Raw genomic sequence first — 57671 nt, 5'->3', positions numbered from 1 at the left:
CAGTAAATTCCCAAATAACAATTTCAAATTTTTGGAACAGCAAGAATTTGAAAGTCAGCTCTACCTGTTTATAGTAGCTTCTAGAAATTTGGATGTCGCTTTTTACGAGCCCCTAAAAAAAAGAATTGAACAGATTATTGAGCTAATAAAAAATGATATACTATGACCCCTTTTTTTAGAAAAATCCGTCAGCGTATGCTCAAAGAAAATAGATTTACGAGATATACGATTTATGCCATTGGTGAAATCGTGCTCGTAGTCATCGGTATTTTGATTGCCCTTCAAATCAACAATTGGAACGAAGACCAAAAACTAGAGATCAAGACCCAAAATTATTATAAACAGCTACTGGAAGACCTGAACAAGGATAGAACATTTGCAGAGCATACCATTATAAAGTTTGAATTGCAGAGAAAAGCCTATCAAGACTATCTCAACAAATTCAAAACCTACCAATTTACCATAAAATCCATGTACAAGGATTTACTAAACTTGAACCCAGAATCTTACGCACTCAACTTCAATACAAGTACTATTGAATCGCTCCAAAATAGTGGAGAAATAGTAATTATTCCACCTCTTTTAAGAAATAAGCTGCTAGACCTAAAACGGATGCAACAAAAAATTACCCTTGACGAAAGCTTGGATAATAGGGGTAAAACCGGCGTAACGGAACGCCTTAGTATGCTTATTGGGTCAATGAGTCTAGAAGAAAGATTAGGAAATCAAAAGGAATTGAAGGAATTGTTCAACATGGGAAAAAACAATACAGATATCATTCTAGGTATAGAGGCCGTTCAAGATTGGATGGACTTTTCCGAGAAAAAATCCATTAGGTTATTGAAAGATTTATTGAAAGAAATAGAAAATGTTGAAGAACTTATTCGTAAAGAACTAAAATAATCATGATCAAATTCTTTCGATTATCTAAATACTATTTTCCTAAGCAAAATCAATTGTCCGGTAGACATTTGGTTGAGATAGCCGCTTACGGACAAAACAAAATGACATTATCATGATTAAATTCTTCCGTAAAATTAGGCAAAACTTACTTTCCGAAGGTAGAACCAGCAAATATTTAAAATATGCCATAGGTGAAATTGTGCTTGTGGTCATTGGTATTTTAATTGCCATACAAATCGACAATTGGAATGAAGAGAGGAAGAACACTGAAATTAAAGAATCCTTAGTAGAAAATTTAATTGCCGATTTGAATGAGGACATCCAAAATTTAGAGGCCTTAAATACGATTAATACCAATGCTGAAAATGAAGGAGTTTACCTTGCTTCCTATTTAGAGAACGCCTTAGTTGAAATAGATTCGTTAAGGCTTATAAATTCCATAGTTTTTAGTGGATATGTTCCCAATAAATCGCTCATATCCTCTACTTATAATGATTTGATCAATAGTAATAACCTTCAATTATTCCATGATGTAAAATTGAAAAGACTTTTGGACGATTACTATGTACAAAATTCCTGGTTTGAACTTTTGAATTCTCGAATACTTAAAACGGCTTGGTATGATTACCGTGATGAAATGTCCAAATTTCATAGTCCAAGACTGTATGAAGATTTCTATGAATTCCAAAAACCAATAGAATCCAATGCCACCCAATACCTGGTAAAATGGAATCAAATCAAGAACAATGAATTTATCAAAACCCAAGTAGGAATGATTGGAGCCTACAGAATATTGATAAGGCAAGATTTTGAAAAATATATTTTAAAAGCTAAAACAATATTAAATTATTTAGAGGAAACCAAATAACCCTAGTGGAATGGTTTATATGCTGTTCATTACTTATAAAAGCTAGTCATGACAGGTAGATCTGCGCCTTAATGTTTTAAAATAACCAACCATTGACCAATGATAAAACTCTTTAGAAAAATCCGTCAAAATCTCATTATGGAAAACAAAACCTCCAAATATGCTAGATATGCCATTGGTGAAATTATACTGGTTGTTATTGGAATTTTAATCGCTTTGCAGATCAACAACTGGAATGAAGCACGTTTAGAGTTTAACCGCGAAAAAATCACCATACAAAACCTTCATACCGAGTTCCGCGAAAATTTAAGGGACTTGGATTCCATTAATACTATTTTAAAACGCACCATACAGGCAACTGAGAAAATTTTTGGCAAGTTTAAGGAAGGAGAACTTCAAGAATCAAACGAAATTGATGATTTATTGCATTATGTCATAGAAAGCCCTTCCTGGAAGCCTAGTGAATTTGTATTGAACGACCTACAAAACTCCGGTGGACTCTCAAAACTGAACAATACGGAGCTAAAAATTCTTTTGTTTAATTGGTCCCGCTTTTTTAATGAACTGCAAGAAACAATGGTTCAGTCTGAAGAGACTAATATCAGTTTGATCGAATATATTAGGGAACATGGTTCGCTTAGAAACATTGATACCCGATCTAAGGTATTTCAATACGGTCCCTCACAACTAAAAATGAACAATGCCATGTTGCTTCAAAACATTCAATTTGAAAACTATATCGATGACAAACTCTACGTGCTTAAGGAGTCTGAAATTGCCTATACGCAAGCCAAAATATTAATACAGAAAATCTTGGCAGAAACTACCATAGAGTAAAAGAAAAGCCCATTTACAAAAATAAACGAACCGCCAACCCATGATCAAACTCTTTAGAAACATCCGAAAATCTCTTCTTTTAGAAGGAAAGACCACAAAATATTTCAGATATGCCTTAGGTGAAATTGTATTGGTGGTCATTGGTATTCTCATTGCCTTGCAGATCAACAACTGGAATGAGGATAGAAAAAACAAACATGCAGAAAATCAGATTATCTCAGAACTAAATACCGAGTTTAAAATCAATGAAGAAATTATCAAACAGACCATAATCACTATCGAAAAAAGTGAGGCCAGTTGTAAAAAAATCATGTCATTGCTCGAAGATGATCACGTAGACCTTTCCACTTATAATATAGACAGCCTACTATATTTTACCATTGAATATAAACCCTTCAACCCTTCAAATAATTCACTTTTTGAAGTTTTACAAACTGGAAATCTCAAAATTATATCCAGTAAAAAATTAAAGGAACAGTTATTTGCTTGGAATCGCGAATTAGAAAATAACAAATCCACGTTCATTGTTTATGAAAAATGGATTGAAGAACCGATGTTGCCCTATTATTCAGACAACATCGCCCTTAAGAATGTAGATGCATACGGTGTTTTAAATTGGTCTAAAACCTCCAAATTCGAAGATGACTATAGCAAACTCTTTCAGGAAAGAAAATTTGAAAATATAATCGATAATAATTTATACCACCTTTCCGCCCTAAAAAATCAATATGAAGGCCTACAAAAAATAATAGAAAATGTAATTACTTATACCGATTAATTAAAACTATGATCAAATTTTTTAGAAATATCAGGCTAAAATCACTAACCCAAAATAAGTTTGGGAAATACCTGACGTATGCCATTGGTGAAATTGTACTGGTCGTAATCGGTATTTTGATTGCCCTTCAGATCAATAACTGGAATGAAAACCGAATAAATTCTGCTAAAGAAACTACTGTTTTAGCTAATATTCATAAAGAGTTTAAGCAGAACAAAAAACAATTGGACTCTGTTATTGGTAAGCACCAGGTTGTATTTAAAAATTGCGCCAGGGTCATTAGTCTATTCCCGATAAAATCAAAACCAGAACCGGAAGCACTGGATTCATTGGGAACTATGCTTTGGTGGACTTATGGTGGAAATACCTTCAATCCCATGCAAACGAGCATTAATGCCCTTGCCAGCACATCTTCTTTCTATATTATTAAAAATGAAACCTTACGCGATTTATTGATTTCCTGGAATGACTTAGTTACAGATTATCAAGAGGAAGAATTAGCTTCCAGAGATCACATTTGGAGTCAATATGACCCTTACTTGTCCAAACATTTTGATTGGAACTTTAATTTTAAAGACGAACGAAATGATTTTGACGCACTGCAAACTCTGGAGTTTGAATATTTGGTTAGAAGCAGGTACGATTTAGTGGATCAAATATTGAATACAAGCGGTGAACTACAAAAAGTACAAGCCACTTTAGATAAAATAATTGAACTTTCGAAACCTCAAAGCAACTAAAACCCATTATCAAATTCTTTAAAAAAATACGGCAGCAACTCGTAACAGAAAACAGGTTTTCCAAATATCTGCTCTATGCCATTGGCGAGATTGTATTGGTGGTCATTGGAATCTTGATTGGCTTATAGATTAACAACTGGAAGGTAGAACATAAAAATCATATTTTAGAAAAGGGTATTCTTAAACAGAAATGGGAAAAACCATATTCAGGATAAAATGGTCTTATGGAAATAAATACGTTGAGTAAAACAGCCATTATTGCATCTTCACAGTTAGTAGATTCCTTAAAAGAAGCTCCAACAAAGACAATATTCTATTTTGGATTGTGGATCTGATTTGGATCAACCAAGCGACCGATAGGCTCTCAATAAATTTTCAATTTTAGCTTCAGTATCCATATCTATATTTTGGCGTTCAGGTTTTTCCTGTAGCCATTTGAGAGTTCGTTTTATTCCCTCTGAAAAAGGAATAGTAGCCTTAAATCCAGGTACAAAAGTTTTGATCTTGCTATTATCAAATAACACACTTTCCGCTTTATCTGCTAATAATGTCCCTGTAAAAGATGGTTCTATATTACATATGAAATCAGAAGCTATATGAACTACTTTGGCTTCCTTTCCTAAGGCATCTGCCAAAATTTTATAAATCATGTTCCAACATAAGATTTCATCTGATGTAATATGGAAAGCATGCCCAATCGCGGTTGTTAAGCCTAAAAGACCAACAAAGCCTTTGGCAAAATCATCGGAATGGGTAACGGTCCATAAGGAGGTACCATCGCCATGAACAATAATCTCCTTCCCTTCCAATATTCTTTTGGCCGTATTGTATTTATTGAATCCGCCAATAGCTATCGGTATTACCGTATCATAGGTTAATGAGGGTCGTACAATAGTAATTGGAAATCCTTCTTCACGATAGGCTTTTTGCAAGCGGTCCTCACATGCTATTTTACCTTGTGAATAGTCCCACAAAGGATTACCTAGTGGGGTAGATTCTGTTATTACCGGGTAACTTAAAGGGGTTTGATAACAAGAAGCCGAACTGATAAAAATGTATTGTTTGGTTTTACCTTTAAATAATTGGATATCCCTTTCAATGTCTTCTGGAGTAAAAGCAATCCAATTCACCACTACGTCCCACTTATGCTTTTTAAGCTCCGTTAATTCTTCAGGCTTATTTATATCACCTAGTATAGTGCTTGCCCCATCAATAGTTATGGTTGACTTGCCCCTGTTCAACAGATATAGATCCATTCCCTTTTTCAAGGCTAAAAGACTACTTGGTGTACTAATATTTCCTGTTCCCCCTATAAATAATACTTTCATTAAGCTATATATATTTTATCGTCTGTATGGTTCAATTTATTTAAACATCCCTGTAAAATGTCAATCCGTTTTTAAAAGGGTCATAAAAGGCAAATTCCCGTGTTCCCCATGCTGTTTCCCGCAATAAGGTATGGGTCTGGAATACATCCATATCTGCGTATTCCTTAAACAAAGCCTCTATGTTTTGGGTTACTATCCGCAGCAAAGGTCTATCTATTTCCGCTTCCCACTCTTTTACATCATGCCATTGTAAATGAATTTCAATACCATCACGCAAAATTCCTGCATACGTTGGTTTTTGGGAATCATCGGCAAAGGCAATTTTAAAACCCAATCTATTTACATAGAAATCCAAGGCTTCTACCACATCCCAAACTGGTAGAACCGGATGAATTTGATGAAGATAACCTTTTGTTCCCATAACATAAATATAAAGTATATTCGATAACTTGGATGCTAACAAAACTTCATTACATAAATTTAAATCAGATGAAACAAACTTTTATACTAATCTTAATGCTCTTCTCTATTAGCTCTTCACTTTTATCGCAAGACATAAGTGTTATGACCTATAATATTAAATACGACAACATTAACGACACCTTAAATAATTGGAACGACCGTAAAAAAGGTATGGCTGACCTTATAAACTACTATACTCCAGAATTTTTAGGAACACAGGAAGTCCTTTTTAACCAATTGCAATATCTGGACGATGAACTAACAGCTTATAATTATATTGGTGTAGGCAGGGATGATGGCAAACAAAAAGGAGAGTTTTCTCCAGTGTTTTACAATAGTAAAAACTATGAACTGTTACATCATGAAACCTTTTGGTTGTCTGACACCCCAAACGAAATATCCGTTGGTTGGGACGCGGCTCTAGAGCGTATTTGCACCTATGGCTTGTTTCAACATAAGACCACCCAGAAGAAACTTTATGTTTTTAATACCCATTTTGACCATATAGGTAAGGTTGCCAGAGAAAAATCAGCAGCATTAATCATAAAAAAGATCAATGAAATCAATGTTGGTGGTTTGCCCGTGATTTTAATGGGCGATTTTAATTTAACTCCAGATGAAAATCCCATCCATTTAATAAAACAAGATATGTTAGACGGACAAAAAATTAGTCAAAAACCATTTTATGGACCTACAGGTACATTTAATGGATTTGACCCAAACAGCACATTGGAAAATAGAATAGATTATATTTTTGCAAAGAATCTTGTGGTTAAAAGCTACATACATATTGATGACCGTATGGAGAACAACAAACATATCTCTGATCATCTACCGGTTTTGGCCATTTTAGAATAAAATACCGAGGGGTTTACTTGAAAGCTTATACACCTGAATGTATATACCTCTAGTTATGTCATTCGTCATGTTCAAAAACTCAAGGCATTTAAGTAACATCTTGGCTAAAATATCAAACACAAATCAAAAGACGATTTAACTAATTAATGTATTGATTACTTTTATGGTATGTACACACCAGAACATTATAAAAATGATAATATAGACGAAATTAAAGCATTCTTAAAAGCAAATAGTTTCGGAATTCTTGTTAACGAGGTTAACGGTAAACCTTGGGCCACGCATATACCTTTGGTGCTAGAAACCGACGGTAATGGCAATGACGTGCTAACGGGCCATTTGGCTAAAGCTAATCCGCAATGGCATTCCTTTAAACAAAATCAAGAAGTACTTTGCATCTTTAATGGTCCACATAGTTATATATCTTCCTCTTGGTATAAAGATGAAGAAGTGCCTACTTGGAACTACATTGCGGTACATGTCTACGGAACCATTGAAATATTGGAGGAAGCGGCTGTTTTATCTTCACTAGACAGGTTGGTGAACAAGTATGAAAAGGGTAAAATTAATCCAATTTCTGTGGCTAACCTATCTGCTAAAACTATGCGCCAAGTTAAAGGTGTGGTAGGTTTTAAAATAGTAATTACGGAAATACAGGCTACCTACAAATTGTCACAGGGACGAGAACACGACCATCCAAAGATTATTGATGAATTGAACCAACGTGATGCCGGAGCCATTGCCATAGCCCAGGAAATGGACAAAAAATAAAGGTATGAAAAGAAGACTCATACATTTAACAATCCTCTACCTCTTACTTTGGATAGTAGCTTTTGTATATTTACTTTTTCGGTTTTCCAGAAGAAATGGAAGTTTGGCCGACTATTTTTCTTTTTTCGTGGAACTAGCTTCACGAAAATTTATCCTCATAGGATTTCATATAATATTTTTACTCTGCTGCGGACTTTATTTTATAGTACGTCATTTCATCAAAGTGGCAAAAAAGAAAGACACACATACCGCTTGGCGACAATTTTCATTAAAATTTGTACTTCCCCTACTCTGTATTTTCATTGGATTAAAAACCTTAGTGTTTGTAAATGCGAACGAATGGCATAACTATACATGGGATATTAATCATATGAATAATTCCGGCAAGGTAAAAAACCTTTATGAATTAGATAACAAACATAGGGGCATGAGTGTTTTTGGTTGGTCTGAAAACAATACCAAGGCAATAAAAAGCCTTGTAAAAGCAAATATAGAATGGGTCGCGGTAATACCATTTATGTTTCAAGAGAACGAAAAAACCAAATTAATAAATACCCCTGAATTCCCTGAAAAATATTCTAGACGAGATTCCAATTTCATCAAAGCCATAAATGATTTGCATAATAATGGAATCCGAGTTCAACTTAAACCACACCTATGGATGCGGGATGGTTGGCGTTCCAATATCACATTACAGAGCGAAAAAGAATGGGATAATTGGTTTGAATCGTATCGCATTAATATGCTTAGGTATGCTAAAATGGCCCAGGAGACCAATACGGAACTACTTTGTATTGGAACGGAATTACGAACCTCTATAAAACAGCAACCTCATAAATGGGATACCCTAATTAATGAAATAAGAACTATTTATAATGGTGAATTAACTTATGCCGCCAACTGGTATGATGAATATGAACATGTTACCTTTTGGGACAAGTTAGATTATATTGGGGTACAGGCCTATTTTCCTTTAACTAAAGAAGAGAACCCAGACTTAGAAATTATAGAAAAAGGTTGGGATAAACATTTAAGGGAATTAAAGGCATTTTATGAAGACCACCACAAACCAATTTTATTTACAGAGGTGGGTTATAGAAGCATGGCCAATGCTACAATCAAACCATGGGAATGGGACACTTTTTTAGGAAAATTTACAAAGAAAAAGTCGAATAAAACCCAACAATTAGCTTATGAGGCCCTTTTTAAAAAAACTTGGAGTGAACCTTGGTTGGCAGGTATCTATATTTGGCAATGGCATAACGAGACAACTATTGAAAGTACAGACACCGATCAAGACTTCTCACCTAGGTTTAAACCCGCAGAGAATGTAATAGGCAAATGGTATGGTACACCAATGAATCGTCAATAATTGCATTTTGAATAACCATGTTATTCATCGAAAATAGTATAATCTATTTTACAGCCTTAAACTTTTTCAAGACCTTTGCCCTGCCCAACTTTTTTAAAATCCTTTTGTATTCCATAATAGCAATGGAATTAATTTTAAACAAGTAAACATGAAAACAAATCACTTTTTCCTATTAGCCTGTACATTTTTGTTATTAACCTATAGTTGTACCGAGAATACTAATGACAACTTAGAAATGGGCAGATTAAAGGTTGTTATGACGGATGCCCCTTTCCCTTTTGATCAAGTTTCTGAAGCCAATGTTACCGTTTTTAAGATAGATGCCCGTTTAAAGGATTCAGGTGAAATTGAATTGGATACTGAGGTCACAGATGAAGATTCTGGGCAAAATTCCCCTTTTGTGGTGTTGATGGAAGAGGAAATTTCTATGAACCTATTAGAACTTACTAATGGAAATACGGAGACCATGGCTAATTTGGACGTACCCGTAGGCACCTATGATTTGGTTAGGGTATATGTGAAAGGAGTTAATGTGGTTTTAAGAAATGGCAATACCTACGAGCTTAAAGTCCCTAGCGGGGAACAAACTGGAATAAAAGTATTTATTACACCGGGACTTACAGTGGTAGGAGGACTATCCTCGGATTTATTATTAGATTTTGATGTAAGCAGATCTTTTATTGCTAAAGGGAATCCAAGGGTTGAAGGCGGTATTAAGGGCTTTAATTTTAAACCTGTTATCAAGGCTTGTAATATATCCGTAGCTGGAACATTGGCTGGTAATGTAAGTACTCTGGTTGAGGAATCTTTAGTTGGATTGGAAGGTGCACAGGTAAAAGTATTTAATGAAACTGATACTACCGCTACTTTTACAGATTTAGATGGTAATTATATGATTATGGGTTTAACTGCCGGAGCATATAGGTCTGTAGCTGAAGTAGATGGCTATTTAGGCAGTGACACCATGGATATCCAAATCAACGTAGCAAACAAGACGGTTTTGGACTTTACTTTGGAAGAGGAAGAAGTACCGGCAGAAACTACAGCTTTAACCGGTATGTAACTTATTTTATAATTCGATTTAAAAAAAACGGCCTAATGGCTGTTTTTTTTTGTGCTATCCATAAATTTCACTGGACCGTTTTACCATTTTAGTTGGGTAAAAAATTAAAATTAATCATAAATTTAAATAACCGACTAAACAACCAAGAACCGGAAATTTTAAATGTCTTCATTAAAATACAAACTCAAAGGAATAATAATTCCCTACAAACTAGATGGTTTATTAAATAACCTATTAGTTTTATTGCCAAGGGTAATTTCAGGGATTCTTTTATGCTTTGTTTATGCCCCCCAAAATATAGGCACCCCTTGGTCACCAGAGGATTTAAATCTTCAACTTTTAAAAATAAATCCCACGTTTGTTGGGCATGTGCGCGATTTTGGCCCTCCATTCGATTTGATGCCTTTAGTGTTTAGTTGGTCTGCTATCATTACAATGGCCTTCGGAGGTTTTTTGATGATTCTTGGCCTTAATACTAGAATTACATCTTTTTTTCTGGTGATGACGATGTTCATAACCATACTTTTTAGGGAATGGGACAATAGTTGGAGTATACTTCCTACATTTTTGTTTTTCTGTACAGGACTATTTTATCTTGGTTTTGGTTCTGGGAAATTCGGTTTAGACTATTATATCAGCAAGCATTATCTTTAAGTTTACAAATTATCTAGCTGGTTACTTTTATGGTCCTTACTAAGGGTCCAAAAGAAACCTACAAAGAAAAAAGTATCTGTTGTTGGTTTGATAGTGCGTCTTTCATACTTGCCAATTTCATTTGCCGTATTGGCATATTGATATCCATTCACGTTGTTGAAACCTGCTACGTTACTTACTGAAAAATATAAAATTTTCTGTTGTGACAATAAATACGCCCAGTTAACACTAAGATTATTATATGCCTTGGTCTTTTCCGCCATAAAGGCATCTGTATTGGGATTGTCAAAAGGTCTTCCAGAACCGTAATTATATGAAAACCCAATCTGTGATCGCCAATTGGACATCCAATATTTAGTCACCAATGAAAAACTATGTCTAGGCGCAAAATTAGGTGTCGCCTTTTCGCTAAAGTTTCTAAAATCTCGTTCTGTATTCAAATAGGAATAGGAAATCCAATAGTCTAAATTTTTAAAGCTATTAGTATCCCTCCAAAAAACATCGAGTCCGGTAGCATACCCATTTCCGGTGTTGTTATAGGCCGAATCAAATTGTGGCAAAGGTGTATTAAACTTAACAAGATTGTCGTAATTCTTATAGTATAACTCCGCCCTAAACGTTTTCCTATTATCCAAATATTGATAATTTAGTATATAATGCGATGTTTTCTCCACAAGTAAGTCTTGGTCATATTTAGCATACTCAGTCAGTGGGTTTTGATAGAAATCCCCGTATGCCAAAGAAAACTGACCTTTTGCACTACTTTTATAAGCAAAAGATATTCTTGGCGAAACTTTAGAGCCCATCAATTCATGATGTTCTATTCTTGCTCCTAATTTCATAGCAAGTTTAGTACTGAAAAATACATCGGTTTCACCAAATACACCCAATAAGTTATTATTGTAGTTGGTCATATAATTCGTGTTGACACTGTTCACAAAAGATTCCTTAAAAGCTTGAATAAAATACTCTCCTCCAAAAATTAATCTAAATCGATTATTAAAATTCTTGCCAATTTTGGTTTTTATATGGGCTGCTGTCTCTATTGTATTGATGCTATTTTCAAATATTCCTACTTCATTTTTATCTAGAGAAACACTAGTGCCTGTGGTTATAGTCCATTCATTATCAAAGAATCGTTTATAAGAACTATTTAAATACAGGTTTTTGTTTTGTAATTTGAAAGGTACATACTCGTCAAAATTGATGTCTTCTTGCTCAATTTCAAAACTGGCATAATTAAAACCCGTATATAATTTAAAAATATCTTTCTCACCTTTACTTCTAAATACTGCCTCACCAGATATAGATTCATAAGGTTTTTTCCATCTAGCGCCTTGATCAGGAGGTACAAGTGCTTGGTAAGGAGAAAGGTTCACATATGAGGTATTGATACTTAAAGACTCATTTCCCCAAATCTGGGTGTGGCCGATACCCCCTCCTACGGACATAATTGAAATATCTGTCTTTTCCTGATCTGGAACATCGGTAGTGTTTAATAGTAAAACACTGGAGAGGGCCTGGCCGTATTCTGCCGAATATCCACCAGTACTAAATGTTATCCCTTTAAATAAAAATGGCGAAAATCTTCCTCGCGTAGGAACGTTGTTGGCAGTTGCACTAAAAGGCTGGAATACTCGAAGTCCATCTATAAAAACTTGTGTCTCCCCAGCGGCTCCCCCACGCACAAACAAACGCCCATTCTCATTCACAGTAGAAGTTCCGGGTAATGTCTGTAAAGCGGCTACAAAATCTCCTGCCGCACCAGCTGTAGTTACAATATCCAAAGGTTTTAAAACCGATGCCTTGGAGTTGTCCCCAGCTTGAAAACTACCCGCCGTCAAGGTAACACCATCTAACTGTTTTATTACCGGTGATAAGGTGATGTCCAAATTTCTTAGGTATGTGATATCTCCCGTCCGAACATAATTTTCATATCCAATCATAGAGATGATCAACGTTTGGGTTCCCGTTTCCGTTGATTCAAAATTAAACACCCCTTTTTCTGTTGTTGATGCACCGTCATAGGTGCCCTCTATATATACATTTGCACCTTCAATTGGCTTATTATCATTATCGTATACGGTTCCAGAAATTAAAGATTGGGCAGAACAATAAAATGATGTGAGTAGTAGAATAAATGCTAAGGTTCTCATGCTTTATGATTGTTGATTATTTACCACAAAACTGTTCCCTTTTCATCTTATAGACCAAACTATATGACTGAACCGTAGCATTTAACAATCGAATTGCGTGGTTGTTTTACCATTACAATTCAGGCTTTATTATCAACAGTTGGGTGATTGTATTTTTTACAGGAATAACTGCTTACGGAAATTTGAAGAATTAATAAAAAAAACGTTAAGACATGAAAACATTGGGACTCATTTTAGGAATGCTATTATCAGGTTTAGTAGTAAAAGCACAAGACACTAAGGGCGTAGACGTAACTATAATAATTGAAAACGTACTTTCCAATGAAGGTAAAATTATTGGTGCATTACATACACAAGATACTTTTATGAAAGGACCTGGTATTAAAAACACAATAATTGATGCCATTACAGGAGAGGCATCTCTCACTTTTTCTGATGTAGCCCCAGGTACATTTGCATTACTGATAATGCATGATACTAATGGGAATAATAGAATGGATTTTGATACCAACGGTATGCCACAAGAAAGTTATGCAACATCTGGGGAGGTATCTTTTGGACCACCAAATTTTGAAGATTCTAAATTTGAGGTTGCAAATAAAGACTTGGCAATTAGAATACGATTTTAAAACAACCATCAAACTTTAAAAATTAAGGCTTCCTAATTGGAAGCCTTTTTTATATTTTTAATAGCATTTTTTAAATAACTCCTTATGCTTAATATGATAAAAGCGTCAACTTTTGATGAATATTGTAAACATTTCCCTTTAGAAATACAGGAGAAACTCGTTCAGCTCCGTAGTGCTATTAATGAAATTGCACCTGAGGCAAAAGAAGCAATTAGCTATGGCATGCCCGCATACAAGTATAATGGCAAACCCTTGGTGTATTTTGCCGCCCAGAGTAAACATATTGGCTTTTATGGCACCCCAAGCACCCATGTGGCATTTGAAAAGGAACTTTCTGGTTACAAACGAGGTAAAGGCTCGGTTCAATTTCCTTTAAGTAGTCCCTTGCCTATTTCGTTGATTAAAAAAATGACCTTATTTAAGTTAAAGGAACTTCAAAACAAGGCCCAGGTAAATCCTTAAATATCCTCTGCAAGCCATGCTTTCATCATCCAAACCGTTTTTTCCTGTTCAGAAATAAAATCACTCATCATAGAGTTGGTGCCTTCGTCTTGGGCCTCATCGGAAGTATTCAAAATTTTACGCTCAATCAACAATAGTTCTTTTAATGAATCTACTATAAGATGTATCGCATCTTCATCCTTGGTAACATTCTTACCGACCGGAACAGTGGAGTTGTCATTGTAATCCTCAAAAGTATGAAAAGGAACACCCCCTAGGGTTAATACACGTTCTGCAATCATATCTACCTTCATGTTGGCATCATTGTACAACTCCTCAAATTTTATGTGCAAATCAAAGAAGCGTTTGCCTTTTATATTCCAATGTATTCCACGTAAATTTTGATAATACCTCTGAAAATTGGCCAACAACACATTTAAGTCGCTACTTATTTGCTCGGCTTTATCGGCATCCAAGCCTATACTATTCAATTTCATTTCATTATAAATTTTAGATTGTTCAATTACTCAGTCGCATAATTAACTATAAGTTTACGGAATTAATATGATGTTTATCATAAGTTTTATTGATGCTTTTAATACCTTTATCCAGTTAAATTATAGCGATGACCATTACCCAATTACAGTACGTTTTAGCGGTTGCAGAATATAGGAATTTCACCCAAGCTGCCGAGAAAAGTTTTGTTACCCAACCTACGTTAAGTATGCAGGTTCAAAAGCTTGAGGATGAATTGGATATATTAATTTTTGACCGTAGCAAAAAACCAATTTCTATTACTGAAGTAGGTAAAAAAATTGTGGCCCAAGCAAAAAATATTGTAAATGAGGCAGAGCGAATTAAGGATATCGTAGATCAGGAAAAAGGGTTTATAGGTGGTGAATATACTCTTGGTATTATTCCTACCGTTATGCCTACATTATTACCTATGTTCCTAAAGGCCTTTATTAATAAATATCCCAAGGTTAATCTAATTATTAAGGAACAGAGCACCGAAAATTTAATCCAAAATATTCAAGATGGACATTTAGATGCGGCTATCGCGGCTACACCATTAGAAATTGATTACATAATAGAAAGGCCCTTATATTATGAACCGTTTGTAGGGTATGTTCCAAAAGGGCATAGACTAAGTTCTTGCTCAAAATTGGTGCCTGAGGATTTAGATGTTTCGGATATACTACTTCTACAAGATGGCCATTGTTTTAGGGAGGGTGTTTTAAATCTTTGCAAAGCGACAAAAAAACTGGGCGAAGATCATTTTGAATTACAGAGTGGTAGTTTTGAGACTTTAATTAACCTCTCCAATGAAGGATTAGGCATGACATTACTTCCTTTTTTAAACACCTTAGAACTGGACAAGGAAAAAAAAGAAAACCTGAAATATTTTAAAGATCCTTCACCAGCCCGCGAAGTTAGCTTAATTTATCATAAAAGTGAGCTTAAAATACAAATTACAGAGGCATTAAGAGACGTTATTTCTGGAGTTATTAGAGGTGCAATTGCGTTCCAAGACGTAAAAATTATCAGCCCAATTACCAAATAGGTTATTCAATTTTAATTTACCCACAGGCATAGGACCAATAAAAAAGAAATTATTGAACCCATTTAAACCTTAATTTTTTTAGCTAGCTAAAAACCTGTTTGGTTGCTTTTAAGTATAAAAAAAGCCACTTATAAGTGGCTTTTTAGTTAACTCTTTAAATAAAGTAAACTTTGTTGGAGCTCTGGTTTATCTAACACAAATTGTTCCAACCAAACTTTAAGTTCCTCTGCCTCTTCTGGCAGTAATCTTACAAGTGCTTTTTTTAGTTCCTTGTAAAATAGTTTAGCATCAAAACTAACTTTCCTGAGTACAGTTTTACTATACTCCAGCATTGTTCTTGCCATACGTACTTTATTTATTAATTAGTTGTGGTATAAATTTAAACAGAAAAGGAGTGTTAATATTGCAAGCAAAAAGTTAAAAAAACTACCAATATGTTAAAAGGCTATGATATTCATTATCTTAAAATTTCACTACTTTTAAAGAGCAACCAGCAAAGCACTTTTAACGATACGTGATATATGTCCATAAACATCCAAAAACGCTACACATTTGCTTTATTTATATTGGTATTAATAGGTTGTGCATCAAACAAAAAGCGTATTGCCAAGGATATCACCCATGAGTTTGAGACCAATTTCTATAGGAATCAGTTCTCAGGGCTTTTAATCGTTAATCCAGAGACGAAAGACACGCTTTATGATCTAAATAGCAACAGGTACTTTACACCAGCAAGTAACACCAAAATATTCACACTATATACGGCATTAAAATCATTACCCTTAAAAATTCCTTCTTTACGATATATTGAAAATAATGACACCTTATATTTTGAGGGTACGGGCGACCCTTCTTTTATGCATCCTTATTTAAAGGATAGCACGTCATATTTATTTTTAAAAAAACAAAAAAATCTGGCGTTTTACCCAAATAATTTTGATGATACCAAACTTGGCCCTGGATGGGCTTGGGACGATTTTCATTGGTATTATTCGCCTGAACGGAGTGCTTTTCCCATATATGGTAATGTTACCACAATTACCAATGTACCAGACTGGAACGTTTTCCCTATCTATTTTAAAGACAGCGTTGTAATTGATAAAAATGATTATCATAGAGACTTAATAAAGAATAGGTTTTATTTTGAAGGTGACCGCACTGATACTTTAGAAGTACCCTTTATTACAAGTACCAATACAACAAAAAATATACTCCAAAATCTCTTAGGGAAAGAAATTACAATGGTCTCAACTATGCCTGCAGGGCCAAAAAGAACGTTACATGGCATACATGCCGATTCCCTTTACGTAAAGTTAATGCACGATAGCGATAATTTTATTGCAGAACAATTATTGATCCTCTCTGCATCTGAAAAAACAGATACATTAAATTCTAGAAGTGCTATAGATTACATTTTAAACAATGAATTGGCAGATCTTCCCCAACAACCTAGGTGGGTAGATGGTTCTGGCCTTTCTAGATATAATTTATTCACACCAAAATCTATGGTCTTTGTACTGGATAAGCTATATAAAGAGTTTCCTAAGGAACGTTTATTCCATATTTTTCCTGCAGGAGGGATTAGCGGCACATTAAAAAATTGGTATGGTGCAGATGATAAACCGTTTATTTTTGCCAAGTCTGGTAGTTTCGGAAATAATTACTGTTTGAGCGGTTATTTAATTACTAAATCTGGTAAGGTAGTCATCTTCAGTTTTATGAATAACCACTTTAGAAATTCATCTTCTGAATTAAAAAAAAGAATGCAAGGCATATTTGAATCAATTCGGGATACGTATTAATCCGTTAGGTGCTTGGCATAATGTTGTCTTAAGAATACTAACTTAGGTGTTATGTAGGTTTTACAAAACGGCTTGTCAATATCCTTATAGTAATAATTTCTAAACTCACGGTCCGAAGCTCTAAAATTACCAAATGTCAGTACCTCGGTAATTATAGGTTTTGAAAATTCCAATTGTTCGCTCTTTAAAATTTCGACTGACCTTTTAAAATCATTGGCGTTCAAAGTGTAAATAGCCGACCTGTATTTTTGCCTCATCGTATGGTTCGCTGTACTGTGGTGGGTTCTTAAATGAATAGCTATAACATCTTTAAGTGATATAACTTCCTCAACATAGTGGACAATAACCCCTTCTGAAAAACGGTCCGGATCATCTTTCGCAGCAACAAAACCTTGCTCCACTTTGCTTATTCCATTAAGCGACATAAAAATGGCCTCGGTACACCAATGACATCCACCACCAAGAGCAATACTGTTTTCTTTACCCATACCCTGTTAGTCGTAATACCATCAAGAAACTAAATTGTTAATTTGGGCATATTGTAAAAGTAGTATTGTTTTTGCGTCGCAAATCTCACCAGTTTTTATTAATTCCAAAGCTTCTTCAAATGGAAGTTCCAATACCTCGATGTTCTCTGTTTCATCGCGGGCACCTCCGCCCTCCCCAATCTTCATTTTATCGTTATATTCACCAATGAACAAATGCAAAATCTCGGTCACCGAGCCCGGGGACATATAGGTTTCAAAGACTTTCTTGACCTTTTGGATTTGATAACCCGTTTCCTCTTCTGTCTCCTTACGGATGCAATCTTCTGGGTTATCACCATCTAGTAAACCAGCACAGACTTCTATCATCATGCCATCTTCATTACCGTTTACATAGGTGGGCATCCTAAATTGTTTGGTGAGCACTACTGTCCCTTTATTGGCATTGTATAAAAGTATGGCAGCCCCATTTCCACGATCATAAGCTTCTCTGTGTTGGGTTTCCCAACTACCATCTGGCTTTTGATATTTAAAAGTGTATTTGTTAAGTGTATACCAATTATCTGAAAGTATTTCTCTTTCAATGTCCTTTACGTTTTTATTTGACATCCGGAATTTCATTTATATGATAATATACTTTAAGACCTAAACTTTTTGCAACCTCTACATCTTGGTCAGCTCCTACTGAAGCACCTTCAATACGAAGTATAGCATCACACTTTTTCAATAATCTATGGGCAACAGGATATTGAAACTCCTTAAATACAGCATCGCCAACTTCTTTAGAACCAGCTAATTCAATTATAGGATTTGCCACCCATTCACCTATCATAGGTATATGCCCTTTCTTAAAAATAGGAAGTGCCATTGATTCTAAATTATCCATATTTTTCTTGATTAACTTTAGATCGTTGTTAGTGCCGCTCCTATAAGGTCCGGCTATCATTATCATCATAATTGTAGTTTTTGTAAATAACGTAAAATACAGGGATATAAATATTAAGATACTTTAAGAGGTAATTATTTCTTTTTTACCGAACTCAAAAATTCTGGGGTTACGCCCAAATAAGAAGCAATCTCCTTTTGTGTCAATTTTTCAACAATTTGTGGATAGTTATGTAGGAACCTTGTAAATCTATCTTCTGTTGATAATGAAATGGATTCTAAGACCCTCATTTGTTCCCGAGCATATGCATTCTGAAATAATATTCTGAAAAATCGGTTAAATTTGGGTAACTCATTTAGTAGAAGTTCAAAACTAGTATAGTTTAAAACTGCTACCTTGGTATCCTCTAATGCTTCTAATGTCAGATAGGCAGATTTTTGATTTAAAAAACAATAAATATCTGTAATCCACCAATCATCTATGGCGAACATCATTGTAGAACGCTTACCTTGTTCAGTTAAATTAAAAGCACGTATACTGCCCTTCTCTACAAAATACAACTCTTTACATAAGTGACCTTGATTGAATAGTGTTTCTTTTTTCTTAATTATTTTAAACGAAAAAATAGTTTCAAGATATTCAATATCGGCTCTTTCAAGATGGATGTGTTTTCTAATATTGGTAACTACCTTAGAATCCTTTAACATTATTGAATTTCAAACAAATAGAGTTACATCTACAATGCTAAATGCAAAAACAGGATGGTAACTACCATTTTAATTACAAACTCCAACGATTACCAACCTCAGATAAAGGTTTACAGGGTTCGTATGCACCTGGTATCGGATCATAGCTTAATACATTTTTCCCTATTTCCTCAGATGTAAAATAAGCCCATATGGCCATTGACTTCATAGACCTGTAAAAACCAATTTTTTCTTGAGGACCTACAGCAGTTCCCCAAACCCCAGAACTATACTTGCCGTTGCTGGCCTCTGCTGCTTTTAGAACCTTGGTCTTGTCTGCCTCGTTCAAATTATAGAATACCTGACCATATTGTTTTTGGCAATCTTCATTGAATACAGCGATTTCATCTCTAATAGAATCCTGTCCATTTTTGTCCCAAGTTTTGGATATGACCTTATCAATGAAAATATCAGATTTCACATCCAAACCACCCGGAGTATCCGTAGTTGGCAGAATCATATCTATAAGTGCCGCAATTGTTTTTGCTTCACTCTCCGTAAAAAATAGTGGTTGCCAATCTAACCTAGACTCATTTTTACAAGATTGCAATAACGAGAACATTGTAGGCATAGCTATAGTTGCCCCTGCCAATAAACCTGCTTTTTTAAGTGCTTTTCTTCTGTCCATCGTTTAAATATTTTGTTTTTTCAATTCTGATACCGCATGGTTAGCAGCTCTCGCCGTCAATGCCATATATGTTAAGGAAGGGTTTACACAAGACGAAGAAGTCATACAGGCCCCATCGGTCACAAAAACATTCTTTGCACCATGAACTTGGTTAAATTCGTTTAAAACCGATGTCTTTGGGTCACGACCCATTCGTGCTGTTCCCATTTCATGAACCCCGTACCCTGGTGGATGCTCATTATCAAATCCCATAACATCTTTTACTCCTGCTTTGGTTAACATTTCTACCGCATCTTCCTGTATTTGTTTGTTTAATGCTTTCTCATTTGCCTTAAACTCTGCATCAATGGTTAAGGTAGGTTGCCCCCATTTATCCAATACATCCGTATTCAACGAAATTTTATTATCGTGATAAGGTAAACACTCGGCAAATCCTGTGATGAACATTTCCCAACCACCTGGTTTAAGAATACTATCTTTATAATCAGCACCAAAGGCTTCGATATTTGCAGGATTACCACCCCTGTATGCGCCACCTTGATATCCAAAACCACGAACGAACTTGTCCGACTTGCTCTTTTCATCAATATTTACATACCTAGGAATATATATACCGTTGGGCCTTCTACCTTTATAATATTTATCATCAAAACCATCAACTTTACCTATCGCTCCCACTCTATAGGTATGATCCATAAGGTTATGGCCCAATTCACCACTATCGTTACCAAGACCATTCTCAAAACGGCTGGACTTAGAATTCATCATGATCTGTGTAGACCCTAAGGTTGAAGCATTAATAAAAATAATCTTAGCTGAATATTCGATAGCCTCATTGGTCTCAGAATCAATAATTCGCACACCAGTGGCCTTTCCTTTTTGATCATCATAAATAACCGATTGCACTATTGAATATGGCCTAAAAGTTAGGTTACCAGTAGCATTTGCTGGTGGTAATGTAACCGCATTACTACTAAAATAAGCACCGTAAGGACATCCCCTACTACATCTATTACGGTTTTGGCACTGACCACGACCATTATGTGGTTGCGTTAAATGCGCAACACGACCAATAATCATATTCCTACCTTCAAATTCCTTTTCAATTCTTTCTTTTACATGTTTCTCAACACAGTTAAGTTCCATTGGAGGAAGAAAGTGACTATCTGGCAATTGTGGTAGTCCTAAAGCTTCTCCACTTATACCTGCAAATTTCTCCACATAGGTATACCAAGGTTCAATATCTTTATAACGTATTGGCCAATCTACACCATGGCCATCCTTGGCATTGGCCTCAAAATCAAGGTCGCTCCATCTATAGGTCTGCTTACCCCATAAAAGGGACTTACCACCCATTTGGTGTCCTCGTAACCAAAGAAATGGTTTTTCCTCCGTATATGGGTTTGCCTTATCATCTGCCCAAAAATGCTCAGTATCCGTTCCAATCCAACCAGACCTAATGGCTTTATAATGTTTCTCCTTTTGTTCCGGTGTAAGACTTCCCCTTAACTCCATATCCCAAGGATCTAAATTCATGGTCGGGTAATCCACAACATGTTCTACTACCCTACCACGTTCTAAAACCAAGGTCTTTAAGCCTTTTTCACAAAGTTCCTTGGCGGCCCATCCACCACTTATACCTGAACCTATAACAATTGCGTCATAGGTTACATCCTTCTTTGCATCAATATTAAAATTGGCCATTTTTATTATTATGTTAGATTACCATTTAAAGGTAACTATTTATATAGAAATACTAATAAATCCTAATTCATTATATGATTTTCAAAATTAAAATCCTTTGGGAATTTTATATTTAATTAAGATTCAATTAAAGTCTATAGGGCATTGTTGAAAGGTATTTGCGATATATTATTTTGAACTCCCTACTTTTAAATAAAGTTCGAAAAGCTTTTCGTTAATTTTTTAGACCAAATTGGAAATTTAACTTAAACCGATATTGCCTTATTTAAATAACGCCTAAAGGGAAGCATTTCCTTATAAACCCTAAGAACCTTTTTATCAAAATCACCTTCAAATAATTCAGTAGTATTAAAAGGTGTCATTACAGCAAAGGTTTTATGCTTTAATAGGTCTATATGCGGATGATCATTTGTAAAACCCTTTGGTGGTCTGGAAAGTTTTACATCTTCAACCAACGGACCAAAGGTTTGTTTGAATGACTTCTTGTTAAGAATATTTTTTAGATGCTCACCGTCATAATCAATAGCATCACGAATACTTTTTAGATTTTGCGATTCCGGTCGCCATAATCCACCAGCAAACATGGAACTTTGAATACCTATCTCTATATAAAAATCACCAGTATTTGGGCGTTTGTCCAATCCAGCACCAAAATGGTCCTTATAAATTGGTTTGTTAGGGTGAAACATTAAATTGTTATTGATTCTATTAATTCCCTTACGGCCAGGCGTATCAAAATAATCATCGTCTATGGCCAACAGCTTACTGTTTAAACCATCTAACCATAAAATAAATTCATCCCTAGCGGTATGATATTCTTTTCTATGGGCATCCATCCATTCCTTAGTATTGTTTTGATGAAGTGCTTTTAGGAAATTGATTAGCTTTTTAAAATCCATTTTATTATAAATAATTGTATTTAATGCAAAAATTGCAAAGCACGGTTGTGCTTTGCAATTTAGAGTTATCGTTTTTTACTAACTACCTTAAAAATTAAAAACGGTTATCGCCACCAACAATATCGCCAAGTGTACCTAAAATGCTTCCTTCGCCCTTATCTTTTCCACCACGTGGTATAGAGGCCAATACACGACCGGCCAACCTACTAAATGGCAAGGATTGGATATAAACTGTGCCCGGTCCTCTTAAGGTTGCAAAGAACAAACCTTCCCCACCAAAAACGGTGTTCCGAATTCCACCAATAAACTCAATATCATAATCTACAGATTGTGAAAATCCTACAATACAACCAGTATCTACCTTTATAACCTCACCCGGAGCCAGTTCCTTTTTGGCCATGGTACCACCCGCATGTACAAAGGCCATACCATCGCCTTCCAATTTTTGCATGATAAAGCCTTCGCCACCAAAAAGTCCCCTTCCCAATCTTTTAGAAAATTCTATACCAACAGATACACCTTTGGCGGCACAAAGAAAGGCATCTTTTTGACAGATAAACTTTCCTCCTTTTTCCGATAGATCTATGGGTATTATTTTTCCTGGGTAGGGCGATGCAAAACTGACTTTCTTTTTTCCTTGCCCAATATTTAAAAAGGCAGTCATAAAAAGACTTTCACCTGTAAGCATACGCTTGCCGGCAGAAAAAATCTTGCCCAGAACTCCCGAATCCTGATTGGAGCCATCCCCAAAAATAGTGCTCATTTTAACATCGGTGTCCATCATCATAAAGCTACCGGCCTCGGCTACCACGGCCTCCTGCGGATCCAGCTCTATTTCTACGTATTGCATTTCCTCTCCGTAAATTTCAAAGTCTATTTCGTGTGCGTTCATTTTTTATAGTTTTTTGTTGATGCTTATAAGTAGTAGTATAGAACTGTTTTGTTACAAAATAAGGTAGCTTATTTTGTAACAATGTTAGCAAGTTCATCTGATATTGGGTTTGTATAAAAAGAAAGGCGGTATTCACTTAATACTATAATACGCTACGTTTTTAACCTCATCGTCCATTCAAAATTAAAGGTGCTCACCACTACTCCATCTGTATTTACACCCACAGATTTCATCCATACGGTCTGCCCCTCACCTGTGGCTATGGCTTTGTCCAAGGCTTCTTTTATTAAATGGCCATCTTCACAGGTAAACGTAATTTTACCTGTAGCTTTCTTAGAGAAATTGGCGTTGTTGTTAGCCACCAACATTGATATATTCTTGCCCCTATTCTTGATCTGATCGATCATCATAGCGCCGGTCGTAAGCTCTGCAGCCATTCCCTGTACTGCCCAAAACATGGAATTAAACGGGTTTTGATTAAACCATTTGTGTTTAACGGTCACCACTGCCTTGTTATCATCCAAATGCCTTAAACGTACTCCACACCACCATGCAGATGGTAACTTAAAAAACGTGAACGCATTGAATTTGCTAATGCTTACAGCCATATCAACTTTTATTTTGCCTAAATGTATTGATTAAAATCCGTTTCTTAAAATGTTAATTTATTGTTAAATATTAGTACTATGTTTTGCAAAGTACCTTCTTTTAGACATATATTTGCATAGTAAGTTATTATGTTATCAATATAATTAGTCATAACATAGCAATTAAAAATCAATCATCAATTAAGAACAAATCATGACAGACACACTAACCAAACACGAACGAAATTTATCCGCATTGATCCATGCGAGTACCTTTTCAAAATTCTTTATCCCGTTCGGGAATTTTATTTTGCCTTTGGTGCTTTGGACAGCGAATAAAAAAGAATACGAATTTGTAGATTATAATGGTAAACAGGCTTTAAACTTTCAAATAAGCCTTTTTCTCTATTCTATTCTTTTAGGAATCATTACCATACCCTTTTTCATTGGTTTCTTTCCGGATATTTTTGATTTTGACAATTTTGGATTTGATCATTTGAACAATTTCAATAATCTAAACATTCATTTTGATAGTGACGATTTTAGATTTGGAACTTGGTTGCTACCTGTGGGCATTGCAGGGTTATTACAAGGTGCACTATTTGTTGTAAACATAGTCTATACCATTTTGGCGACCATTAGAACCAATGAAGGTCAAACTTTTCAGTATCCCATAACCATTAAATTTATCAAATAATGCAACTAGTAAAAATCATCATCTATATAGCCATACTTTTTGTAGCTAATCTTCTTTCTGGGCAGGTAGCAACGAATTCTGAACTATACCAGACTATAAAGAAAATGGACAGTGTTTACTTTACCGCTTATAACGAATGTGACATGGAGGTGCAAGCAAAAATGTATGCGGAAGATTTAGAGTTTTATCATGATAAGGCCGGTTTTGCAACAAACAAAGCGGAATTATTAGAAAGTTTAAAACAGAATATTTGCGGTAAAGTTACCAGGTCTTTGGTAGAAGATAGTGTAGAGGTACATGAAATTAAGGATTATGGTGCAGTACAGATTGGAATGCATAAATTTTACAATAATCTGGAACCAAACGCCGTATCTGTTCCTACAAAGTTCATTGTTATTTGGAAACAAACAGCCGAAGACTGGCAAATGAGCAGGATCATAAGTTTACATTAAAAATAATCGGGGTTCTAATCAAGCCCTCAGGAGTTTACTAATCAATCAAAAATCAAATCAAGATGTTTATTCATCAATCAAAAAACGAACCGTTAACATGCAGACAAGCACAGCACACAAGGAGCACTCCCCACAAGGGTCTGAGCTGCATAAAAAGAAAAAAGACATTATGAATGTAGAAAATACAAAAGCGCAAATGCGTAAAGGTGTTTTGGAGTACTGCATCCTATCCATTCTAAATGGTGAGGACAAATATGCTTCGGAAATCTTAGAAACGCTAAAGGATGCCAAAATGCTGGTAGTAGAAGGAACTATATACCCATTATTGACAAGATTAAAAAATGCCGGTCTTCTAAATTACCGTTGGGAGGAATCTACCTCAGGACCGCCAAGAAAGTATTATACACTAACAGAAACAGGTAAACTATTTCTTAAAGAATTGGATACCACTTGGGACGAATTAAGAAAGGCCACTAATCTGGTAACCAACACAAAAAACAGCTAACGATGAACAAGACAGTAAATATAAATTTAGCAAACACGCTTTTTCACATAGACGAAGATGCGTACAATAAAATGCGTAGGTATTTAGAATCTGTAAAACGATCCTTTGCCAATACACCTGGAAGCGATGAAATAATAGCCGATATTGAAGCACGTATCGCTGAGCTTTTTTCTGAAAAATTGGAGAACGAAAGACAGGTTATTACCCAAAGGGAAGTAGACGAGGTAATTACTATAATGGGACAGCCTGAAGATTATATGGTAGATGAGGATATCTTTGAAGATGAGCCCATTAGTAAAAATACAGGTGCCAAAACCAGGGTTAAAAAATTATATAGGGATATTGATCACAAATATGTTGCCGGTGTGTCTGCTGGTATTGCACACTACATTGGAATAGACCCTATATGGATTAGATTGCTATGGGTATTTTTAACCGTAGGATCCGCTGGTTCCTTTATTCTTTTATATGGTTTACTTTGGATTCTTATCCCAGAAGCTACAACCACAGCCCAAAAGTTAGATATGCGCGGGGAAGCTGTAAACATTAGCAATATTGAGCGAAAAGTTAAAGAGGGTTTTGATGACGTAGCGGATCGTGTAAAAAGTGTTGACTATGAAAAAGTAGGGAACACCGTCAAAAAAGGAGGCAAAACGTTTTTTGATACTATCGGCGACATTATAATGTTCGTGTTCAAAATATTTGGAAAATTCATTGGTGTACTACTCGTAATAATAGGCGCGTCAACTGTAATAGGATTATTCATAGGGTTGCTAACTGTGGGCATATTAGACATGGTTCACTTACCAGGAATAGATTTCTACCATGTTGTAAATTCTAGCAATATGCCTATTTGGTTAATTTCACTTTTGGCCTTTTTTGCGGTAGGGATTCCATTTTTCTTTTTGCTTTATTTAGGACTAAAAATTTTAGTGACCAACTTAAAATCAATAGGCAATATAGCCAAGTTTACGTTATTGGGACTGTGGTTGTTATCTGTGATTCTACTCATTGTTTTTGGAATTAGGGAAGCAGCCTCACATGCCTATTCTGGCAGTGTTACAACAGAAAATGAAATTGTAATTGAAAATCCTTCGGATACCTTGAACATAACGCTGAGTTCATTTGATTACAATAGGAACAATAAAATGATTATGGGCAAAATGATCATTACCCATGATGATGCTGGGAATAAAATGTTGGTTTCCCAAGATGTTCGGTTTCGCATAAAAAAATCTAAGGATTCCATTTTTAGGGTTGAGATTAGAAAAGAGGCCAACGGATCTTCATTTGTGGAAGCAAAAGAAAGAGCGGAGCAAATAGACTATGGCTATATGATGGAGGGTACCACGCTGGAATTGAACGATTTTCTGTCTACCTCAGGTGAAACAAAGTTTAATGATCAAGAAGTACGGGTTAATATTTATATTCCCGTTGGTACTATCCTTACCTATGATAAAGGCGAAGGAAGAAGTTGGATCATGAATGCAGATACCGATAGGGATGTTGACCAATTGGATGATTTTAGCTGGAAAATGAACAATAACGGAGAATTAATCTGTTTAGATTGTCCAGAAGGGATGGAATTTGATAGTTCCGATGAAAATCGTATTCGTATCAATGAAAACGGAATTGACATAAATATCAATGATAATGGAGAAAAGGGAAAAATCATCATCAATGAAAACGGAATTGATATAGATGTGAATGACAATGGCGAGTCTTTTAAAATGAAAGTTGATCAAAATGGCGTGAAAATAAAAGCTGAGGATGGCGATACAACCATTAGCAAAAGCATAAAAAAGGATTAATAGATCATTTTATTACGTTCTAGTAGTCAAATACAACAGTTCAGTATAATCTAATAGCATAACAATAAGAAAACAAGGAGTTTTACATCAATCTAAAAATCAACAATCATGACAACACTAGTAAGAATTACCATTGCATTAGCACTCTCACTATTTTTAACAAGCTGCGGGTTTGATATTAATTTTGGCGATTTCAGTTCTGGAAAAAAAGGGAATGGCATCGTAATAGATGAAAAAAGGGAAATAACAGGTGATTTTACTATGGTTTCTGCATCGGAAGGATTAGAAGTTTACATCACCCAAGATGACGAGTTCAGTATTTCGGTAGAAGCAGACGAAAATGTAATGGATTTGATTGGAACAGATATTAAAAATGGCAAATTAAGGATCCATTGTATTGAGAATATTGGAAGGGCAACCAAAAAAATATTTGTAACCTTACCTGAAATAACATCCTTGGAAACCTCTAGCGGCGCCCATTTATCTACCCAGAACCTTATTAAAGCCGATGAGTTAAACGTTGAGTCCAGTAGTGGTTCTATATTAAATGCAGAAATAGCGGCAAATGAAATGGATATAGATGCCAGTAGCGGTGCCAACATTGACCTTACCGGAAAGGCCAAAAAAGTTTATATAGATGGGAGTAGCGGTGCCAATATTCGTGCAAGGGACTTATTAATAGAAACTTGTAGGGCAGATGCTAGCAGTGGCTCCAATATAAGTGTGAATGTCTCCGAAGAACTAATAGCTGATGCCAGTAGTGGCGCCAATATTACCTATTCCGGTGATGCCTCTGTAACCAAAAACAAATCGGTTTCTGGAAACGTACATAAATATTAGATAAATTCAATTAGAACAATTTCACCTAAAAACCCATTGTAAATTCAATGGGTTTTTCATTTTACAATAGCTACCATATGATTATCTTAGTATTATGCAACTACATTTAAAAAAGTATACACTTTCATTAAAACACACCTTTAGTATATCACGGGAATCCCATGATTTTCAGGATACATTAATCGTTGGTCTTTCTTTAAACGGACAAACAGGATATGGTGAGGCCACTTCAAATCCTTATTACAACATTTCTGTAGAAAGTATGATGCAGGAAATTGAAGACATCCGTAAAGAGATTGAAAATTATAATTTCACTGTTCCTGAATCATTTCATAGCTTTTTATCATCTAGAGGATTAACGAATTTTACGCTATGCGCACTTGATTTGGCAGCCCATGATTTATATGGGAAATTGGAAGGGAAACCACTATGTGAAATTTGGGGAACAGCCACTACACAATATCCCACTACCAACTATACCATAGGAATTGCACCAATAAAAGAAATGGTGTCAAAAATGAAAGAAATGCCATGGCCTATTTACAAAATCAAATTGGGGACGGAAGATGACGTTGCCATTGTAAAAGAGCTTAGAAAACATACGGATGCCATCTTTAGGATAGATGCCAATTGTGCGTGGACAGCAACGGAAACGATACAAAACGCCCCTTTATTAAAGGAACTTGGTGTAGAATTCTTGGAGCAACCCTTAAAAGCAGATGATTGGAAGGGCATGGAACAAGTAATGCACCGCAGTGTACTACCAGTAATTGCAGATGAAAGCTGTATTGTAGAAAGTGATGTTGAAAAATGCGCGTTACACTTTAGTGGTATTAATATTAAACTTACCAAATGTGGCGGTCTTACACCCGCACTACGTATGATTAGAAAGGCAAAGGATTTGGGAATAAAAGTGATGGTGGGTTGTATGACAGAGTCCACCGTTGGTATTTCTGCGATTGCACAGTTATTGCCACAATTGGATTTTGTTGATATGGATGGTGCACTATTACTAAAAGCGGATATTGCTAAAGGAGTAGAAATTAAAACAGACGGAAGGGTTTTATTTCCAGATCTACCTGGCAGTGGAATTACACTATTGTAATGGCGGTATATATTGATTCCTTTCCTGGACGCGAAATAAACATAAATGGGAAACCCTATCTGTATTTTGGCGGCACATCCTATTTAGGACTGCAAGATTTACCTGAATTTCAGGAACTTTTTATCGACAATATTCGAAAATATGGCACAGGATATAGCGCTTCCAGAAAATCTAATGTTCGTTTTCCAATTTTTGATGACGCCGAAAATTATTTAGCAGATTTAGTAGGTAGTGAACGTTGCATCACCTTATCATCTGGTTACTTGGCAGGTCAGTTTATTGCTGAATATTTGCAAACCAAAAAGTACAAGGCTTTTTATGCCCCTAACACCCACTCCGCCTTACTTAGAAATTGTACCCAACATAAAAATTATGTTACCTATGCCAGCCTTAATATTGCAGTTAGAAATTATTTAAATGGACCCAATCCAAAAATACCTGTTTTATATTTGGATGCCATTGACTTTTCTGGCGGCAATTACCCCAATTTTGAAAGCCTTAAAATATTACCATTAAAAAAGATGATCTTAGTTGCAGATGATTCACATGGGATTGGAATAGTAGGTGAAAATGGACAAGGTATTTTTAACACACTCCAAAAGTTACCTATTAAAACTTTATTCGTTTGTTGTTCGCTTGGTAAGGGTTTGGGTATTCAGGCAGGTGCTGTATTTGGTAATTCTGAGGATTTGTCCCAATTGGAAAGCGCTCACCTTTATGTTGGTTCAAGTCCTGCAAGTCCTGCAGCTATGGCAACCTTAGTACAGGCCGATAAACTTTACAATCAAAGACGGTCCATTTTAAGGCAAAATCTAGGGTACTTTTTAAAAGAAGTAGGTTCTGATGTAAAATTTAGACATATGGAAGGGCATCCCACCTTTTCATTTCAAAACGAATTACTTGTAACGCATTTAGAAAAACACGGTATTATAATCACCAATTTTAACTACCCCAACGAAAACTCAAAGATTACGAGTCGTATCGTATTAAGTGCTTCACATACCATACAAGACATAAATACACTTTGCAATACAATTAAGAGTTTTTCCTAAAAAATATATAATCCTTAATTAACATTTTAAAATTTTATGATTTCATTAGTATTTTTCGTAACTTTTATATAATTATTAATTTCCTAATACTATTGACCATGAAAAAAATATTTGGATTAGTGCTGTTGATGCTGATATTGATATCTGCATCCAATATGGATTTAACGGAAAAAAGACCATACCATACCATTGAAGGGACTTGGGAACTTGTTAGTTTTTATAACTATGACGGTCAAAATATCATAGATACCGTGCCGGCCACAGATGGTTATAGGCAAGTAAAAATGTATTATAATGGTAAAATAATGTGGTCAAGATATGTGCCCAAGGATAAAACGGCAAGGTTTGGGTATGGTTCTTATAAAATTACCGATAATGAACTTTTTGAGACCATTGAGTTTGGAGACAATGAAATGATGATGGCCCTGGATACTATGCGTTTGTTCACATTTGAACTTCAACTAAATGATGACAGTTATAGTCAAATTAGCGTGGATGAAGATGGCAACCGTACGTTTTCAGAGAATTATAAACGAATAGACTAACTTAAATACATTGTCATTAACAAAAAAGCACCGAATATCGGTGCTTTTTTGTTCGTTTTGTGTTTTTCTTAGACATTATACGAATCAGCAATAGCTTCCTCTACCGAGCCAATGCTAGCCAAATACCGTTCAGCATCTAGCGCTGCCATACAACCCGTACCTGCTGCAGTAACAGCTTGTCTATATTCCTTGTCCTGTGCATCTCCAGCCGCAAAAACACCTGGTATATTGGTCTTTGTAGATTTTCCTTTGGTAATCAAATAACCAGTCTCATCCATCTCTAATTGACCTTTAAATATATCGGTATTTGGTTTATGGCCAATGGCAATAAATAGACCGGTAATGGCAATATCTTCCTTTTCGCCGGTTTGGTTATTAACCATTCGTAACCCTTCAACTACTTGGTCTCCCAAAACCTCATCAACCTCTGTATTATATTTTACCTCAATATTCCCTAAACTGTGTACCCTATGCTGCATTACTTTAGAGGCACGCATATGGTCTTTACGCACCAACATGGTTACTTTATTACAGATATTTGCTAAGTAAGATGCCTCCTCTGCTGCAGTATCGCCCGCCCCAACAATAGCGACATCCTGACCTTTATAAAAAAATCCGTCGCATACCGCACAGGCTGATACACCGCCGCCCCTAAGTTTTTGTTCACTAGGAATATTTAGATATTTCGCAGAGGCTCCAGTTGCAATAATTACGGTTTCCGCCTCTATAACCTTATCATTATCAACAGTTATTTTATGTATTCCTCCAACCTTTTTGCTAAACTCAACAGCCGTTGCCATCCCAATACGTACCTCGGTGCCGAATCTTTCGGCTTGTTGTTGTAACTGTACCATCATAGTAGGCCCATCTATACCTTCTGGATATCCAGGGAAATTATCAACCTCTGTAGTCGTGGTTAATTGTCCCCCAGGCTCCATTCCCGTATACATCAAAGGTTTTAAGTCTGCTCTTGCTGCATAAATAGCTGCCGTGTAACCAGCAGGTCCAGATCCTATAATCAATGTTTTTACTCTCTCAATTGCTTCCGACATAATATTATTTATTCATTCAATTTGTATTGCAAAAGTAGGTTTTTGTATAAAAACCTTACCTCTAAGTTATTAAAAGTTTTCACTTTGGAACGGCTTACCTGTTAAATACAAAATCATTGCTCAGAAATGTTAAATACAGAAAAATGAACTTTCAATTGCTATTACACTGGTAAATAACAAAACAGTTTACTGCGCTAGCATCCCAACCGAGGCTACGGTTCTAAAACCAGTATGTTCCAAAGCGGAGTCCATACTTGAGCCCATTTTTGCGGAAACACGATAGCTCGCACAATAGGAAGCGGAACATAAAAAAGACCCCCCTTTAATTACTTTTTCTTTAGCAAGAGGATTATTGGGTGTATAGGGAGTAGCGGCACCATTTGGATTTTTTTGTATACTATTGGATTTTAATACATCCTTATAGTAGTTTGAATTATACCAATCACTGGTCCATTCCCAAACATTACCTGCCATATCGTACAAGCCGTATGCGTTTGGAGGGTAGGACTTAACCGGGGCCCTTAACTCAAAACCATCTTTTTTACTATTCATGACCGGGAATTCCCCTTCCCAAGTATTAGCATATTTACTTAATGTAGAACTATCTTCGCCCCATAAGTATGTTGTTCCGTAGTTGCCAGCCCTAGCGGCCAACTCCCATTCTGCTTCTGAAGGCAGGCGCCTACCGGCCCATGCACAGTATGCCAGAGCATCTTCATATGCAATTTGCACTACTGGAAAATTTTCTTTGCCAACAATATCACTACTCGGCCCATTTGGATGTCTCCAATTGGCTCCAATGGTCCATGACCACCATTGTGAAAAATCAAATAAGTTCCGAACCGATGTTTTCGATTTTTTAAAGGTAAGTGCCCCTGGTTTTAAAATGGAATCATGGGGCTTTGTTGTACCTTCTGGTAACTGTTTTTTAAGTTCTTCCCAATCAATGGCTCGCTCTGCCACCGTTGAATATCCGGTGGCATTTACGAAAGCTGAGAATTGTGCATTGGTAACCTCGGTAATATCCATAAAAAAACCATCCACGGTTACTGGTATAGCAGGTTTTTCATGTTCCATTGCCATTTTATCTTGATCTACGGCACCTTGTAAAAAAGTAGCACCAGGAATCCAAACCATATTACTTGGCGTTTCAATATAATCTGGCTGATCTGTCAAAACCACTATTGGGTTTTCTAGAGTACTGCCTTCACTTTTAGGTTGGTCCGAATTCTTTTTCTTTATATCTCCACAATTAATATAACAAACCAAAATCGTTAAAAATCCTAAAACCGTAAACCCCTTTTTTATCATTACTTATCACTATTTAATGCACAAAAATATTTTATGGTATATAAAAAATGCACCAGTACCAAAATGGCATGGTGCATTAAAAAATTTAAAAAAAGAATATTAGTTTCCTTTCTTATAATCTTCCAAGAACTTAGCCAAACCACTATCCGTTAAGGGATGATTAAGAAGGCCTTTAATTGCAGAAAGAGGTCCTGTCATTACATCAGCACCAATTTTAGCGCAGTCAATCACATGCATTACGTGTCTTACAGAAGCCGCTAGAATTTCAGTTTCAAAACCATAATTATCATAAATTAACCTGATATCGGCTATTAAACCAAGTCCATCTGTAGAAATATCGTCTAAACGTCCTATAAACGGGGATACATACGTTGCCCCGGCTTTGGCTGCCAATAAAGCTTGACCTACTGAAAATACTAGAGTTACGTTCGTTTTTATCCCTTTGTCCGAAAAATACTTACACGCTTTTACACCATCAGCGATCATTGGCAGTTTAACTACGATCTGTGGGTTTAAAGCGGCTAATTTTTCTCCTTCGGCCACCATACCTTCAAAGTCGGTAGAAATCACCTCTGCACTAACATGGCCATCAACAACACTACATATTTTCTTGTAATGGTTTAAAATGTTTTCAGCACCTGTAATTCCTTCTTTTGCCATTAATGAAGGATTGGTTGTAACACCATCCAACACACCCATATCCTGGGCTTCCTTAATATCATCAATATTCGCAGTATCAATAAAAAATTTCATCCTTTATCTATTTATAATTATTTATTTAAAAATTGTTTCACCTGCTCAAAAACCTGATCTCCAGTAAAACCAAACTTCTCATCCAAAACATCTGCTGGGGCAGAATACCCGAAATGTTCTAGTCCAAAAACCTTTCCGTTTGGACCCGCAAGACCTTCCAGGTTTACAGGTAAACCAGCAGTAAGTCCAAATATTGGCTTGTTACTTGGTATTACATTTTCTTGGTACTCTTTGGTCTGTTGTCTAAAAATACCTTCGGAAGGTATAGAGGCTATATTTACCTTTAGATTTTCCTTTTCCTCCAAAAGTTTTGAAGCGGCCACCAAGGTAGCTACCTCTGATCCATTAGCTATCAATACAATATCTGGATCATTAACCTCTTGAACTAAATAGCCGCCTTTTTCAGCACCTAAAGCAGCTTCATAACGGCTTCCAGATTGCGCAGGTACATCTTTTATTCCTTGTCTAGACAATATTAAGCCCGTTGGCGTACTTTGGTTTTCCATAGCCATTTTCCAAGCTACATTAGTTTCCTGTGAATCTGCAGGACGTAATGCCACAAAACTTTGCTCATGGCTATGGTTTTTCAATTTCTCCAACAAACGAATTTGCGCCTCTTGCTCAATGGGTTGGTGGGTTGGACCATCTTCCCCTACCCTAAAGGCATCGTGCGTCCAAACAAATTTTACCGGTAATTCCTGTATGGCGCTTAATCGAATAGCAGGTTTCATGTAATCGGAGAAAACAAAGAACGTGGCAACCACAGGAATAATTCCACCGTGAAGGGCAATACCGTTTGCTAACGTAGCCATGGTCAACTCTGCGACCCCTGCTTGTAAAAATGCCCCTGAAAAATTATTTTTTTGAAGTACCGATGTTTTCTTAAGGAAACCATCAGTTTTGTCACTATTGGATAAATCGGCAGAGGAAACGATCATATTCTCCACATTTTCTGCTAAATAAGCCAAAACATTTGAAGAGGCAACACGAGTTGCCTGACCATCTTTCTGAGCCACAGAACTAAAGTCCAATTTAGGTAACTTACCTTCAAAGAAGCCATCTAATTTATTTGATAATTCAGAATTATCGGCTCGCCATGCATCTATTTCTTTTTTCTTTGCCTGAGCCGCATCTTTCTTACGGTTGATCACATCTTCGTAATAGGTTTCTACCTTATCATAAATAGCAAATGGATTATCTACACTTGCACCTAAATTCTCTAAGGTTTTTGCGTAATCTGCACCTGTATCCCCTATAGGCTTACCATGCAATTCCGTATAACCTTCATACATAGTACCATCTGCAGTTACACAACCTTTACCCATTATAGTCTGACCGATAATAAGCGTAGGTTTCTCTGTTTCTGCATTGGCATCTTTTAATGCCTGTCTAATTTGTTCATGGTCGTGCCCATCAATGGTAACTACTTTCCAACCCCATGCTTCATATTTCTTTGCGGTATCCTCTGAGGTAACCTCATCTGTTTTTGAAGATAACTGAACATCATTGGAATCATAGAACATTATAAAATTGTTCAACCCCAAATGTCCCGCAATACGACCTGCACCTTGTGAAATCTCTTCTTGGACACCACCATCAGATATAAATCCGTAAATTTTATGATTCATCCAATCACCAAAACGGGCCTTAAGGAACTTGGCAGCAATTGCGGCGCCTACTCCCATCGTATGGCCTTGCCCTAACGGACCGGAAGTGTTTTCTATACCTCTAGCAACATCAACTTCGGGGTGACCTGGAGTAACAGATTCCCATTGTCTAAAATTGGCAACGTCATCTTTGCTATAATTTCCTAATAAATAATATTGGGCATACATTAATGTTGACAGGTGACCTGCATCCATAAAAAAACGATCTCTGAAAGGCCAATGCATATCAGATGGATCATAGTTAAAAAACTCTGTGTATAGGATATGCATAAAATCTGCACCGCCCATTGGTCCACCTGGATGTCCTGAATTTGCCTTTTCTACCATGGCTACGGCAAGTGCCCTGATATTATCTGCTGCTAATTGGTCTAGTTCTTGATTCATTTCTAAAAATGGTTATTTTTTACGATTGTGATTCGTTCTTATGCTTGTTTTAATGCCACCAAAGATACCCTATTTGAAAGGTTTTTTAAAATAAATGAAACAACATAACAAAAAGGAAACCTGATAGTATACCTAAATCATTAATTTTCTTTCATCCGAAAGGGTTTTCGCAAACTTTAATTGTTAAATGTACTTTTACATTATAATTAACCTTCTGAATTTCAAAAACTTAATATTAAATGTATAAAAAACACTTAATTTTAATGATGCAATAGTAATAAATATAATTTTTATTTAAAACTAAAACCTAAAGAACCGTACTCCATAATAATCTAGTATGTGATTTTTTGAGTTTTTAGCATATTTTAATGTATAAGTACCTAGGACACCATTTTTAGCGGCGATTTGTTACATTTTTTCTTACGTTTCTTTTGTAACTTATTCCACCAAATCAACGTACCGGTTATAGGCAAACTTGTAGCAATTAAACAGGTAATAAAGTAGATTGTTTTAGAAAACCAACCAAATATAGTCCCGGTATGGATAGGTTTAATTAACGAAGCTATTTGCACATTTAAAGGTTTATCACTAAAAAGTTCTTTATTTAAGACGGTACCATCCCTATCCAAAATCAACTTATCTGAAGTTACAGGAGATAATGAAGACGCATTACTCTTGGCAATGCTATAAACCCTTTTTTCTGTAGAGACAAAAGACAGACTGGTAGTTCCTTCATAGTTTAGTTCGGAGTTCGAAATCTTCATAATTTCTTCTAATGAAAGCCCTTTTATGGTATCAGATAACTGAGACTCGAACTTTGGACCACCTCCCCTACTTCCAAAAACCTTAGTGCCCAAAACAGCACTGCTGGCATCCCTGTACCATTCAAAAGACCAACAAAGTCCGGTCAATGTCATAATAACCAAATATACACAGGCATAGAAACCCAGCGTATTATGTAAATCATGGTTGATTCGCTTCCAATTGGCTGAAAATTTAACTTTAAAACCAGATTTGAAATTTTTCCATTTTAATTTCTTAGGAAACCAAAGGTAGAGTCCGCTAATGGACAGAAATAAAAAAATCAAGGTAGCTACCCCAACAATAGGTCTTCCAATTTTACTATCCAACAATAGCCAACGATGCATCCTAAACATTGTCATGAAAAAACCATCCAAAGAGGATTTTTGCTTTTGCTGGTATACTCCGGTGTAGGGATTAACCAAATAGGTGTTGCCTCGTCTTTGATTGGGGTCTGTCTTTACAGAAAATTGATAGGGTTCATGTTCATGGTAAGAAATGGTAACGCTATTTACTATACCCTCCTTTTCCAAATTCTGCATTAAGTTCGAAATAGACTTTTTGCCATTGCCATTAGATTTGACAACCATCTCCTCTATGAACAATTCTTTGATCTCGTCTTCAAAAGTTAACAATGTTCCACTGAAACAAACGAGAAAAAGAATAATACCACTGCCTAGCCCTAGCCAAAGGTGAAGGTCATTCATCAATTTTCTAAATGTAAATTTTATCATGTGTTGTTTGAATTTCGGCTAAAACTAGCAACAAAGAACGAAGTTCGCAAATTATTTTTATTAATTCTAAATAAGAATAGTAAATAAATCGTACACACATCCCTTAATAAAAAAACCCACTTAAAAGTGGGCTTTATACGTTTCTTAATAAAAAGTTTTATTGTTGGGCCATTTCCAAATTTATGGTAAACTCTACGTCATTACCAATTGCAGCACTCTCACCACCTACTCCAAAATCAATTCTATTGATCGTTCCTGTAATTTTAAGGCCTGCCTTTAATTTTTGACTACGTTGATCGGTAATTACGCCATTCACTTTGCCTTCCAAGGTCACAGATTTTGTTATACCGTGCATTGTAAGGTCCCCTGTCATGTTAAAAGTTTTGTCCCCAGTTTTTTCAACGGAAGTAGTCTTGAATGTAATGGAAGGATTAGATTCCACATCAAAGAAATCGGCACTTTTCAAGTGACCATCCCTTCGTTCGTTATCCGTGTCTATACTTGCAGTATTTATTGACACGTCAAAAGATGGGGTCATAAAAGTGTCATCAGCCGTGGCTGTAATTTCAAATTCATCAAAATTTCCCTCAACCTCTGAAATCAATAAATGTGTAATGGCAAAACCCACCTTGGAGTGTGCATTATCGGCCTTCCACGTAGATTGTGCAATAAGCGATGTACCTACAAGAAGTGATAAAAGAAATACTGTTTTTTTCATAATGTTCTGATTTTAAATTTTGGTTAATATATAAATAATAGGTTACTCATTTTTAATATGGTTTCTTTAGTTTATGTTAAAAAACATGTAATTAAAACCTACGTTGCTGACCAGAATACTGCATGGCCTCGCCTTTTCCAAAACCATAACTAAAACCTAGTGCTATAAAACGTCCTCTCTGCCCTCTGTCATATACCTCAAAATCGTTTTGGGCTATTTGGTTTTCATTTACTCTGGAAGCAAAAAGGTCCCTTACACTTAAACTTAATACGGCCTTCCCTTTAAGAATGTCCTTACGCAGCCCTAAATCCAAGAATAAATTATCACTACGTACACCTTGAACAGTTTTTACCTTAGATTGATAGTTACCCGTTGTTTGTAATTCAAAATCTGCCGGTAGTTGTACCTTTGCCATTAATTTTGATGACCACTGATCTCCACTAAAATCAAAAACCGTATCCTCAAAAGTACCTTCCCTTGTGAAGGTAGTATAGTTGAAATCCCCGTTTAAAGACATCCAATTAAAAGGACTATACTTTGCATTGAACTCTAAGCCTGTTAAGTTGTTTTTCCCAATGTTCTCAGGTCTAACGGTATTTACATTATTTTCAAAAACGGAAATCCTTTCAATAACATCGGTGGTGTATCTATAAAATACCCCAAAATTAATAGATGCTTTACCTAAAATATAAATACTCGTAATCTCATACGAATCGGTATACTCTGGTTGTAGATTGGGATTTCCTTGTCGAATACTAAAATTGTTTCGGATATTAAAAAATGGATTTAAATCCCATAATCGCGGTCTGTATACTCGTTTAGAATACCCCGCTTGCATGGAAATTTTCTCAGTGAATTTATATGACGTATGAACACTAGGGAACAAATTGGTATAGTTCTGTTCGTTTTCCTCATTTGTATTGGCCAAATATGTGTTTAGCAAAGTTTGCTCTAGTCGCAACCCTCCTTTTACGCCCCATTTTTCGCCTTCATATGATCCTGTGCCATAAAACCCTAAAACGTTCTGGTTAAATTCAAATAGATTGGTAAGTCCTGGATCTACAATAAAATTACTGCCATCAAAATTACTTACCTCATAATCATTGTTTACATCATTAATAACATATTGTGCACCTGTTTCCATTTTCCATTTTTCGGTAAACGGTTTGGTGTAGTCCAATTTAAACGTGAATACAGCTTCTTTAAAATCAGTCCTGGTTTTTTGTTCTGCATCATTGTCACTGCCACTAATAGTTTCATTTATAAAGTCTGAAGATTGATCTTTTGCGAATAAACTTCCTAATGAGCTAAAAATCAAGTTATGGTCCTCATCTCCTTTAAAATCTTTTTTATACTGAAGTTCAAACTGTAGCTTTGGGTTTTCTGCCTCTGTAACCTCGGTACGTTGCCATTCTGAAGTGATGTTTCCAGCACCATCTAAAGAGGTGAACCCTGTTGCAGAAGGTTGATCCTCAATTTCCATGGCAAAGTTTCCTGACAAGGTTAGCACATTACTATCGGTAATGTAATAATCTGTCCCTAAAACCAAATTATAAAAGGTCTCATTTCTATATTCTGTTCCCGCGGATAATACCGTGGTATTATTCACTAAATCTACATTACGGTTTTCTGTATCCTCAGGCAACTCCCTTATTCCAAAGCCAATCTGACTGAATAAATTAAATTTTTCACTTCTTTTATTCAAACTGATACCAACACTATGTGCATCAGGAGCCCCGGTATTTACGGATACTGAACCATTAAACCCCTTTCTCTGGTCTTTTTTGATGACTATATTTATAATGCCCGATGTACCTTCTGCGTCATACTTGGCAGATGGGTTGGTAATAACCTCTATCCTATCTATCATGTCAGCGGTTATGGTGCCCAAGGTATTTCCTTCCTCACTTGCGATTACAGATGGTTTACCATTGATTAGAATTTGTACGCCTTGACTTCCCCTTAAACTTATCTGCCCTTCAATATTTACATTTACTGACGGTACATTGTTCAAGACCTCCAATGCACTTACCCCTGTACTGCTTATATCTTTCCCTACGTTGAAAACTCGTTTGTCCAACTTAAATTCAGTCCTTGAAATTTCCCCTTGCACAACAACCTCTTGTAATTGCTGTGCATCCTCTGAAAGTACCACGGTACCTAAATTTATACTCTTTCCTGTGGTAACGGGTTGCCCAAACGTTTTCGAGGTAAAACCAATAAAACTAATTTCAATGTAGAAATTATCGGCATCGGTCTCAATTGAAAAAGAACCGTCATCCAAGGTCGTAGTTCCCGTTATTGGCTTTTGGGTTTCTGGATCAGCAACCAGAACAGTAGCAAAAGCAATAGGTTGGGCAGTAGTTTCCTCAATAACCAAACCCGTTATAGTTTTTATTTTTTGTTGTGCGAACAACCCATTCAATCCCATTAAAAATACTAGTATGGGATACATCAACAACATCTTCTTTTTCATGTTTTTCCTTAATTTGTTCATATACAAAAATGTAAAACTTTCTTGGTTTAGGCCTCTTAAATTCTGTAAACGTCAAAGGTACCACCGCAAACGACAAAAGAGGATTAAGTTGACGTTGACCCGATTAATTCTGTCGATGGCACAATTTAAAAATTGTTTTTGCTACAATTTTATATTTTAGTATTATGACGCAAAAACCATTTGTATTTAATAGTACTATCAAGGAAGTTATTTTCCAGATTTTGCTACACATTGTACTGTTTTTGTTCTTTTCGTTTGACCGATATCAACCTCAAATCCAAGAATTTAAAATAATGGCATTTCTTAATTATGCCATTGGTGCCTTTGTTATTAACTATATATTACTACCTAAGTTATTTTACAGGAAAAAATATATTTACTTTTTACTAACTGTAGCTATTATCATTACGGTTATTATTTATATAGAAGAGTTTGTACTTGAAAAAATTTACTATCCAGATACCAGAGGTACAAAATTTTTGGGCATAATTTATTGCATGCTAGATGTTATGCCCGTGATTACAATTTTAACGGGTTTCAAATTTGCTTGGGATGCCTCAAAAAAACAGCTTCTGGTAGAAACCCTACAATCATCAGTAAAAGAAAGTGAACTACAATTTTTAAAATCGCAGATCAACCCACACTTTCTCTTTAATAACTTAAACAACCTTTACTCATATGCCATAGAACAATCGCCGAAAACACCTTCTATTATTTTAGAACTTTCCTCTGTACTTAGATACATGTTGTATGATTGTAAGGAAGATTATGTTTCCCTATCAAAGGAGATTGAGCACCTTAAAAACTTTACACAACTAAACGAATTACAAATAGAGGAACGCGGTGAAGTCCGTTTTGATACTAAAAACATAAAGTCCCACTATCAAATTGCACCACTAATTTTATCAGTTTTTATTGAAAACGCTTTTAAACACAGTACGGCCAGCCAATCTGAGGATATTTTCATTAATATTGACATAAAGGTTGACGAGCAGGACCTACTGGTGTTTGAATGCCAAAACTCCTACTTGCCCTTAGGCAACACAGAAAGCCTTTCTAAAGGAATTGGACTTAGCAATGTTAAGAAAAGATTGGAATTACTATATCCCAATGCCCATGAACTTAGTATTGTAGCGGAAGAAAATATATATCATGTCACACTTAAAATGAAATTGAAAACCTGAATATGTTGGTTCATTGTATTATCATAGAAGATCAACCACCAGCACAGCGTGTACTTCAAAAGTTCATTGCTGAAATGGAAACCATGGTGTTAAAAGGGGTCTTTGCCGACGCACTAAAGGCTATCGAATTTATTAACTCGGAATCGGTAGACTTAATTTTTCTGGATATTCACCTACCAAAAATTTCAGGAATAGATTTTCTAAAAACCCTACATAAACCACCTAATATAATCCTTACCACGGCTTTTTCTGAATATGCCTTAGAAAGCTATGATTACAATGTGGTTGATTATCTATTGAAACCATTTTCCTTTGAACGCTTTGTTAAAGCAGTATCCAAAATAAAAACAAAGGATACATTAACACAAAAGGAGCCTAAGGCTTCTAAAATGGCTACAAACAAGGAATTTATCTTTGTTAAATGTGGATATGAACTTGTAAAGATAGATATTGACCAAATTAGATATATTCAGTCAGATGCAGACTACACAGAACTTTATACAAACGACAAAAAATATTTGACTCCAGAACCATTACGACATTGGGAAGAAAATCTTGACACCAAAACCTTCATGCGTATACACCGTTCCTATATTGTGAACACCTCAAAAATTGAAAAGATAATCGGTAATAAGGTAAGACTTGATCAAAATACCAGCCTACCTATAGGTAGGGCCTTTAAGGAGAATTTTATACGATTAGTAACCAAATGAACCAATATTAACACAAATGAAAAAATTAGTCATTCTTATAATACTACCGTTTCTTCTTAACTGTATCCAGAGTATCGGGCAAGAAACCACAAAAAAAAAGGAGGAAAAAGTACAGCCAAACTTTCTTAAATTCTTTGCCGAATTAGATCGTAAGGCCCTTGCCGAAAAGTTTAAAGGAATACAGACTTCCGATGGTGAAATTGCAAACCTTTTCCCAATTCGTTCAACAGGAGTATCCACGGCTCCAATTACCGATGCTGCAAAGAAATTTTTAAATAGCCTAAATCAGGAACAATTGGCAAGAACCACTTTTGACATAGATGATCCTGAATGGAGAAAGTGGTCCAATGTTGATAATGGCATCTTTAAGCGCCAAGGAATATCCTTAAAGGAAATGAGTACTGACCAAAAGGAATCCGCATTTTCATTAATGCAAGAATCGCTGAGTGCAAAGGGACTACAACTCAGCAAGGATATTATGAAGACCGATCATACTTTGGCCGAGCTGAACAACAGACCAGATATTTTTAGCGAAGAATTATATTTTTTTACGGTGATGGGAACACCTTCAACATCAGAACCATGGGGATGGCAATTGGATGGGCATCATCTTGTCATCAACTATTTTGTAATGGGTGACCAAATTGTAATGTCACCAGTGTTTATGGGCGGAGAACCTATATTGACAACTACTGGGAAATACGCTGGCAATACATTGTTTCAGGATGAGCAGAATATGGGGCTTTCCTTTATGCAATCCCTTACATCGGAACAACAACAAAAAGCCACTCTTGAAAAAGAAAAAAAACATAATGACAATAAAGCAGAAGCTTTTAAGGACAATATAGTTTTGGAGTATGAGGGACTATCTGTAGCTCGTTTATCTGAAGAAAAAAAACAGGCTCTTTTAAAGTTGATATCCCAATATGTGGGCAATATGAAAGAGGGACATCGAAAGATCAGAATGGATGATATCAAGGACCACTTAAATGATACTTGGTTTGCCTGGAATGGTACTATTACCGATGATGCCGTATTCTACTATAGAATACATAGCCCCGTAGTACTTATAGAGTTTGACCATCAAGGAGTGGTAGGCGTTCCCAATGTTGAGCATAGGGGCCCTACCCGCAATCATATTCACACTGTGGTTAGAACACCTAACGGAAATGATTATGGTAAAGATTTATTAAAACAACACTTGGAAAAAGCACATCAAAACTAAAACACATTTAATATGAAAAAAATCACATTAATAACCTTATTGACCCTAAGTGCAAATCTTTTTGCACAAAGAGACTTGAGCAACGTAGAGATTACCTCAGAAAAGCTAACTGAAAATGTGTATGTGCTTTTTGGTGCCGGTGGAAATATAGGAGTTGCCATTGGGGAGGATGCTGCTTACCTAATTGACGACCAATTCGGAGCATTGACCGAAAAAATAGTGACCCATGTAAAAACGATAACGGATAAGCCTGTTAGTTTTGTACTTAATACACACCTGCATGGCGACCATACCGGCGGTAATGAAAATCTAGCGAATGCCGGTGCCCTTATTATTGCCCATGACAATGTACGAAAGAGAATGGTCTCTGCCGAAGAGCCCCAACCCAAAGAAGCATGGCCAGTTGTTACCTTTAACGATAAAATGACCCTTTACCTTAAAAATGGAAAGAGCGTGCATGCAATGCACGTAAATCCAGCGCATACCGATGGGGATACGTATTATTATTTTCCTGAAGACAACGTGATTCATATGGGAGACAACTTCTTTAGTGGACGCTACCCTTATATAGACCTAGGGTCAGGCGGTGACATTGATGGTTTGATTTCCAATGTTTCCATGGCTTTGGAACTTATTGATGATACTACTAAAATAATACCTGGACATGGGGAAATTTCTTCAAAAGAAGATTTGAAGAATTATACGGATATTTTAGTTATCTTAAGGGAACGAGTCAAAAAGGCTAGAGATGAGGGTAAATCCCTTGAAGAAATGCAACAAATGGGATTGTCCAAAGAGTGGGACGAAACACATGGGCAAGGCTTTATCAATGCGGACAGGATAATAGAATTCATTTATAAATCGGCAGACTAAAAATTGGATATCATGAAAAAATTAACAAAAGAAGACATTAAACAAGAAGTATTTGATTTGTATGATGATTATGCCCATAATAGGGTTAACAGAAGAATATTTTTAGATAAACTATCTACCTATGCCGTTGGGGGAATAACTGTGGGTTCCTTGCTCAGCTTTATTTCACCTGATTATGTTAAAAAAATACAGGTTTCTCAAGATGACCCTAACTTAAAATCAGAATATATACATTATGATTCCCCAAAAGGTGGTGGTTCAATTAAGGCGTTACTATCAAGACCATCGGAAGCTAAGGAAAAACTACCGGGCATAGTGGTAGTACATGAAAATAGAGGTTTAAATCCTCATATTGCAGATGTGGGGAGACGTGCCGGATTAGCTGGTTTTATTTCCATTGCACCAGATGCGTTGACCCCATTGGGAGGTTATCCTGGTAACGATGATGATGGTCGAGAATTACAGCGTAAAAGGGATCGTAATGAAATGCTAGAGGATTTTATCGCGGCTTTTGAATATTTAAAAAATCATCCAGAATGTAATGGCAAAGTTGGCGTTGTAGGATTCTGTTTTGGTGGCTGGATATCCAATATGATGGCTGTAAAAGTACCAGATCTTGGTGCTGCCGTACCCTTTTATGGCGGACAACCTACAGAAGGAATTGAAAACATAAACGCCCCGTTATTGCTACACTTTGGAGAATTGGATACTCGGGTAAATGCGGGTTGGCCAGCCTATGAGGAAGCATTAAAGCAAAACGGCAAGGAATACGCGGCTTTTATTTATGAAAATGCAAATCACGGTTTTCATAATGATACCACACCTAGATATGACCGTGAAGCAGCTGAACTTGCTTGGCAGCGAACTATTGATTTCTTTAAGGAAAAGCTTACCTAGTGCACCTGTGCTATGTCCACTGATACCTTTAACTTGCTTTTTCCACTTCCATAAACTACCCCTTTGAGTGGTGGTACGTCATAATAGTCCCTACCCCAACCTACCACAATATGTTGGTCTTTGGGAATCTGATTATTGGTAGGGTCAAAATCTACCCATCCAAAACCAGGAATAAAAATGGAAAACCAGGCATGTGAGGCGTCGGCACCTACTAGTTTTGCCTTTCCGGGTGGGGGAAGTGTTTCTATATAACCACTTACGTATCTAGCGGGTAATCCCACGGAACGTATGCAGGCAATGGCAATTTGTGCAAAATCTTGGCAAACCCCTTTTTTAAGCCTAAATACTTCTTCTATTGGTGTTGAAATACTTGTAAACCCTGAAACAAAATCAAAATCGGTATAAATACGTTGCATCAATTCAAAGGCGGCATCAAAAACGGAGCGATTTCCCTGGAAAGAAAGTTCAGCGTATTCTCTAATATTTTTATCGGTCTTTCGAATAAAAATCGATTCCAACACATATTGTTTCGCTTCCAAAACCCAAGGATCATTCCCATTAAGAGCAAAAAGCGCATCGTTCATTGTCACATTTTTACATGAGTCTGAATAAAATGAATCATGAAAACCGGTATAATCCCTATTGATCCTACTTTTAGTGGTCACTCTTAAAACTTGATGTTCCTTCTGTATGGAAAAACGGGTAATAAAATTTCCAAAAAAATCCTCCCGCTCAGATATTTCCGTGGGTTTGGGACTAATTTGAATCTTATAGTCCAACAATTCCTGACCATTTGACTTTCTTGGCCTTAATGTTGCAATATTATGGCAATAGTTAACAGGTGCGTTGTATTTGTATGTGGTAATGTGGGTTACGTTAAAGACCATGCTTAGATTGGAAAAGACTGTGCAAACAACTGTGTTTGTTTGTCGGTATGGTTAAAATAAGTTCCTGTAATAGATTGGGATGTTTTATATAATAACTCGGAGAGTTCATCAAATAATTTGTCCAAATCTTCCCGAACCACATCCTCATCAGATTTTGTGGCACTTAATTTTGATGATTCTGCTAAACGTAATTTTGAAAATGCATTGAAAACATATTTCTGGTAATTCGTAAGCTGATGGTCTTTCTTGGAATGAGGCAATCTTGCGATATCTTTTTGTAATCTATTGATCATAAAAGTCAATGATCTTGCATATTCCAAATCCAGCACCACTAAATCCAACACAGGCTCCAACTGTATAAAAGAACGATAACTATACCTATAAATATTTAAACTTTCATGGCTCGTTAACAAATACTCCAAAAGATCATATTCTATCTGTGTCTCATATTTAACCGATAACAAAGATCTACATTTGGTAATGGTCAACATACTTTGTTCCAATTGCAGACCAATGAAGTAAAGTAATAGTCCCTGCTGAACCATGATACTCTCCTCAATGAGGCCCATAAAAGCAATTAATCGCGTAATCAATTGATTTAGCACCTTAAGAATCCTTTGGATAGAGGGAGTTTCCTCTTCTTGAAAAGCTTGCCATAATTTTTGAATATTTTCAAAAACACGCCACATGTCCGAAGACCATAAATTTCTAATGGAATAGTAGGAATTACTAAACATATCAATAGTGTGTGCCAGACTTCCAACTCTATCCCTATTTCGAATAACAGATAGCATTTCTGCATACGGATTTTCCATGGCCTGTTGCCCATCCTTTGACTTTTCTGCAAAACCTGGATAGGTTCCCGTCAATTGTGTAACTGCTTTAAATAGTACTTGAAGTTTTATGGAATCGGGAGTTTCATTCCTATTTTCTACCACTGCCATTTGCCGCATAACCATACGGATAAAACGAGCATTCACTAGGGTCCTTCCAACATAGCGACCTGCCCAATAAAGATTTTCTGCTGTTAAACTTGGTAAATCATCTAACCCAGAAATGGCAATGGATGATTTTTGTTCCCAATTTCTTTTTTTGTCTTCCTTTACGTTATTGTCCTCCAAAATCCAAAAATCCTTACTCGTACCACCCCTTTGATTTGAAACCCTAACGGTATCACTATCAGGGGCTACACGTACCAATCCACCAGGCATAATACGATAGCCATCACCAAAAGCGATGGAGAATGCCCTAGTAACCACATTTCTTGGTGCCAAGCTATCAAGTGTGAGGTTAGGCGCCGTAGAGAAATTGATCTGTTCTTGTGCCACAAACCGATACGGACGCTCCAAAATTTGATTTTTTAAGGATTCAAGTTCTTTAGGGTTCAGAAATTTACCAAAATAAATATTTTCCCTGTTCGTCCGGTCTATTCTTTTTATAACCAATGATGAAAGGTTTTCTAGAACGTAATTCCTTTCCTTTTCCTGTCCACACCACCAAGAGGCAATCTGGGGCAATAGCAATTCCTCATTTAAAAAGTATTTGCAAATGGCCGGCATAAATGGGATTAAGCCTGGATTTTCGATAATGCCACTTCCCACAGGGTTTATTACGGATACGTTTTTCCTGCGGACCACATCTAACAATCCGGCTACTCCAAGATGGGAATCCTCCCGTAGTTCCAGTGGGTCTGTAAATGCGTCATCGACCCTACGGAGTACAACATCTATTCGCTTTAGACCATGAAGGGATTTCATCCACAAGTAGCCATCCCTTACCACTAGATCATTTCCTTGCACTAACGGATACCCTAAAAATGATGCTAAATAGGCGTGTTCAAAATAAGTTTCATTATGTGACCCAGGGGTAAGGATTACGATATTTGGATTGTCTTTTTTACTTGGAGAAGCATCAATAAGCATTTGATGAAAATCCTTAAAAAAACCTGACAAACGCGTAACATTCATCTTGGCATACATTTCCGGAAGGGTTCTGCTGGTGGTAGACCTGTTCTCCAGTGCATAACCCATACCTGAAGGTGCCCCAGTACGATCATTTACCACCCATAACCGTCCATCGGTTCCTCGAGCCAAATCTGCCGCATAAATAGATAACAATTTTTCTGAAGTATAAGTTATACCCGAACATTGTCTTAAAAAACCCCTATGACCATAAATAACTTCATGTGGTAGTACTCCTTCCTTGATAAGTTTACGCTCTCCATATACATCCGCCAACACCAAGTTTAAAAGCTCTGCACGTTGTTTAAGCCCAGCTTCTACGTTCTTCCATTCGTTCTGGTGCATCAACAAAGGAACCACATTAAGGCTCCATGGACGATGCATTCCTTGTGGGTCGTTGTAAACGTTGTAAGTAACCCCGTTTTCAGAAAGCATCCAATCGATGTCTTTTTGGCGTCCTATTAATCCGTTAACACCCATTTGATCAAAACTGGCAAACAGTTTTTTCCAATGGGCTTTTACGCCATTATCCGAGTTAAACAACTCATCATTTCCAAATTTTGTGGTATAGCTATCTAACCAGCTCGTCTTCGTAGTTGTTGGCATTAAATTTCACAAATTACTTCTTTCTCAAATCCGTCACATGTGGGTATTCTGGATTAATAGGAATCTCCTTGTATACAAAGGTATTGGAAGCAACCTTAGGTTGTACCATTCTGCCTGTAAAATTTGTTGAAGGTTCCATTTCCATCGGCGTCACCTCACCTTGCGTATGGCCAAAGTCCCAGAAACGGTTTATCCTCCTAGACTCTGCCTCGTAACTATTTACCGGATAAGAATCATAGGAACGCCCCCCTGGATGCGATACAAAATAAGTACAGCCCCCAATGGATTTGCTGTTCCAGTCATCCACAATATCAAAAACCAAAGGTGTGTCAACACCTATTGTAGGGTGTAACGCAGACCATGGCTCCCATGCTTTAAAACGTACTCCAGCTACATATTCCCCTTTGGTCCCTGTAGGGCTCAATTCAATTTTTACGCCGTTGCATGTTAGTGTATACCGTTCCTCTGTGAAGTTTTTTAATTTTACCTGAACCCTTTCCAAAGAAGAATCGACATACCTTGCCGTGCCCCTACCGGACATTTCCTCTCCCAATACGTTCCAAGGTTCAATGGCCATCCGCAATTCCAATTGAATGGAGTTAATTTCGACCATACCATACAATGGAAATCGGAATTCAAAAAATGGATCAAACCAATCCAGCTTAAAGGGGTAACCGGCATCATTCAACTGCTCAACAATATCCTTTATGTCGTCTTTCACATAATGCTCCAACAAAAATTTATCATGCAGTTCGGTACCCCACCGCACCAAATCGTGTTTATATGGTTTTTTCCAAAACCAAGAGACAAGGGTCCGTACCAATAACATTTGCATTAAGCTCATTTGGGCATGGGGGGGCATATCAAAAGCCCTAAGCTCCAAGATGCCCAACCGTCCTGAGGAGGAATCGGGTGAGTATAATTTATCGATACAAAATTCAGCGCGATGTGTATTCCCTGTTATGTCCGTCAATAAATGACGAAATAAACGGTCTGTTAACCAAAAAGGAACTTCCTTATCCTCAGGAATTTGTGAAAAGGCAATCTCCAGTTCATATAAATTTTCCAACCGAGCCTCGTCTACACGCGGTGCCTGACTTGTAGGGCCAATAAAAGCTCCTGAAAACAAGTACGACAATCCAGGATGATGTTGCCAAAAAGTCAATAGGCTTCGTAACAGTTGTGGGTCTCGCAACAAGGGACTATCGGCAGGTGTCACACCGCCTAAAGTAACATGATTTCCTCCGCCTGTTCCTGTGTGCTTACCATCTAACATGAACTTTTCGGTTCCCAAGCGGGACTTTTTAGCCTCTTCGTAAAGTTTCAAGGTATTGTCGGTAAGTTCTTTCCAATTGTTAGCGGGATGAACATTGACTTCTATGACCCCAGGATCAGGGGTTACCTTCAATACTTCTAACCTATTGTCCCGTGGCGGTTCATAACCTTCTAAAATTACCGGTACCTGTAACTCTTTTGCCGTAGCTTCAATACTGGCAACCAAATCCAAAAAATCTTCTGCACTATCCAAAGGAGGCATAAATAGAAACAATTTATCTTCCCTAACCTCAGCGCATAGGGCGGTTCGTACAAAAGGTTGCTTGTTAATTTTGTTGACAAGGCCAACAGATATACGTTCTTGTAAATCAACACCATAAGGCTTTAAATTTGGCTTAGGCTCAAAAAGCTCTGGCTCTGCAGTTGGTTCGGATGGCACTTCGGGATCTTTTGGTAAGGACTCCAATGGTAAACGCAGCCCTATAGGCGAATTCCCGGGGGTCAAAAACAGGTGTTTCCCCCTTAGCTCCCAAGGGTTTGTAATCCATAAGGATTCTTTTTTGGCCAAGGGAAATACATGTCCCACCGTCTTACCAATACCTTGCTCCAAAATCTCTCCCAATTTTCTTCGAAGGGCCGTATCCTTTGTATTGTAATCCTTTGGATTTATATCTATAGGCAACTTACGCTCCTCCCATAAAAAGTAAAACGCATCCTCATAAGCTGGCATAATGGAATCAGCCGGACATTTTAAATAATTGCTCAGGGTTTGGAGGAATTTATGAGAAATATCTTTAGGTAGCTCATACTTTTTGGTAAAAGAGGCTAACCATTTTGGTTCATTCCATATCACATCACCATCCTTTCGCCAATGCACACCGATCAACCATCGAGGCAAGGGTTCTCCAGGGTACCATTTTCCTTGTGCATGGTGCAACATGCCCCCTTTTCCAAAGGTTTCCAATAAGCGTAAGGAAAGAGCACTTGCCAATTGACGTTTGTGGTCACCATCGGCAGCGGTATTCCATTCCTCAGATTCCATATCGTCTATTGATACAAAAGTAGGCTCCCCACCCATGGTTAACCTAACATCATTTTGTTGCAACTCCTCTTCTACCTTAAATCCCAAATTGTAAATGGCGTTCCATTGGTCTTCTGTATATGGTTTGGTTACCCTGGGCGATTCAAATATTCTTGTTACGGAATTTTCAAACTCAAATTCAGTCTCGCAAGGGTCTGTAAGCCCATACACTGGTGCTGCACTTTCAAACGATGGCGTACATGCCAAAGGAATATGCCCTTCCCCAGCCAATAAACCGGAAGTAGCATCCAAACCGATCCAACCTGCCCCTGGTAAATATACCTCAGCCCAAGCATGAAGATCAGTGAAATCCTCTTCGGGCCCAGAAGGTCCGTCCAAGGACTTTTCATCCGCTTTCAATTGCACAAGGTATCCCGAAACAAAACGCGCCGCCAAACCCAAATGTCTCAAGGTCTGAACCAATAACCAAGCAAAATCACGGCACGAGCCCAACTTTTTATCCAAAGTTTGTTCGCATGTCTGAACCCCGGGCTCCATACGAATGGTATAATTCAAATAGTTATAAAGATCTTGGTTAAGACCGGTTAAAAAATCGATACTACGTTTTGGTGATCTATCAATGGTCTTTAACCAATCTTGTAGCAAGGTTCCATCCTCGGTTATCTCCAAATAAGGTAGCAGTTCCTTTTTTAGCTCGGGTTTGTAGGTAAATGGAAATTCTTCAACGGATTCCTCCACAAAAAAATCAAACGGATTAATGGTTTTCATATCCGCAATAATTTCGATATCTATGGACAGTTCATCGGTTTTTTCCGGAAAAACGATACGGGCCAGATAATTCCCAAATGGGTCTTGTTGCCAATTAAAAAAATGATTTTCTGGTTTAATCTTTATGGAATAAGCCTCAATGGGAGTCCTACTATGTGGCGCAGGCCGTAATCTAAAAATATGTGGGGAAAGGTTCACCCTTCGATCGTATTTGTATTTTGTCTTATGTCTGATCGCTACTTTTAGAGCCATAGTATTGTCTTGTTATCAATAGTATCTAAGATAACCACTTAATTAGCAACTAATGGGATTTGTGGATATTAACTGCTCATTTTTATCCATACCACAGTTATAGGGTCCTTTTTTGCATTATCAATAATCAATCTTCAAATTTCATCTTAAGGACATATTTAGTATTGATGTTCAAACCTTTTTCTAAGACCTAAAATAAATTGTAGGCAATTACAGCGTTTATTAATGTTTTTGGCGCTTCTTAATTGTATTTGGAAGACGGATATAGATTGTGAAAAAAAAGTTCTAACATACTATAGAATAATGATCCCAACCTCGGAAGAAACACAAATAAGTAACTGTATTTCAAATATATAACAAAATTCAACCAATATAAATGCGTTGTTTTTAGAAGCTAAACAGAGGTGATACGGACTTGTCGTTTCCTATCATGGGACCATCTTTTTAAAAGAGTATTAAGAGTATACTACTAAATGATTTTTATCATTTTAAATTTAATTGTTCTTTTTAGCTTTGTAACCTTTGTTACCTATTTAAATGGAATCTTGGCTTATTTTTGACCTTAAAATTTATTTTATGTTCGCTAAAGGTTCCAAAGTATATACCATATTATTTTTAAAATGCCCTAGATGTCAAGAAGGTGATTTTCTTGAGGCAAACCCTTATAAATTAAGTAACTTTAATAAAGTTAAGGAACGTTGTCCCAAATGTGAACTTAAGTATAGTTTAGAACCAAGTTTTTATTATGGCAGTATGTACGTTTCGTATGCTGTGGGTATAGCAGTTGCCGTGGCAGTATATGTACTGACATTAATTTTTGGTTTGGAATTAAATGTGGCCAAGCTTTTTGGACTAATGGTCACAACTTTAGTATTGGCGATGCCTTGGATAGCTGCTGTTTCAAAATCTATTTGGGCAAACATCTTTTTTAAGTATGACAAAAATATAGCGGAACAAGTAAAATAAGATAACATCAATGATACAGGAACTTACTGATAGTTACGGTGATATATTTGAAAAGGAATTATTAAATGAAATTCTACAAGTAGGTACTTTCAAAGAAGTGCCCGAAGGATTTAAATTAATTGAAATAGGAGAGTATATCAAGGGGATGCCCCTACTGATTTCAGGTGCTATCAAAATATTAAGAGAGGATAATGATGGTGATGAATTACTGCTATACTATCTAGAAAAAGGAGATACCTGTTCTATGACCCTTGCTTGTTGTATTGGTGATACCAAAAGTGAAATTAGGGCCATTACGGAGACCGATACCAAATTAATCATGGTACCCATTCAAAAAATGGAAGAATGGACCGCTAAGTATAAATCTTGGCGAAATTTTGTTTTTAACAGTTATCATATTCGGCTTAACGAACTACTTCAGACATTAGACAGCCTTGCATTTGATAAAATGGATGCCAGGTTGGTAAGCTATTTAAAAGAAAAGGCACGTATAAATAAGGAGGATATCATTCACAATACCCATCAAGAAATCGCCTACGAACTCCATAGTTCAAGGGTGGTCATATCCAGACTTCTCAAAAAGTTGGAGCAATTGGGAAAAATTGAACTTCACCGAAATTATATCAAAATCCTAGACCTATAAGGCTTTGTAACCAATGTTACTGTATAGGGTGCTTTAGAAGTATATTTTTGTTGAAAATTATTTTCTATGCTCAAACGGTACTTGCCAATTCTAGAGTGGTTACCATCTTATAAAAAATCTTACTTGTCTGGCGACATTAGTGCTGGGATTACGGTAGGGATTATGTTGATACCACAAGGTATGGCCTATGCCATGATTGCCGGTCTACCGCCTGTATTTGGTCTATATGCCTCCTTGATCCCCCAGATTATATATGCATTATTGGGCACTTCACGCCAATTGGCGGTAGGACCTGTTGCCATGGATTCTTTGCTAGTAGCTTCTGGACTAGGGGCGTTAGCTATTTCTGGCATAGATGAATATATTTCAATGGCCATATTTCTAGCCTTGTTCATGGGTCTTATTCAACTAGGATTGGGACTGTTACGCATGGGTTTTTTAGTGAATTTTCTCTCGAAACCAGTAATCAGTGGATTTACTTCGGCAGCGGCCATAATCATTGGTTTAAGTCAATTAAAGCATTTATTGGGAACCAATATAGAACGAAGTAATCAGGTACATATACTTTTAAGCAATGCCGTTACATCTCTTGGAGATATTAATAGTATTACGTTAATAATTGGAATAATAGCAATTATACTGATAAAAACTATAAAAAAAATTCATAAAAGCATTCCGGCCGCGCTCGTGGTTGTGGTATTGGGAATTATAGGCATTTATACCTTTGGCTTACATGAACAAGGCGTTAAAATTGTTGGTGAAGTACCAAGTGGCCTACCATCATTAAATGTGCCTACTATAGATTTTACAAGAATTTCAGAACTATTACCTATTGCATTGACATTGGCTTTAATTGCTTTTATGGAAGCTATTTCCGTTGCCAAGGCAGTTGAGGAAAAGCATGATGATTATGAGGTAGATTCCAATCAAGAACTTATAGCTTTAGGCACATCAAACATCATTGGCTCCTTTTTCCAATCTTACCCTACCACAGGCGGGTTTTCCAGAACTGCAGTAAATGATCAGGCAGGGGCAAAAACTGGTGTAGCTCCTATAATTAGTGCCTTGGTTGTTGGTTTGACCCTACTATTCCTTACCCCGTTATTTTATTATCTACCCAATGCCGTACTGGCCGCAATTATTATGGTTGCCGTATTTGGTCTTATAGACTTAAAATATCCGGTGGAATTGTATAAAAACCGAAGAGATGAATTTTTTCTACTCATAACCACATTTTTGATTACACTAACAATTGGTATTAAAGAAGGAATTTTATTGGGCGTTTTAATCTCACTGTTACTATTGGTCTATCGTACTTCACGACCACATATGGCAGTATTGGGGCGCATTCGTAATACTGAGTACTTTAAGAATATAATACGATTTCCTGAGGATACTGAACAGTTTGAGGACTTCTTGATTGTGCGTTTTGATGCGCAACTCTATTTCGGAAATAAGGAATTTTTCAGAAAAGAATTACGAAAACATTTATATGAAAAAACAAACAAGGTTAAGTATGTGATTTTAAATGCTGAGGCAATCAATTACATAGATAGCAGTGCTGTTCATATGCTTAAAAAAACCATAACAGATTTAAAATCGGAAGGAATTGTTTTCGTTGTTGCAGGTGCTATAGGTCCCACAAGAGATATTCTTTACAGTAGTGGCCTAATTGATATCATTGGAAAAGATAATCTTTTTGTTAAAACAAATGAAGCCTATAACCATTGTAAGTTATTGAATAAAAAGTCTGCCTTGGAAGAAAAAATTTCGCTTCAATCAAAAAACAGTCTTGTGTAACCTATGTAACTGTACAACCGACTTTTCATGAGTATTTTTAATGTATAACCTTAAAAATAATAATCATGAAAGTAGAACAGATTTATACAGGATGTTTAGCACACGCCGCTTATTATATTGAGAGCAAAGGTGTTGCCGCTGTTTTTGACCCACTTCGTGAGGTACAACCCTATTTGGATCGGGCTAAAAAAGACAATGCCAAGATTAAATATGTTTTTGAAACCCATTTTCATGCAGATTTTGTTAGTGGACACTTAGACCTAAAGAAAAAGGCAGGATCCGAAATTGTATTTGGCCCAGGTGCAAAACCTGCCTATGAAGCTACTACCGCAAAAGATGGTCAAGTATTTGAAGTAGGCGACTATAAGGTAAAGGTAATCCATACCCCAGGTCATACCATGGAAAGTACTACCTACCTTTTAATAGATGAAAACGGAAAGGAACATGGCATTATCACTGGAGATACCTTATTTATTGGTGATGTAGGACGACCTGATTTGGCGCAGCATGTAGTATCAGAACTTACTGAAGAAAAACTTGCTGGCCACCTTTTTGATTCCCTTCGTAATAAAATAATGCCCTTAAGTGATGATTTAATAGTATACCCAAACCATGGGGCGGGATCAGCATGTGGCAAAATGATGAGCAAGGAAACTACAGACACCTTGGGACACCAAAAAGAAGTGAATTACGCCCTACGTGCAGATATGACCAAAGAGGAATTTGTAAAAGAACTTTTAACAGGTTTAACCACACCTCCAGGATATTTCCCTAAAAATGTTTTAATGAACATAAAAGGATATGAAAGCTTGGACAATATAATGGATAGGGCCACAACCGCCTATTCACCTGAGGCTTTTGAAGCGGTTACGAATGAAACAGGTGCTTTAGTTTTAGATACGAGAAATGCGGCGGATTTTGCTAAAGGCTTTATCCCAAACAGTATTAATATTGGTTTAGAAGGAAGCTTTGCCCAATGGGTAGGTGAAATGATTCCCGACATAAAACAAGAAATTTTATTGGTGACCTATAAAGGCAAGGAAGAAGAGGCCATCACTAGATTGTCCAGAGTTGGCTATGACAATACAGTCGGTTATCTAAAAGGCAGTTTTGAAAGTTGGAAAGAATCAGGAAAAGAATATGAGACTTCGAAACGTATTACGGCCGAAGAACTAGAGAAGTCCATAAAAAATGTAAAAACATTAATTATAGATGTTCGTAAAAAAAGTGAATATGATTCTGAACATGTCATTGACGCCATTAACGTGCCCTTAAATGAAATAAATCAGCATTTATCACAATTCCCAAAAGATAAAGCCTTTGTACTACATTGCGCTGGAGGTTATAGAAGCATGATTGCTGCTTCCATTTTAAAACAAAGAGGCTGGCAGAATTTTACTGATGTCATAGGAGGTTTTGAAGCTATTTCAAAGACCAACATACCAAAATCAGAATATGTTTGCCCCACTACATTGCTTTAAGCCATGGATTACAAAAGGAAATGCCCTGATATTTTTGGGGCATTTTTTACTCTTAACTTCAATGTAACCAATGTTACTGTATTAGTTATTTCCAATTCGTAATTTTGTGTTTGAAATTTTA

General features: G+C 36.5%; 56 protein-coding genes (1 of these 56 only partly in view). 32 read left to right on the top strand and 24 right to left on the bottom strand.

What is annotated here, in order from left to right; genetic code table 11:
- The 6 genes from ACOCEA_RS07710 to ACOCEA_RS07685 all read left to right on the top strand — a co-directional run.
- A protein-coding gene (locus ACOCEA_RS07710; RefSeq protein ID WP_420755647.1) for a DUF6090 family protein crosses the window boundary here: on the top strand, positions 1-166 show its 3' end. It extends 593 nt beyond the left edge of the window; 166 of the gene's 759 nt are visible here — the last part of the coding sequence; its start codon lies off the left edge, out of view; its stop codon occupies positions 164-166.
- Positions 163-903: a DUF6090 family protein gene (locus ACOCEA_RS07705; RefSeq protein WP_420755646.1), complete on the top strand. Its 741-nt coding sequence runs from the start codon at positions 163-165 to the stop codon at positions 901-903. Before ACOCEA_RS07710 ends, ACOCEA_RS07705 begins: the two co-directional genes overlap by 4 nt.
- 112 nt (positions 904-1015) lie before the next feature.
- Positions 1016-1771: a DUF6090 family protein gene (locus ACOCEA_RS07700; RefSeq protein ID WP_420755645.1), complete on the top strand. Its 756-nt coding sequence runs from the start codon at positions 1016-1018 to the stop codon at positions 1769-1771.
- Positions 1772-1909: 138 nt separating this feature from the next.
- On the top strand, positions 1910-2608 hold the full coding sequence (locus ACOCEA_RS07695) for a DUF6090 family protein (RefSeq protein ID WP_420755644.1): 699 nt from the start codon (positions 1910-1912) through the stop codon (positions 2606-2608).
- Between the two features lie 40 nt (positions 2609-2648).
- A complete protein-coding gene (locus ACOCEA_RS07690) occupies positions 2649-3386 on the top strand; it encodes a DUF6090 family protein (RefSeq protein WP_420755643.1) in 738 nt (245 codons plus the stop codon).
- An 8-nt stretch (positions 3387-3394) separates the two neighbouring features.
- Complete coding sequence (locus tag ACOCEA_RS07685; RefSeq protein WP_420755642.1) at positions 3395-4126, top strand: DUF6090 family protein; 732 nt, start codon at positions 3395-3397, stop codon at positions 4124-4126.
- Between the two features lie 341 nt (positions 4127-4467).
- On the opposite strand, the gene ACOCEA_RS07680 is transcribed toward ACOCEA_RS07685, so the two are convergent.
- Together ACOCEA_RS07680 and ACOCEA_RS07675 are read right to left on the bottom strand one after the other, a co-directional pair.
- On the bottom strand, positions 4468-5454 hold the full coding sequence (locus tag ACOCEA_RS07680; RefSeq protein WP_420755641.1) for an SDR family oxidoreductase: 987 nt from the start codon (positions 5452-5454) through the stop codon (positions 4468-4470).
- 40 nt (positions 5455-5494) lie between these two features.
- Positions 5495-5875: a glyoxalase superfamily protein gene (locus ACOCEA_RS07675; protein WP_420755640.1), complete on the bottom strand. Its 381-nt coding sequence runs from the start codon at positions 5873-5875 to the stop codon at positions 5495-5497.
- Positions 5876-5943: 68 nt separating this feature from the next.
- Here ACOCEA_RS07675 and ACOCEA_RS07670 point away from each other — a divergent pair, with 68 nt between their 5' ends.
- From ACOCEA_RS07670 to ACOCEA_RS07650, 5 genes are all read left to right on the top strand, one after another.
- Positions 5944-6774: an endonuclease/exonuclease/phosphatase family protein gene (locus ACOCEA_RS07670; protein WP_420755639.1), complete on the top strand. Its 831-nt coding sequence runs from the start codon at positions 5944-5946 to the stop codon at positions 6772-6774.
- Between the two features lie 168 nt (positions 6775-6942).
- Positions 6943-7545 carry an FMN-binding negative transcriptional regulator gene (locus tag ACOCEA_RS07665; RefSeq protein WP_420755638.1) on the top strand — a complete coding sequence of 201 codons (603 nt, stop codon included), beginning with the start codon at positions 6943-6945 and terminating at the stop codon, positions 7543-7545.
- Positions 7546-7549: 4 nt separating this feature from the next.
- A complete protein-coding gene (locus ACOCEA_RS07660) occupies positions 7550-8917 on the top strand; it encodes a glycoside hydrolase family 113 (protein WP_420755637.1) in 1368 nt (455 codons plus the stop codon).
- 148 nt (positions 8918-9065) lie between these two features.
- Positions 9066-9980 (top strand): DUF4382 domain-containing protein, encoded by a 915-nt coding sequence (locus ACOCEA_RS07655; RefSeq protein ID WP_420755636.1) that lies wholly within the window; start codon positions 9066-9068, stop codon positions 9978-9980.
- 162 nt (positions 9981-10142) lie between these two features.
- Positions 10143-10634: a DoxX family protein gene (locus ACOCEA_RS07650; RefSeq protein WP_420755635.1), complete on the top strand. Its 492-nt coding sequence runs from the start codon at positions 10143-10145 to the stop codon at positions 10632-10634.
- A gap of 2 nt (positions 10635-10636) precedes the next feature.
- On the opposite strand, the gene ACOCEA_RS07645 is transcribed toward ACOCEA_RS07650, so the two are convergent.
- Positions 10637-12790 (bottom strand): TonB-dependent receptor, encoded by a 2154-nt coding sequence (locus ACOCEA_RS07645; RefSeq protein ID WP_420755634.1) that lies wholly within the window; start codon positions 12788-12790, stop codon positions 10637-10639.
- 212 nt (positions 12791-13002) lie between these two features.
- Here ACOCEA_RS07645 and ACOCEA_RS07640 point away from each other — a divergent pair, with 212 nt between their 5' ends.
- The gene (locus ACOCEA_RS07640; RefSeq protein WP_420755633.1) at positions 13003-13419 is read left to right on the top strand and encodes a DUF2141 domain-containing protein; all 417 of its coding nucleotides are present in this window, start codon (positions 13003-13005) and stop codon (positions 13417-13419) included.
- 84 nt (positions 13420-13503) lie between these two features.
- On the top strand, positions 13504-13881 hold the full coding sequence (locus tag ACOCEA_RS07635) for an iron chaperone (RefSeq protein WP_420755632.1): 378 nt from the start codon (positions 13504-13506) through the stop codon (positions 13879-13881).
- Here ACOCEA_RS07635 and ACOCEA_RS07630 read toward each other — a convergent pair.
- Complete coding sequence (locus ACOCEA_RS07630) at positions 13878-14357, bottom strand: Dps family protein (RefSeq protein ID WP_420755631.1); 480 nt, start codon at positions 14355-14357, stop codon at positions 13878-13880. The genes ACOCEA_RS07635 and ACOCEA_RS07630 overlap by 4 nt on opposite strands.
- A gap of 128 nt (positions 14358-14485) precedes the next feature.
- Here ACOCEA_RS07630 and ACOCEA_RS07625 point away from each other — a divergent pair, with 128 nt between their 5' ends.
- The gene (locus ACOCEA_RS07625) at positions 14486-15424 is read left to right on the top strand and encodes a LysR substrate-binding domain-containing protein (RefSeq protein ID WP_420755630.1); all 939 of its coding nucleotides are present in this window, start codon (positions 14486-14488) and stop codon (positions 15422-15424) included.
- Between the two features lie 146 nt (positions 15425-15570).
- Here the strand turns inward: ACOCEA_RS07625 and ACOCEA_RS07620 are convergent, their stop codons facing one another.
- On the bottom strand, positions 15571-15768 hold the full coding sequence (locus ACOCEA_RS07620) for a hypothetical protein (RefSeq protein WP_420755629.1): 198 nt from the start codon (positions 15766-15768) through the stop codon (positions 15571-15573).
- 177 nt (positions 15769-15945) lie between these two features.
- Here ACOCEA_RS07620 and ACOCEA_RS07615 point away from each other — a divergent pair, with 177 nt between their 5' ends.
- Positions 15946-17226 (top strand): D-alanyl-D-alanine carboxypeptidase/D-alanyl-D-alanine-endopeptidase, encoded by a 1281-nt coding sequence (locus ACOCEA_RS07615; RefSeq protein WP_420755628.1) that lies wholly within the window; start codon positions 15946-15948, stop codon positions 17224-17226.
- Here ACOCEA_RS07615 and ACOCEA_RS07610 read toward each other — a convergent pair.
- The 9 genes from ACOCEA_RS07610 to ACOCEA_RS07570 form a co-directional block, all read right to left on the bottom strand.
- A complete protein-coding gene (locus ACOCEA_RS07610; RefSeq protein WP_420755627.1) occupies positions 17223-17714 on the bottom strand; it encodes a peptide-methionine (S)-S-oxide reductase in 492 nt (163 codons plus the stop codon). The genes ACOCEA_RS07615 and ACOCEA_RS07610 overlap by 4 nt on opposite strands.
- Positions 17715-17735: 21 nt before the next feature.
- Entirely contained in the window at positions 17736-18320 is a 585-nt protein-coding gene (gene nudK, locus ACOCEA_RS07605; RefSeq protein WP_420755626.1) for a GDP-mannose pyrophosphatase NudK, read from the bottom strand.
- Positions 18310-18666: a DUF4406 domain-containing protein gene (locus tag ACOCEA_RS07600; RefSeq protein ID WP_420755625.1), complete on the bottom strand. Its 357-nt coding sequence runs from the start codon at positions 18664-18666 to the stop codon at positions 18310-18312. The genes nudK and ACOCEA_RS07600 overlap by 11 nt, the downstream gene beginning before the upstream one ends.
- 65 nt (positions 18667-18731) lie before the next feature.
- Positions 18732-19304, bottom strand: coding sequence for a Crp/Fnr family transcriptional regulator (locus tag ACOCEA_RS07595; protein ID WP_420755624.1), 573 nt, complete (start codon positions 19302-19304; stop codon positions 18732-18734).
- A gap of 73 nt (positions 19305-19377) precedes the next feature.
- Positions 19378-19971, bottom strand: a complete 594-nt coding sequence (locus ACOCEA_RS07590; RefSeq protein WP_420755623.1) for a gluconate 2-dehydrogenase subunit 3 family protein — start codon at positions 19969-19971, stop codon at positions 19378-19380.
- Positions 19972-19974: 3 nt separating this feature from the next.
- Positions 19975-21675, bottom strand: coding sequence for a GMC oxidoreductase (locus ACOCEA_RS07585; RefSeq protein ID WP_420755622.1), 1701 nt, complete (start codon positions 21673-21675; stop codon positions 19975-19977).
- Positions 21676-21920: 245 nt separating this feature from the next.
- Positions 21921-22574, bottom strand: coding sequence for a DUF2461 domain-containing protein (locus ACOCEA_RS07580; protein ID WP_420755621.1), 654 nt, complete (start codon positions 22572-22574; stop codon positions 21921-21923).
- Positions 22575-22668: 94 nt separating this feature from the next.
- Positions 22669-23466, bottom strand: coding sequence for a TIGR00266 family protein (locus tag ACOCEA_RS07575; protein WP_420755620.1), 798 nt, complete (start codon positions 23464-23466; stop codon positions 22669-22671).
- Between the two features lie 152 nt (positions 23467-23618).
- Positions 23619-24074 carry a DUF4442 domain-containing protein gene (locus ACOCEA_RS07570; protein WP_420755619.1) on the bottom strand — a complete coding sequence of 152 codons (456 nt, stop codon included), beginning with the start codon at positions 24072-24074 and terminating at the stop codon, positions 23619-23621.
- Positions 24075-24267: 193 nt separating this feature from the next.
- On the opposite strand from ACOCEA_RS07570, the gene ACOCEA_RS07565 reads away from it, so the two are divergent.
- The 8 genes from ACOCEA_RS07565 to ACOCEA_RS07530 all read left to right on the top strand — a co-directional run bounded on the left by ACOCEA_RS07565 (position 24268) and on the right by ACOCEA_RS07530 (position 31060).
- A complete protein-coding gene (locus tag ACOCEA_RS07565; RefSeq protein WP_420755618.1) occupies positions 24268-24750 on the top strand; it encodes a DUF4870 domain-containing protein in 483 nt (160 codons plus the stop codon).
- Positions 24750-25202 (top strand): nuclear transport factor 2 family protein, encoded by a 453-nt coding sequence (locus tag ACOCEA_RS07560; RefSeq protein WP_420755617.1) that lies wholly within the window; start codon positions 24750-24752, stop codon positions 25200-25202. Before ACOCEA_RS07565 ends, ACOCEA_RS07560 begins: the two co-directional genes overlap by 1 nt.
- Before the next feature lie 169 nt (positions 25203-25371).
- Complete coding sequence (locus ACOCEA_RS07555) at positions 25372-25707, top strand: PadR family transcriptional regulator (protein ID WP_420756218.1); 336 nt, start codon at positions 25372-25374, stop codon at positions 25705-25707.
- A 2-nt stretch (positions 25708-25709) separates the two neighbouring features.
- Positions 25710-27518 (top strand): PspC domain-containing protein, encoded by a 1809-nt coding sequence (locus ACOCEA_RS07550; RefSeq protein WP_420755616.1) that lies wholly within the window; start codon positions 25710-25712, stop codon positions 27516-27518.
- 108 nt (positions 27519-27626) lie between these two features.
- Positions 27627-28358: a head GIN domain-containing protein gene (locus ACOCEA_RS07545; RefSeq protein ID WP_420755615.1), complete on the top strand. Its 732-nt coding sequence runs from the start codon at positions 27627-27629 to the stop codon at positions 28356-28358.
- A 94-nt stretch (positions 28359-28452) separates the two neighbouring features.
- Complete coding sequence (locus tag ACOCEA_RS07540) at positions 28453-29463, top strand: dipeptide epimerase (protein ID WP_420755614.1); 1011 nt, start codon at positions 28453-28455, stop codon at positions 29461-29463.
- On the top strand, positions 29463-30515 hold the full coding sequence (locus tag ACOCEA_RS07535; protein WP_420755613.1) for an aminotransferase class I/II-fold pyridoxal phosphate-dependent enzyme: 1053 nt from the start codon (positions 29463-29465) through the stop codon (positions 30513-30515). The genes ACOCEA_RS07540 and ACOCEA_RS07535 overlap by 1 nt, the downstream gene beginning before the upstream one ends.
- Before the next feature lie 98 nt (positions 30516-30613).
- On the top strand, positions 30614-31060 hold the full coding sequence (locus ACOCEA_RS07530; protein WP_420755612.1) for a hypothetical protein: 447 nt from the start codon (positions 30614-30616) through the stop codon (positions 31058-31060).
- Between the two features lie 68 nt (positions 31061-31128).
- Here ACOCEA_RS07530 and trxB read toward each other — a convergent pair whose 3' ends face one another.
- From trxB to ACOCEA_RS07495, 7 genes are all read right to left on the bottom strand, one after another.
- Positions 31129-32112, bottom strand: a complete 984-nt coding sequence (trxB, locus tag ACOCEA_RS07525; protein WP_420755611.1) for a thioredoxin-disulfide reductase — start codon at positions 32110-32112, stop codon at positions 31129-31131.
- Positions 32113-32298: 186 nt separating this feature from the next.
- Complete coding sequence (locus ACOCEA_RS07520) at positions 32299-33423, bottom strand: formylglycine-generating enzyme family protein (protein ID WP_420755610.1); 1125 nt, start codon at positions 33421-33423, stop codon at positions 32299-32301.
- 99 nt (positions 33424-33522) lie between these two features.
- Entirely contained in the window at positions 33523-34176 is a 654-nt protein-coding gene (gene fsa / locus ACOCEA_RS07515; RefSeq protein WP_420755609.1) for a fructose-6-phosphate aldolase, read from the bottom strand.
- Between the two features lie 17 nt (positions 34177-34193).
- Positions 34194-36227: a transketolase family protein gene (locus tag ACOCEA_RS07510; protein ID WP_420755608.1), complete on the bottom strand. Its 2034-nt coding sequence runs from the start codon at positions 36225-36227 to the stop codon at positions 34194-34196.
- A gap of 380 nt (positions 36228-36607) precedes the next feature.
- Positions 36608-37762 carry a PepSY-associated TM helix domain-containing protein gene (locus ACOCEA_RS07505; RefSeq protein WP_420755607.1) on the bottom strand — a complete coding sequence of 385 codons (1155 nt, stop codon included), beginning with the start codon at positions 37760-37762 and terminating at the stop codon, positions 36608-36610.
- 157 nt (positions 37763-37919) lie between these two features.
- A complete protein-coding gene (locus ACOCEA_RS07500; RefSeq protein WP_420755606.1) occupies positions 37920-38480 on the bottom strand; it encodes a YceI family protein in 561 nt (186 codons plus the stop codon).
- A 91-nt stretch (positions 38481-38571) separates the two neighbouring features.
- On the bottom strand, positions 38572-40956 hold the full coding sequence (locus ACOCEA_RS07495; RefSeq protein WP_420755605.1) for a TonB-dependent receptor: 2385 nt from the start codon (positions 40954-40956) through the stop codon (positions 38572-38574).
- A gap of 314 nt (positions 40957-41270) precedes the next feature.
- On the opposite strand from ACOCEA_RS07495, the gene ACOCEA_RS07490 reads away from it, so the two are divergent.
- From ACOCEA_RS07490 to ACOCEA_RS07470, 5 genes are read left to right on the top strand one after another with little or no spacing between them, the layout of a single operon-like run.
- The gene (locus ACOCEA_RS07490) at positions 41271-42161 is read left to right on the top strand and encodes a sensor histidine kinase (RefSeq protein ID WP_420755604.1); all 891 of its coding nucleotides are present in this window, start codon (positions 41271-41273) and stop codon (positions 42159-42161) included.
- Between the two features lie 2 nt (positions 42162-42163).
- Complete coding sequence (locus tag ACOCEA_RS07485; RefSeq protein ID WP_420755603.1) at positions 42164-42874, top strand: LytR/AlgR family response regulator transcription factor; 711 nt, start codon at positions 42164-42166, stop codon at positions 42872-42874.
- A gap of 16 nt (positions 42875-42890) precedes the next feature.
- Positions 42891-44099 (top strand): DUF3500 domain-containing protein, encoded by a 1209-nt coding sequence (locus tag ACOCEA_RS07480; RefSeq protein WP_420755602.1) that lies wholly within the window; start codon positions 42891-42893, stop codon positions 44097-44099.
- A 12-nt stretch (positions 44100-44111) separates the two neighbouring features.
- Complete coding sequence (locus tag ACOCEA_RS07475) at positions 44112-44972, top strand: MBL fold metallo-hydrolase (protein ID WP_420755601.1); 861 nt, start codon at positions 44112-44114, stop codon at positions 44970-44972.
- Positions 44973-44984: 12 nt separating this feature from the next.
- Positions 44985-45869 carry a dienelactone hydrolase family protein gene (locus tag ACOCEA_RS07470; RefSeq protein ID WP_420755600.1) on the top strand — a complete coding sequence of 295 codons (885 nt, stop codon included), beginning with the start codon at positions 44985-44987 and terminating at the stop codon, positions 45867-45869.
- On the opposite strand, the gene ACOCEA_RS07465 is transcribed toward ACOCEA_RS07470, so the two are convergent.
- The 3 genes from ACOCEA_RS07465 to ACOCEA_RS07455 are packed head-to-tail and all read right to left on the bottom strand — an operon-like array spanning position 45866 to position 52660.
- Entirely contained in the window at positions 45866-46756 is an 891-nt protein-coding gene (locus ACOCEA_RS07465; RefSeq protein WP_420755599.1) for a transglutaminase family protein, read from the bottom strand. The two genes, ACOCEA_RS07470 and ACOCEA_RS07465, sit on opposite strands and share 4 nt — an antisense overlap.
- Before the next feature lie 2 nt (positions 46757-46758).
- Complete coding sequence (locus ACOCEA_RS07460) at positions 46759-49323, bottom strand: circularly permuted type 2 ATP-grasp protein (protein ID WP_420755598.1); 2565 nt, start codon at positions 49321-49323, stop codon at positions 46759-46761.
- A gap of 13 nt (positions 49324-49336) precedes the next feature.
- Positions 49337-52660 carry a transglutaminase family protein gene (locus ACOCEA_RS07455; RefSeq protein WP_420755597.1) on the bottom strand — a complete coding sequence of 1108 codons (3324 nt, stop codon included), beginning with the start codon at positions 52658-52660 and terminating at the stop codon, positions 49337-49339.
- Positions 52661-53236: 576 nt separating this feature from the next.
- On the opposite strand from ACOCEA_RS07455, the gene ACOCEA_RS07450 reads away from it, so the two are divergent.
- The 4 genes from ACOCEA_RS07450 to ACOCEA_RS07435 all read left to right on the top strand — a co-directional run bounded on the left by ACOCEA_RS07450 (position 53237) and on the right by ACOCEA_RS07435 (position 57550).
- A complete protein-coding gene (locus ACOCEA_RS07450) occupies positions 53237-53626 on the top strand; it encodes a DUF983 domain-containing protein (protein ID WP_420755596.1) in 390 nt (129 codons plus the stop codon).
- Between the two features lie 10 nt (positions 53627-53636).
- Complete coding sequence (locus tag ACOCEA_RS07445; RefSeq protein WP_420755595.1) at positions 53637-54269, top strand: Crp/Fnr family transcriptional regulator; 633 nt, start codon at positions 53637-53639, stop codon at positions 54267-54269.
- Between the two features lie 66 nt (positions 54270-54335).
- Positions 54336-56069 carry a SulP family inorganic anion transporter gene (locus tag ACOCEA_RS07440; protein WP_420755594.1) on the top strand — a complete coding sequence of 578 codons (1734 nt, stop codon included), beginning with the start codon at positions 54336-54338 and terminating at the stop codon, positions 56067-56069.
- Positions 56070-56134: 65 nt separating this feature from the next.
- On the top strand, positions 56135-57550 hold the full coding sequence (locus tag ACOCEA_RS07435; RefSeq protein WP_420755593.1) for an MBL fold metallo-hydrolase: 1416 nt from the start codon (positions 56135-56137) through the stop codon (positions 57548-57550).
- The last annotated feature ends 121 nt before the right edge of the window (positions 57551-57671 follow it).

It is taken from the genome of Maribacter luteocoastalis, assembly GCF_048890225.1.
GTDB classification, from domain to species: Bacteria; Bacteroidota; Bacteroidia; order Flavobacteriales; family Flavobacteriaceae; genus Maribacter; species Maribacter luteocoastalis.
Note: the sequence above shows the minus strand (reverse complement) of the source record. Positions and strands in the feature narration are given on the sequence as shown.

Bases quoted from the DNA above. Each gene is read 5' to 3' on its own strand.
- ACOCEA_RS07705 (WP_420755646.1), top strand. From the start codon at position 163: ATGACCCCTTTTTTTAGAAAAATCCGTCAGCGTATGCTCAAAGAAAAT.
- ACOCEA_RS07700 (WP_420755645.1), top strand. From the start codon at position 1,016: ATGATTAAATTCTTCCGTAAAATTAGGCAAAACTTACTTTCCGAAGGT.
- ACOCEA_RS07695 (WP_420755644.1), top strand. From the start codon at position 1,910: ATGGAAAACAAAACCTCCAAATATGCTAGATATGCCATTGGTGAAATT.
- ACOCEA_RS07690 (WP_420755643.1), top strand. From the start codon at position 2,649: ATGATCAAACTCTTTAGAAACATCCGAAAATCTCTTCTTTTAGAAGGA.
- ACOCEA_RS07685 (WP_420755642.1), top strand. From the start codon at position 3,395: ATGATCAAATTTTTTAGAAATATCAGGCTAAAATCACTAACCCAAAAT.
- ACOCEA_RS07680 (WP_420755641.1), bottom strand. From the start codon at position 5,454: ATGAAAGTATTATTTATAGGGGGAACAGGAAATATTAGTACACCAAGT.
- ACOCEA_RS07675 (WP_420755640.1), bottom strand. From the start codon at position 5,875: ATGGGAACAAAAGGTTATCTTCATCAAATTCATCCGGTTCTACCAGTT.
- ACOCEA_RS07670 (WP_420755639.1), top strand. From the start codon at position 5,944: ATGAAACAAACTTTTATACTAATCTTAATGCTCTTCTCTATTAGCTCT.
- ACOCEA_RS07665 (WP_420755638.1), top strand. From the start codon at position 6,943: ATGTACACACCAGAACATTATAAAAATGATAATATAGACGAAATTAAA.
- ACOCEA_RS07660 (WP_420755637.1), top strand. From the start codon at position 7,550: ATGAAAAGAAGACTCATACATTTAACAATCCTCTACCTCTTACTTTGG.
- ACOCEA_RS07655 (WP_420755636.1), top strand. From the start codon at position 9,066: ATGAAAACAAATCACTTTTTCCTATTAGCCTGTACATTTTTGTTATTA.
- ACOCEA_RS07650 (WP_420755635.1), top strand. From the start codon at position 10,143: ATGTCTTCATTAAAATACAAACTCAAAGGAATAATAATTCCCTACAAA.
- ACOCEA_RS07645 (WP_420755634.1), bottom strand. From the start codon at position 12,790: ATGAGAACCTTAGCATTTATTCTACTACTCACATCATTTTATTGTTCT.
- ACOCEA_RS07640 (WP_420755633.1), top strand. From the start codon at position 13,003: ATGAAAACATTGGGACTCATTTTAGGAATGCTATTATCAGGTTTAGTA.
- ACOCEA_RS07635 (WP_420755632.1), top strand. From the start codon at position 13,504: ATGCTTAATATGATAAAAGCGTCAACTTTTGATGAATATTGTAAACAT.
- ACOCEA_RS07630 (WP_420755631.1), bottom strand. From the start codon at position 14,357: ATGAAATTGAATAGTATAGGCTTGGATGCCGATAAAGCCGAGCAAATA.
- ACOCEA_RS07625 (WP_420755630.1), top strand. From the start codon at position 14,486: ATGACCATTACCCAATTACAGTACGTTTTAGCGGTTGCAGAATATAGG.
- ACOCEA_RS07620 (WP_420755629.1), bottom strand. From the start codon at position 15,768: ATGGCAAGAACAATGCTGGAGTATAGTAAAACTGTACTCAGGAAAGTT.
- ACOCEA_RS07615 (WP_420755628.1), top strand. From the start codon at position 15,946: ATGTCCATAAACATCCAAAAACGCTACACATTTGCTTTATTTATATTG.
- ACOCEA_RS07610 (WP_420755627.1), bottom strand. From the start codon at position 17,714: ATGGGTAAAGAAAACAGTATTGCTCTTGGTGGTGGATGTCATTGGTGT.
- nudK (WP_420755626.1), bottom strand. From the start codon at position 18,320: ATGTCAAATAAAAACGTAAAGGACATTGAAAGAGAAATACTTTCAGAT.
- ACOCEA_RS07600 (WP_420755625.1), bottom strand. From the start codon at position 18,666: ATGATGATAATGATAGCCGGACCTTATAGGAGCGGCACTAACAACGAT.
- ACOCEA_RS07595 (WP_420755624.1), bottom strand. From the start codon at position 19,304: ATGTTAAAGGATTCTAAGGTAGTTACCAATATTAGAAAACACATCCAT.
- ACOCEA_RS07590 (WP_420755623.1), bottom strand. From the start codon at position 19,971: ATGGACAGAAGAAAAGCACTTAAAAAAGCAGGTTTATTGGCAGGGGCA.
- ACOCEA_RS07585 (WP_420755622.1), bottom strand. From the start codon at position 21,675: ATGGCCAATTTTAATATTGATGCAAAGAAGGATGTAACCTATGACGCA.
- ACOCEA_RS07580 (WP_420755621.1), bottom strand. From the start codon at position 22,574: ATGGATTTTAAAAAGCTAATCAATTTCCTAAAAGCACTTCATCAAAAC.
- ACOCEA_RS07575 (WP_420755620.1), bottom strand. From the start codon at position 23,466: ATGAACGCACACGAAATAGACTTTGAAATTTACGGAGAGGAAATGCAA.
- ACOCEA_RS07570 (WP_420755619.1), bottom strand. From the start codon at position 24,074: ATGGCTGTAAGCATTAGCAAATTCAATGCGTTCACGTTTTTTAAGTTA.
- ACOCEA_RS07565 (WP_420755618.1), top strand. From the start codon at position 24,268: ATGACAGACACACTAACCAAACACGAACGAAATTTATCCGCATTGATC.
- ACOCEA_RS07560 (WP_420755617.1), top strand. From the start codon at position 24,750: ATGCAACTAGTAAAAATCATCATCTATATAGCCATACTTTTTGTAGCT.
- ACOCEA_RS07555 (WP_420756218.1), top strand. From the start codon at position 25,372: ATGAATGTAGAAAATACAAAAGCGCAAATGCGTAAAGGTGTTTTGGAG.
- ACOCEA_RS07550 (WP_420755616.1), top strand. From the start codon at position 25,710: ATGAACAAGACAGTAAATATAAATTTAGCAAACACGCTTTTTCACATA.
- ACOCEA_RS07545 (WP_420755615.1), top strand. From the start codon at position 27,627: ATGACAACACTAGTAAGAATTACCATTGCATTAGCACTCTCACTATTT.
- ACOCEA_RS07540 (WP_420755614.1), top strand. From the start codon at position 28,453: ATGCAACTACATTTAAAAAAGTATACACTTTCATTAAAACACACCTTT.
- ACOCEA_RS07535 (WP_420755613.1), top strand. From the start codon at position 29,463: ATGGCGGTATATATTGATTCCTTTCCTGGACGCGAAATAAACATAAAT.
- ACOCEA_RS07530 (WP_420755612.1), top strand. From the start codon at position 30,614: ATGAAAAAAATATTTGGATTAGTGCTGTTGATGCTGATATTGATATCT.
- trxB (WP_420755611.1), bottom strand. From the start codon at position 32,112: ATGTCGGAAGCAATTGAGAGAGTAAAAACATTGATTATAGGATCTGGA.
- ACOCEA_RS07520 (WP_420755610.1), bottom strand. From the start codon at position 33,423: ATGATAAAAAAGGGGTTTACGGTTTTAGGATTTTTAACGATTTTGGTT.
- fsa (WP_420755609.1), bottom strand. From the start codon at position 34,176: ATGAAATTTTTTATTGATACTGCGAATATTGATGATATTAAGGAAGCC.
- ACOCEA_RS07510 (WP_420755608.1), bottom strand. From the start codon at position 36,227: ATGAATCAAGAACTAGACCAATTAGCAGCAGATAATATCAGGGCACTT.
- ACOCEA_RS07505 (WP_420755607.1), bottom strand. From the start codon at position 37,762: ATGATAAAATTTACATTTAGAAAATTGATGAATGACCTTCACCTTTGG.
- ACOCEA_RS07500 (WP_420755606.1), bottom strand. From the start codon at position 38,480: ATGAAAAAAACAGTATTTCTTTTATCACTTCTTGTAGGTACATCGCTT.
- ACOCEA_RS07495 (WP_420755605.1), bottom strand. From the start codon at position 40,956: ATGAAAAAGAAGATGTTGTTGATGTATCCCATACTAGTATTTTTAATG.
- ACOCEA_RS07490 (WP_420755604.1), top strand. From the start codon at position 41,271: ATGGCATTTCTTAATTATGCCATTGGTGCCTTTGTTATTAACTATATA.
- ACOCEA_RS07485 (WP_420755603.1), top strand. From the start codon at position 42,164: ATGTTGGTTCATTGTATTATCATAGAAGATCAACCACCAGCACAGCGT.
- ACOCEA_RS07480 (WP_420755602.1), top strand. From the start codon at position 42,891: ATGAAAAAATTAGTCATTCTTATAATACTACCGTTTCTTCTTAACTGT.
- ACOCEA_RS07475 (WP_420755601.1), top strand. From the start codon at position 44,112: ATGAAAAAAATCACATTAATAACCTTATTGACCCTAAGTGCAAATCTT.
- ACOCEA_RS07470 (WP_420755600.1), top strand. From the start codon at position 44,985: ATGAAAAAATTAACAAAAGAAGACATTAAACAAGAAGTATTTGATTTG.
- ACOCEA_RS07465 (WP_420755599.1), bottom strand. From the start codon at position 46,756: ATGGTCTTTAACGTAACCCACATTACCACATACAAATACAACGCACCT.
- ACOCEA_RS07460 (WP_420755598.1), bottom strand. From the start codon at position 49,323: ATGCCAACAACTACGAAGACGAGCTGGTTAGATAGCTATACCACAAAA.
- ACOCEA_RS07455 (WP_420755597.1), bottom strand. From the start codon at position 52,660: ATGGCTCTAAAAGTAGCGATCAGACATAAGACAAAATACAAATACGAT.
- ACOCEA_RS07450 (WP_420755596.1), top strand. From the start codon at position 53,237: ATGTTCGCTAAAGGTTCCAAAGTATATACCATATTATTTTTAAAATGC.
- ACOCEA_RS07445 (WP_420755595.1), top strand. From the start codon at position 53,637: ATGATACAGGAACTTACTGATAGTTACGGTGATATATTTGAAAAGGAA.
- ACOCEA_RS07440 (WP_420755594.1), top strand. From the start codon at position 54,336: ATGCTCAAACGGTACTTGCCAATTCTAGAGTGGTTACCATCTTATAAA.
- ACOCEA_RS07435 (WP_420755593.1), top strand. From the start codon at position 56,135: ATGAAAGTAGAACAGATTTATACAGGATGTTTAGCACACGCCGCTTAT.